Raw genomic sequence first — 55,725 nt, forward strand, 5'->3', positions numbered from 1 at the left:
TGCCTGGACGCGAGACAGCAGCATCTTCCACGTCCCATCCGCTGACCAGCGACGATGCCGCTTATAGACCGTCTCCCACGGCCCGAACCGCTCCGGCAGATCCCGCCACTGCACCCCCGTCCGGACGCGGTACAGCACCCCGTTGATCACCCGTCGGTGATCACTCCACCGGCCCCCACGCGCACCACCACGAGGCAAGAACGACTCCAGCCGATCCCACTCCGCATTCGTCAAATCCCCACGGCCCATACAGCCAGCCTGACCCCAACACCCCGCCCACGCCAGGAGATCCGAGAAACAGTGCCTAGTTGATGCGGACCACGCCGCCGTACTCGATCCACTCCATGGTGGCCTGCTTGGGGCCGATGTTCCCGTCCGGCTTCCAGGTGGAGACCTCGACGAGACCCGGCTCCAATATCTCGAATCCGTCGAGGTACGCGGCGAGTTCGTGCTCCCTGCGCACCCGGCCCCACTGGTCCTGCGTGCTGACCCGCATGAACTCGGTGACGAAGTCGCGGGTCGCCTTGTCCTCACTGACCAGCTGGCACACCACCAGGAAACTGCCGGACGGCAGCTTGTCGGCGACCCGGCGCAGCAGGGCACCGGGGTCGTCCTCGTCGGTGATGCAGTGCAGCACGGAGACGAACAGCGCGGCGACGGGCTGCTCCCGGTCGATGAGCCCGACGACCTCGGGGCTGGAGAAGATGCCGTCGGTGTCGCGCATGTCCGCCTGGATGACGGCGGTGTTCTCGTTCTCCTCCAGCAGCGCACGGCCGTGCGCCAGGACGATCGGGTCGTTGTCGACGTAGACGACGCGGGAATCCGGGTTCACGGCCTGGGCGACCTGGTGGACGTTGTCCTGGGTGGGCAGACCTGAGCCGTGGTCGATGAACTGCCGGACGCCGTGTTCCTGGGCGAGCCAGCGCACCGCACGCTGGAGGAAGCGGCGGTTGTTGATGGCGAGCACCTGGGTGCTGGGGACGACCTTGTCCAGTTCCCCGCACGCCTCGCGGTCGACCGCGTAGTTGTCCTTGCCGCCGAGGTAGTAGTCGTACATCCGCGCCACGCTCGGAATGCTGACATCGACGACGCCGGACAGCGGCTGTGATTCTTGGCTCATTGCATACGTTCCCGTCGCTTCGGCATCACCGGCACGGGCCTGCGGCCACAGCGGTGCGCCACCCGAGGCCGAGCCGGGCTCTGCCTCCCAACATACCTACGAAAAGGCGGTCGTTGCAGGTCGGCGGCGGAGTCAATTGTGCGGCACACCGCGGTACCGCACGGGTGAAGGACCGTCATGTCGCAATCGTCCCGACCCCGGGCGGCGCGCCCGCCGCGTGGCCGCATCCGTACGGAGAACCGGGCCGGCCACCCGGCGCCCGCCGTCAGACCTTGGGGATGTCGAAGTAGCGGTTCAGGCCGGAGGCGAGGCCGAGGTCGCCGGTCGCCCTGACCTTGCGGGTGAGGAACATCGTCACCGGATTGCCGTTGCCGGAGACCAGCTTGAGGAACGCGGCGTCGCCCATCGCCAGCGTCAGCCGCGGCCGGTCCGCCGACCTGCCTTCCCGCACCGTGCAGCCGCCGTCGGCGATGATCGTCTCGTAGACCGCTTCGGACTCGCCGGTGATCTCCCAGCGGATCAGCGCGCTGAGCGAGCCGGCGGCCTCCGGCCGGAACTGCCGGCCCATCCTCCCGAAGATCTCGCCGAGCACCCTGGCCCGCAGGTCGCCGGTGGCGATCTCGGTGATCTGCCGGGCGCTCAACCCCTTGACGATCCGGGCGAACTCGTCGGGAGTGACGCCGGCGAAGTCCAGTGCGGCCAGCCGGGCACGGACGTCATCGGTCACGAAAATCACCTTACTTTTCGGTAAAATTACTAATGAGTCAGATTATGCCCGCCGTGACGGCCCGGCAAGGAAGAGCGGCCCGGCACACGGAGCGGCGCGTCCCCCTGGCACGTCCCGCGGCACCGGCCGCCGACCGCCCGCCCGCAGTCACCGCCCCCGCCCGCACAGCTGGCCGGAACCGGCCACTCCGTTCCCTCCGCTGCCCCGGAACCCTGGTGGGGTCCGCGTCCGACCGGTAGAAGGGACGGATGACCACAGAGATGAGTGAGCCGGCCGCCGGGGGCATACCGACCGTCGAGGAGATGGTGCGCGCCAATCAGGCCAACTGGGACGCGCGCACCCCCGTCCATGTGGCCAGCGCGTTCTACGGACTGGACGGAACCAGGACCGCGGATGACTGGTTCGCGCCCTTCGAATGGGACGACCTCGGCAGCCTCGAAGGCCGGGACGTCCTGCACCTCCAGTGCCACCTGGGCACCGAGACGGCGGCGTTCGCCGACCGCGGCGCCGCGCACACGGTGGGGCTCGACATCTCCGCAGCCGCGGTCGCCGAGGCCCGGCGACTGGCCCGCGAGGGCGGCCGGGACATGGAGTTCGTCCACTCCGACGTGCACCGGGCCGTGGAGGCGCTCGGCGACCGGCGGTTCGACGTGGTCTACACCGGCAAGGGCGCGCTCTGCTACCTCCCCGACCTCACCGCGTGGGCCTCGGTCGTCAGCGCGCTGCTGCGCCCCGGCGGCACGTTCTACCTCGTGGAATTCCACCCGCTGCTCGACTCCTTCGGCCCGGCGCCCGACCCCGACCGGCAGCAACTCCTGCTGCACCACGACTACTTGGCGGGCCGCGGGCCGATCAGGAGCGATACACCCGCCACGTACACCGACGGGCCGCCGGTCGAGGGGGCGACGGTCAGCTACGAGTGGCGGCACGGCATCGGCGAGGTGGTGTCGGCGGTGGTCGCGGCGGGCCTTTCGGTCGAGGTGCTGCGCGAGACCGAGCTGCTGCCCTGGAAGCGCTTCGACACGATGGTGCCGTCCGACAACGGCTGGTGGCGCCTGCCGCCGTCGCAGCCGATCGTCCCGATGCTGTACGCGCTGCGCGCGGTGAAGAAGAGCTGAGCGCGGACAGGCCCGCCATGCGCCCGCCGCGCACCGCTCCCCCGGTCTCACAGCCGCCGGTACACCGACCGCAGCAGCTGCTCCTTGGCCGGGCCGCCGACCCGCCACTCCAGGTGCCATTCGTCCGGCCCGGCAACGGTGAAGGTGCCGTCGTAGCGGTCCGCCGCGCAGGGGTGGACGGTGTGCCACCGGCCGCGGCGCAGATCCAGGTCGTGGAAGGGCCGGCCGTCGGCGAAGGACACCTCGGCACCGCCGTCGGGACGCGGTCGCAGCCGCAGCGTGCGCGACGCGGGGTGCGCCGTCCCCGCCCAGGTCAGCTCGCCCTCCTCGACGTGCAGCAGCACCTCACCCGCGGCGTCGGGCCGGAAATCCGCCGTGCCGCGGAAGCTGCCGGCGGCGCCGGACCGCACGTCGCGGACGGTGCGCTCGATGCTCCAGCGGCCGGTGAGATAGGCCGCGGCGTCGGGCACGGGGTGGCGGACGGGCGGGTGGCCTGGCTCGGGGGACATGGCCCCGATTCTCCCCCGGCGTCCGCCGCGCGGGTACCGGGGCCCGTCCGGCGGCGGCGCGGGCCCCGGCGGCACGTGCCGTGCGGACTCGCACCGCCGCACCTACGCTCGGTACCGAGAGCGTCACCGGGGTGCGCTCCCCCGCCGCAGGCCGCGGTCGCGCCCCGCCCCGCCGGCAGCGCCGCGGGCACCGCGTACGAGACCGAGACCGGAGGCACTCCCATGCCGGACCTGTTCATCGACGGTCGCTGGACCGCAGCGGCAGCCGGGCAGGTGCGCGAGATCCGCTGCCCGGCGGACGGCACCTTGGTCGCGACCGTCGACGAAGGCGGGCCGAAGGACGCGGCGGCGGCGGTCGCCGCGGCGCGGGTCGCCTTCGACGACGGGCCCTGGCCCTGGACGCCGGCGGCCGAGCGCGGGCGGCTGCTGCTGCGGGTCGCCGATCTGCTGGAGCGCGACAAGGACGCGCTGGCCCGCGCCGAGTCGCTGGACACCGGCAAGCGGCTGGTCGAGAGCGGCTACGACATGGACGACATCGCCAACTGCTTCCGCTACTTCGGCAATCTCGGGGCGGCCGGCGGCACCGACCGCGTGGTGGACACCGGCGCCGCCGAGACCGACAGCACGGTGCGGCACGAGCCGGTCGGCGTCTGCTCGCTGATCACGCCGTGGAACTACCCGCTGCTCCAGACCGCCTGGAAGGTGGCGCCCGCCCTCGCGGCAGGCAACACCTTCGTGCTGAAGCCCAGCGAGCTGACCCCGCACACCGCGATCCACCTGATGCGGCTGCTGGCCGAGGCGGGGCTGCCGGACGGCGCCGCCAACCTGGTGCTCGGCACCGGCCCGTTGGTGGGCGCGCCGCTCACCGAGGACCCGCGGGTGGACATGGTGTCGTTCACCGGTGGGCTGCTCACCGGGCGGCGCATCATGGCCGCCGCCGCGCCCACCGTGAAGAAGATCGCCCTCGAACTGGGCGGCAAGAACCCCAACGTCGTCTTCGCGGACGCCGAGTTCGACACCGCGGTGGACTACGCGCTGATGGCGATCTTCCTGCACTCCGGACAGGTCTGCTCGGCCGGTGCCAGGCTGCTCGTCCAGGACGAACTGCACGACGCGTTCGTCGACGAGCTGGTGACCCGCGCCCGGCGCATCCGGCTCGGCGGCCCCTTCGACGACAACGCCCGCACCGGCCCGCTGATCTCCGCCGCGCACCGCGCCAAGGTCGAGGCGTATGTGGCGGCCGGCCTGGCCGAGGGCGCGGTACTCCTGTGCGGCGGGGCGGCGCCCGACGACCCGGCGCTGCGGGACGGCTTCTACTACCTGCCGACGGTGCTGGACGAGTGCACCCCTGACATGTCCGTGATCCGTGACGAGTCGTTCGGTCCTGTGCTGACCGTCGAGCGGTTCCGCGACGAGAACGAGGCGGTCCGGCTCGCCAACGACACGGTGTACGGCCTGACCGCTGCGGTGTGGACGCAGGACAGCGGGCGCGCCCACCGGGTCGCGGCCCGGATCCGCGCCGGAACGGTCTGGATCAACGACTTCCACCCGTACGTGCCGCAGGCCGAGTGGGGCGGCATGAAGCAGTCGGGTGTGGGACGCGAGCTGGGGCCCGCGGGGCTCGCCGAATACCAGGAGGCCAAGCACGTGTGGCGCAATACCGCGCCCCGGCCACAGAGGTGGTTCGAGTGAGCGAGGAGGGCCAGGCCCGCCCCGGCACCCGTGCGGACGGCAGTCACGACGACGATTCGCTCACCGAGTTCGGCTACAAGCCCGAACTCAAGCGCACCCTGGGCAACTTCCACACCTTCGCCGCCGGCATCAGCTACATCTCGATCCTCACCGGCACCTTCCAGCTGTTCTACTTCGGCGTGAGCCACGGCGGTCCCGCGTACTGGTGGTCCTGGCCGATGGTCTTCCTGGGCCAGCTGACGGTGGCGCTGTGCTTCTGCGAGCTGGCCGCCCGCTATCCGGTGGCCGGATCGATCTACAACTGGGCCAAGCGGCTCGGCGGTCCGCACGTCGGCTGGCTCGGCGGCTGGATGATGCTCACCGCCACCATGGTCTCGCTGTCCGCCGTGGCCCTCGCCTACCAGGTGACGCTGCCGCAGATCTCGTCGTGGTTCCAGTTCATCGGCGACGGCAGCGGCAGGACGGACACGGCGGCCAACGCCGTCCTGCTGGGCACCGTCCTCATCACCTTCACCACACTGATCAACGCCTTCGGCGTGAAGCTGATGGCGCGGATCAACTCCGCCGGTGTGGCCATCGAACTCATCGCGGCCATCCTGCTGATCATCCTCCTCGCGGCACACATCACCCGCAGCCCCGCGGCGCTCACCGAGACCTTCGGCCTGGGCAGCGGCCAGAACTTCGGCTACTTCAGCGCGTTCCTGACCGCGTCCCTGGCCTCCGCCTACGTCATGTACGGCTTCGACACCGCGTCCTCGCTCGGTGAGGAGTGCAAGGACCCGGGCCGCAACGCGCCCCGGGCGATCCTGCGCGCGCTGATCGCGTCGTTCCTCATCGGCGGCCTGATCCTGCTGTTCGCGCTGCTGGCCGTGCCGGACCTGCACTCCAAGCAACTGTCCGTGGACGGCCTGCAGTTCGTGGTGCTCTCGGCGCTGGGCTCGACGGTGGGACAGATCGTGCTGTGGTGCGTGGTCATCGCGATCACCGTCTGCGAACTGGCCGTGCACACCGCCGGCATCCGCCTCGCGTTCGCCATGGCTCGGGACAACAACCTGCCCGCCGCCTCCCTGCTCGCCAAGGTCAGCCCGCGCTTCCAGACCCCGGTACTGCCCGCCGTGGTGATCGGTCTGGTGGCGGTCTGCATCCTGCTGATCAACGTCAACCAGCCGCAGATCTTCTCGGTGATCACCAGCATCGCGATCATCATGATCTACCTGGCGTACCTGATGGTGACGGTACCGATGCTGGTCAAACGCCTGCGCGGCCGGTGGACACCGGCCGAGGGAAAATTCTCCCTCGGCAGATTCGGCCTCCCGGTCAACATCCTCGCCGTCCTGTGGGGCGCCGCGATGTCCCTCAACCTCGCCTGGCCCCGCGCCGCCGTCTACAACGCGACCGGCCCCCAGCACTGGTACCTGCGCTGGGGCGCCTTCCTCTTCATCGGCGTCGTGGCACTCGGCGGCTTCGCCTACTACTGGTTCGTCCAACGCAAACGCACCGGCGTCCTGGCGGGGCACGCGGCGGTGCCTACGTCGCCGGGGTCGTGAAACGAAAAATCCCCACGATCTTCTGGAGATCGTGGGGATTGCTCTGTGTCCGAGGGGGCTTAACTCTCCCTTCGGGAACCGGCCCATAAGTGGCTTGACCTGGGTAAACACCCGTCGATCGGTGGCATTTCGGCGGGTGTACCTCCATCTCTTTCCCGATGTTTCCTGCGGGTTGGGGGCGCCGTTGGTCATGCGTGGGCCACGTAACCATCCTGTCCCGCCCCGCATGATCAGGCTTTCTCGACGGCCTCGAAAATGTCGACGTCTGTCTCCTGTTGCCAGCTCAGGAAGCCGGGCCAGTCGGCGGCATATCCCGGCTTCGTTCGGGGCCTCGCAGTGCTTGAGCATCTGCGCAGTCCAGCACGTCGCCACGGACCGGCTCCACTGTTCCCGGGATGCCTTGACGGGTGATCGTCGCTGATCTCGACGAACTGGCGCACGCAGGAAGAGAAGGGCCTCCCAACAATTCCGACGACACACTGCCGCGGCCCTGCCGTCATCTGCGGACAGCTCACCGATGCGTCTTCGGCGGACTCGCCTTCCACGCTCGGTCGAGGGAGTCGTCCCAAGTGCCGTCCCGGTCGAAACTGGCGGCCCGGCAGCCACGGGACATGGGCGCCGCAGCGATATGGCGCCAGGGAGCGGCCCCGATCCGGGCTATAGCGTGACCGCAGTAACGACAGACTGTGTGCCCCATCAACTCATCAGCCAACCGCTCGAATTGCGCGGTGCGGTCCGCCACCTCCTCTTTGATGCCCCGCAGCACCTCCTCGGCGCTGGAAACCCCTGCCGAACCGGTGATGTCGCGCACGAGTGCCGCCGCCTCGATCGCGATGTCGGCCCGCCTTGCGGCCTCGACCAGGCTCCGCGCGCCACCGTTGTCAGGCGACTTGCGCACCGTCCGTTCCGCCAACTCAACCGACGGACGGCTCGACACCGCTGGCCGGTCATCACCGGCCTCGGGCTCCGCAGTACCGTCTCTCAGGCGTCTGCGAGCCACTTCGAAGGCCCATGCCTCGGTGGATGCCTTCTTGGCGACGTTGAAGTGAGTGCTGGTCGCCGCGTCCATCACCGTGTGGAACTCTTCCATCAGCGCTCCCCAGTGGTAGCCGCCGGCAAAGTCCTCCGGGCACCAGCCGTAGTGACGCACGAGTTCGTCACGGACTCGGTCGAAATGACGCAGGCTCTTCCGCACCGGTCCGGACGTCTCGATGTGGAGGCCGACGCATTCCGCCTTCGCCAGCATCTCCGGCTGCACACCCTCCCACTTCATATGGCCGTCGCGTTCACAGACGTAGTCGACCCAGGACCAGAACGCCTCGGCGTCCGCAACATCAGGCGCCTCACGGTGGTGGCGCGGGCAGAGGAGAGCGAAGTTGCGCACATCGTTGGAACCGCCGAGCGACTCCGGGACTACATGGGCTCTCTCCACCGGCGCCTGCCAGCAGATCAGGCAGATCGGCTCATCGAGACCGAGGTAGTCGGCGATGGCCCGGACCGGGGGTCTGGACCGGCGCCGGTCGGGGTGGCTGTCCCGATTGCGTACGCGCAGCTCACGGTGGTCGTAGGCGTGTTCACGGTCGGGGTCTCGTATGTTCAGGGCGTCAGGGATGTCCTCACGTTGCGGCTCGGGGTTCCTCGCCTGGTAGAGCGGTGTGCTGATCTCTGTGAGATACGGGCTGAGGACTCCCAGCAGGAAGTCGCGGATGATCTCCAAGGCATCGGCGTCGTAGCCGTCGGCGGCGTTGCGGTGCCCCTGGATGTCGAGGTAGAGGTAGCGCGGGGCGCCGGGGCTCGTTGCCGCGGCTTTCTTGAGGATCGCGAAGAGTCGGGTGGCGCACTTGGTGAAGTCCTCTTCAACCCGCATGTCGTGATACAGCGCGATGCCCTTCGGCTTCGCATCGGCTCCCGGCCCCTCAGGAGAGGCTGCGTTCTGCGTGGCCTCGGGGTGGGCTGAGCACTGAGCCGTAATCGGCTTCTGTGGGTTGTCGTTCATGGACGCACAGTAGGTGCCGCACCTGACAACGGGCGTCTGCGGCGTCTGATCCCGGCGGAGCGGCGTACATTACGGCCGAGCCCCGGAGGCGAGCGAGAGGGATGAGGTAGGGCCGCTGGCCAACAGGCGGTCGAGAGCTTCCGGCGTGAGATGGCCAGCCTCCCCAAGGGGGCGTCGAACAAGTGCGATAGCCGTAACGACTGGGACAGAACGAGGGGCAACTAGCCGGGTGGCAAAGCGCGGCAACGGGCTCGGCGGGACTCCGGTGGAGATCTCGCGCACGGGCCGACCGAACACCTGGGGCGTTCGTACGCCCCTGCACTTCAACCCGGCAACGGCAAGAAGGAGCACTACTGGAGCGAGCACGGACACAAGAACAAGCCGAGGCGGAACGGGTGTTGCGCAAGTGGCACATCGACCACGAGACAGGCACCTCACACCCCGCTCCGACATGACCATGGCGCAGTTCGTGGACGGGTGGCTTGCCAAACATCGGGGCGAGGGCACCACGAAGGAGGTGTACGAGTCCAAGATCCGGCTGCGCATCAAGCCGCGTATCGGCAGGGAGAAGGTAGTGGAAGTGACTGACGAACGGTTTGGATGAGCTGTATCAGCTCTTGGGAAGCACGCCGATCGAGGCGAACGGCAACAAGCCTCTCGGCCTCAAGAGCGTCCGCCGAATCCACAACAATTTGTCGGCCGCGCTCGACTCGGTGACGGGACCGAGGAAACTCCTCGCGGTCACCCCGGCCCCACACGGCGAACCCACCCACGGAACGGCAGATCAAAGGCAGCACAGCCGGACTTCCCGCCCCTCAACGAACACCAGACGGCGCATCCTCCGAGAGATACGGAAGCCGTGCGGCAACCGAGTGTGCGACGACGGACTGACCCAGCACTGTCTTCGGGACGCCCCGCTGTGAACCGCCTATGCGGCCACCTCATACCGCCGTAGCGAAGCGCTGGGATGGAAGTGGTCACTCGTGCACTGGGATGAGTGCGCCATCGGACTGGCCCGGGTCGTGGCCGAGGAAGGCAACACCTACCGGCTGCGGAAGCTGACCAGGGACGGGGACGACAACGCGATCATCTACGTAGACCAAGCCCTGATAAACGTCCTCACACGGCAGGAGGAACGCCAAGACGCGGAGTGGGAGCGGCTCGGCGATCTCTGGGTGGACCATGAGCTCGTGTTCGCTCGCGCCGGCTTCAAGCTCTACCGAGGCGAGGCAGGCGGACCACAGGCCCCCGAGAAGGTGTCGGCCCGTCGGCGGACGGCACGAAATCGTCTACACCTGCCGGAGATCTTCCGGCCGCACGACTGGCGGAAGTCGAAGATCACGAACGATCTGGACGCCCACGAGAACCCGCTAGGGGGCTCGGCCAACACCCGGCACCACTCGGCGGGCTACACCACGACGCAGTACGGCAAGCATCGCGCTGAGAGGGCGAAGAAGTCGACTGCTTCGAGCGCCAGCCGGATCGCCCTGTCATCCGTGGCTGACTAGGGGATTCGGCTCGACTGTTGGCCACGTGGTTGGTCACACCTCAGCCCGAGAAACAGAAAAACCCCAGATGAACTGGGGTCTTCGCTGGTGTCCGAGGGGGGACTTGAACCCCCACGCCCGATAAAGGGCACTAGCACCTCAAGCTAGCGCGTCTGCCATTCCGCCACCCGGACCGGGTGTGTCTTCGCGGGGTGTTCCCCGCGGCGACATGGACAACAATACCAAGGTTTCGGAGTGCCTTTCACCTGCGTATCCGTCCGGCGCATAGCCTCACGATATGGGTGATGAGGGATATATCCATCCAGGGTCGACGTCGCCGCGCAGGCCGCGGGCGCTGTCGCCGTTGCGGGAGCATCTGCGGGACACCTTCTGGTTCGCGCCCACGGCGGGGCTGGTGTGTGCGGTGCTGTTGTGGTGGGGGGCGTCGGCGCTCGATGCCGAGATCATTTCGGTGTTGCAGCGGGAGCGGGAGTACGGCACGGTCCGGGATCTGGTCGCGTTCGCGGATGACGCCAGGACGATCGTGACGACGGTCAGCTCGGCGATGATGACCTTCATCGGTGTGGTCTTCAGCATCTCGCTGGTCGCGGTGCAGATGGCGAGCGGGCAGCTCACGCCGCGGGTGGTGCGGATCTTCGTCAGGAGCCGGATCAGCAAGCTGACGCTCACCGTGTTCCTGGCGACGTTCCTGTTCTCGCTGCTGGTGCTGACCTCGTACGAGGGGGAGGCGAACGCACGGCAGGTCACCACGGTGCCGCTGGTGCAGAGCGTGCTGACCATGGCGATGGTCGGTCTGAGCCTGCTGCTGTTCATCGCGTATGTGTCGTCGACGCTGCGGCTGATGCAGGTCGGCCCTGTCGTGGAACGGATCACGGAGGAGACGTTGCGGATGCTGGCGCGGCAGCCGGCGGGAGGCGGGGACGAGGGGCCGCCGGTCGCCGAGTCTGCGCGGGTCGCGCACCAGGGGCCGGCGGGGGTGCTGCTCGATGTGAACGTCGCGCGGCTGGTGCGGGCCGCGCGGCGGCAGGGGGTGGTGTTGCGGCTGATTCCCCGGGTCGGGGATTTCGTGATGCCGGGGACGCCGGTGCTGGCGGTGCACGGCGGGACGATGCCGCCGCGGCGGGCGCTGGGGTACACGGTGTCCGTCGGCGTGGAGCGCACCTTCCATCAGGATCTGGGTCTTGGGCTGCGGCAGTTGTCGGACATCGCGCTGCGGGCCCTGTCGCCTGCGGTGAACGATCCGACGACCGCCGTGCAGTGCCTGGACCGGATCGTGCAGATCCTGGCGGCGCTGGCGCACCGGCCGCTCGGGCAGGTGCGGCACCGGGACCGGAAGGGCGCGGTGCGGCTGGTGCAGAACGTTCCGGGCTGGACGGATCTGGTGGATCTGGGGCTCACCGAGATCCGGGCGTGCTCGGCGCACTCGCCGCAGGTCACCCGGCGGTTGCTGGCGGGGATCGACGACCTGTTGCTGCTCGCGCCCGACGACCGCCGGGAGCCGCTGCGGCGGCAGCGTGCCCTCGTGGTCCAGGCGGTGGAGCGGACGGCGCCGACGGCGGCCGAGCGGCGGTTCGCGGAGCTTCCCGATCGTCAGGGCATCGGCTGACCCGGCGCCTGGAGGGGACGGCCGCCCCGGATGAGGAGGAGCGGGAAAAGGTTCCCGGCGGCTGCCTCTCGGTTGGGCGGGGGCGGGCCGTCCGACGACTTTCGGCCGGGTCTCGGCCGCTTTTCGCTGTCCGTTCCGCCCTCGGCCGGGCCGATGGCGAGGTATCTGCCCCGGGCTCGCGGCGGCCCCACCGGGCGCCGGGCCGCGCCGTGACGGCGGCCGGTCCGACGGGCCGGTGACGAGGCGGGCGCACTCCGACACCGAGGTCAACAGGCCCTGGAAGCGGCCGGGTTCCCGCGCCTGACACCCCGTCGGCTTTCACAGATTTCTTGGCTCGATCGCTTCCCACGGCCCTGGACATCGGGATGGGGATACGGGATAACGGGATCCATACAGTATTCGTCGACTGTATGCAATCTGCTCGGGACCGCCCGGCCGGTCCCCCATGAAGGGAAGCGATGCCCCATGCCCGAGGACGCCCAGGACCTCATCTCCGGCGGGCACTTGGTCGCCAAAGCGCTCAAAGCCGAAGGTGTGGACGTCATCTACACCCTCTGCGGCGGCCACATCATCGACATCTACGACGGCTGCGTCGACGAGGGCATCGAGGTGGTGGACGTACGCCATGAACAGGTCGCCGCCCATGCCGCCGACGGCTACGCCCGGATCACCGGCAAGCCCGGCTGCGCGGTGGTCACCGCGGGCCCCGGCACCACCGACGCGGTCACCGGCGTCGCCAACGCCTTCCGCGCCGAGTCCCCCATGCTGCTGATCGGCGGTCAGGGAGCGCACTCCCAGCACAAGATGGGCTCGCTCCAGGACCTGCCGCACGTCGACATGATGGCGCCGATCACCAAGTTCTCCGCCACCGTGCCCGACACCGCCCGCGCGGCCGACATGGTCTCGATGGCCTTCCGCGAGTGCTACCACGGTGCGCCGGGGCCCTCGTTCCTGGAGATCCCCCGGGACGTGCTGGACGCGAAGGTGCCGCGGGAGGACGCCCGGATACCGCAGGCCGGACGCTACCGCGCCTCGACCCGCTCGGCAGGTGACCCGGAAGCCGTCCAGCAGCTCGCCGACCTGCTGGTGCGCGCGGAGCGGCCGGCGATCCTGCTGGGCAGCCAGGTGTGGACGACCCGGGCGACGGACGCGGCCACGGAACTCGTACGGACGCTGAACGTCCCCGCGTACATGAACGGCGCAGGACGTGGCACGCTGCCGCCCGGCGACCCGCACCACTTCCAGCTCTCCCGCCGGTACGCCTTCTCGAACGCCGACCTCATCGTGATCGTCGGCACGCCCTTCGACTTCCGGATGGGGTACGGCAAGCGGCTGTCCCCCTCGGCCACCGTCGTCCAGATCGATCTGGACTACCGCACGGTCGGCAAGAACCGCGACGTCGACCTGGGGATCGTGGGCGACGCGAGCCTGGTGCTCACCGCGGTGACGCAGGCCGCTTCCGGGCAGCTGCCCGGCGTTTCCACCCCGCGCAAGGAGTGGATCGAGGAACTGCGGGCCGCCGAGCAGATGGCGATCGAGAAGCGGCTGCCGCAGCTGCGCTCGGACGCCGACCCGATCCACCCCTACCGCCTGGTCAGCGAGATCAACGACTTCCTGACCGAGGACTCGATCTACATCGGTGACGGCGGCGACATCGTCACCTTCTCCGGGCAGGTCGTGCAGCCCAAGTCGCCGGGACACTGGATGGACCCGGGGCCGCTCGGCACCCTCGGCGTCGGCGTGCCGTTCGTCATGGCAGCCAAGCAGGCCAGGCCCGACAAGGAGGTCGTGGCGCTCTTCGGGGACGGCGCGTTCTCGCTCACCGGCTGGGACTTCGAGACGCTGGTCCGCTTCGACCTGCCGTTCGTCGGGATCGTCGGCAACAACTCCTCGATGAACCAGATCCGTTACGGCCAGAAGGCCAAGTACGGCGACGCGCGGGAGCGGATCGGCAACACCCTCGGGGACGTCCCCTACGACCAGTTCGCGCGGATGCTCGGCGGGTACGGCGAGGAGGTCCGTGACCCCGCGCAGATCCGTCCGGCGCTGGAGCGGGCCCGGCAGTCCGGCAAGCCCTCTCTGATCAACGTCTGGGTGGATCCGGATGCGTACGCCCCCGGAACCATGAACCAGACCATGTACAAGTGACCCGGAAGGAGCGGGAGATGAGCAAGGCCCCGGAGGGGGACAAGGCCCTGAGCGGGGTCCGTGTCCTCGACATGACGCACGTGCAGTCAGGACCGTCGGCCACCCAGCTGCTGGCCTGGCTCGGTGCGGACGTCATCAAGCTGGAGGCGACCACCGGTGACATCACGCGCAAGCAACTGCGCGACATCCCGGACGTCGACTCCCTCTACTTCACGATGCTCAACTGCAACAAGCGCAGCATCACCCTCAACACCAAGAGCGAGCGCGGCAAGGAGATCCTCACCGAGCTGATCCGGCGCAGCGACGTCCTGGTGGAGAACTTCGGCCCCGGTGCGGTGGACCGGATGGGGTTCTCCTGGGAGCGCATCCAGGAGATCAACCCGCGGATCGTCTACGCCTCCATCAAGGGCTTCGGCGAAGGCCCGTACACCAAGTTCAAGGCGTACGAGGTGGTGGCCCAGGCGATGGGCGGGTCGATGGCGACGACCGGCTTCGAGGAGGGGCCGCCGCTGGCCACCGGCGCGCAGATCGGCGACTCGGGGACCGGTGTGCACTGCGTGGCCGGCATCCTCGCGGCGCTCTACCAGCGGGAGCACACCGGGCGCGGCCAGCGGGTGAACGTCGCGATGCAGCACGCCGTGCTGAACCTGTGCCGGGTCAAGCTGCGCGACCAACAGAGGCTCGCGCACGGCCCGTTGGCGGAGTACCCGAACGACGACTTCGGGGACGAGGTGCCGCGCAGTGGCAACGCGAGCGGCGGCGGGCAGCCCGGCTGGGCGGTCCGCTGCGCACCGGGCGGCCCCAACGACTACGTCTATGTGATCGTGCAGCCGGTGGGCTGGCAGCCGCTGACCGCGCTGATCGGGCGTCCCGAGCTGGCCGCCGACCCGGAGTGGGCGACGCCCGAGGCCCGGCTGCCCAAGCTCTCCAAGATGTTCCAGCTGATCGAGGAGTGGAGCAGCACACTGCCCAAGTGGGAGGTGCTGGAGCAGCTGAACGCGCACAACATACCGTGCGGCCCGATCCTCTCGACGAAGGAGATCGTCGAGGACGCCTCGCTGGCCGCCAACGAGATGGTGGTGCAGGTCGAGCATCCCGAGCGCGGCAGATTCACCACCGTCGGCTCGCCGCTGAAGCTGTCCGACTCGCCCGTCGACGTCGACCGTTCTCCGCTGCTCGGTGAGCACAACGAAGAGGTGTACGCCGGTGAGCTGGGGCTCGACGGCGAGGAACTGCGGCTGCTCAAGGCGAACGGAGTGATCTGATGGCTGATCGGAAAGAGGCCGTGCAGGCGGTGCTGGAAGCCGCGCGGGCCGAGGGCCGGGCGGCGCTGACCGCACCGGAGGGCAAGCTGGTCGCGGACGCGTACGGCATCCCGACGCCGGCGGAGGGCCTGGCGGAGACCGCGGACGAGGCGGTGGCGCTGGCCGACCGGATCGGCTTCCCGGTGGCGCTGAAGATCGTGTCGCCGGACATCCTGCACAAGACGGACGCGGGCGGGGTGCGCGTCGCGCTGGCCTCGGCCGCGGAGGTCCGGGGCGCGTTCTGCGCCATCGTGCAGAACGCCAAGGTGTACGACCCGCAGGCGCGGATCAGCGGGGTGCAGGTGCAGCAGATGGTGCCCGAGGGGCAGGAGGTGATCGTCGGGGCGGTGACCGACCCGACGTTCGGCAAGATCGTGGCCTTCGGTCTCGGCGGGGTGCTGGTGGAGGTGCTCAAGGACGTCACCTTCCGGCTGGCGCCCGCGTCGGCGGACGACGCCGCGTCGATGCTGGACGGCATCCGGGCGGCCGAGGTGCTGCGCGGGGTACGGGGCGCACCTCCGGTGGACCGTGCGGCGCTGACCGACCTCATCGTGCGCACCTCCCAACTGGCCGCGGACTTCCCGGAGATCGCGGAGGTCGACCTCAATCCGGTGTTCGCCGCCGACGACGGCGCGATGGCGGCCGACGTACGGATCCTGCTGGCGCAGGAGGCACCGGTGGCGCGACGGCGCTACGGGAAGGAGGAGATCCTCACCGCGATGCGGCGGCTGATGCGTCCGCGGTCGGTGGCGGTCATCGGCGCGTCCAACGAGCCGGGGAAGATCGGCAATTCGGTGATGCGCAATCTCATCGACGGCGGGTTCGGCGGAGAGATCCATCCGGTGAACCCCAAGGCCGACGACATCCTCGGCCGCAAGGCGTACAAGTCGGTGGCGGATGTGCCGGGCGAGGTCGATGTGGCGGTGTTCGCGATTCCCGCGGCGTTCGTCCCCGCAGCCCTGGAGGAGGCCGGCCGCAAGGGCGTCCCGAACGCGGTGCTGATCCCGTCCGGCTTCGCCGAGACCGGCGAACACGCGCTCCAGGAACGGATCGTGGCGGTCGGCGAGGAGTACGGCATACGCCTGCTGGGGCCGAACATCTACGGCTACTACTCGACCTGGCACGACCTGTGCGCGACGTTCTGCACGCCGTACGACGTCAAGGGTGGGGTGGCGCTGACCTCGCAGTCCGGCGGGATCGGGATGGCCATCCTGGGCTTCGCCAGGACCACCAGGACCGGCGTATCGGCGATCGTGGGGCTCGGCAACAAGTCCGACGTGGACGAGGACGACCTCCTCACCTACTTCGGCGAGGACGACCACACCACGTGCATCGCCATGCACCTGGAAGACCTCAAGGACGGCCGGGCGTTCGTCGAGGCGGCCCGCGAGACGGTGCGCAAGAAGCCGGTGGTGGTGCTGAAGGCGGGGCGCACGAGCGCGGGCGCGAAGGCGGCGGGCTCGCACACCGGCGCGCTGGCCGGGGACGACGCGGTGTACGACGACGTCCTGCGGCAGGCGGGTGTCATCCGGGCACCGGGGCTGAACGACATGCTGGAGTACGCGCGGGCGCTGCCGGTGCTGCCCACGCCGCAGGGCGACAACGTCGTGGTGATCACCGGCGCCGGGGGCTCCGGCGTGCTGCTGTCGGACGCGATCGTCGACAACGGTCTGCGGCTGATGGAGATACCCGACGATCTGGACGCCGCGTTCCGGCAGTTCATCCCGCCGTTCGGCGCGGCGGGCAACCCGGTGGACATCACCGGCGGCGAGCCGCCCTCGACGTACGAGGCGACGATCCGGCTGGGCATGGAGGATCCGCGGATCCATGCGCTGGTGCTCGGCTACTGGCACACCATCGTCACGCCGCCGATGGCCTTCGCGAAGCTGACGGCGCGGGTGGTCGAGGAGTTCCGGGCGCGCGGCATCGAGAAGCCGGTGGTGGCGTCGCTGGCCGGCGACACCGAGGTGGAGGAGGCCGCCGCGTATCTCTTCGAACGCGGAGTGGTCGCGTATCCGTACACGACCGAAAAGCCGGTGGCGGCGCTCGGGGCGAAGTACCGCTGGGCACGGGCTGCGGGGCTGCTGACCTGACCCCGCTCTCCTGGAGCGCGAAAAAGGTTCGGACAGGGGGCGCTGACCGAGTTCTTTCGATTCCAAGGGGACCACATGAGCACAACGAACGACCGGAATGCGGCCGGCGGTGCCGCATTCCGGGAAGTCACGGACAGCAAAGGGCGCGTCTACCGGATCGGGGAAACCGACCGGGATCTGCTCGGGCATTCCCGAAAAATCATGGTGTACCTGCCGTGGATCGCGATGATCGCGATCAGCGTCTTCGAGTACGCGTACGGCTCAGCCGAGGACACCCTGTCGCACGCGCACGGCTGGTCGCAGAGCAACACCTTCTGGATCCTGAGCGTCTGGATCTTCTTCCAGGCGGGCATCGCCTTCCCGGCCGGCTGGCTGCGTGAGCGGGGCCTGCTCACCGCCCGCCGGGCCACCTACCTCGGGGCGGCGCTCTGCCTCATCGGCTTCGTCGCCCTCGCACACCTGGACAACGTCTTCCTGGCGATCTGCGGGTTCGGTGTGGTCGGCGGTCTGGGTTCCGGTCTGGTCTACGCCACCTGCATCAACATGGTCGGCAAATGGTTCCCGGAACGGCGGGGCGCGAAGACCGGATTCGTCAACGGTGGATTCGCCTACGGCGCGCTGCCGTTCATCTTCATCTTCAACTACGCGTTCGACACCAGCAATTTCACCGAAGTGCTGGATCTGATCGGCGTATACGTACTGATCGTCGTGTCGATCTGCGCCTGGTTCTTCAAGGACCCGCCGAAGAACTGGTGGCCGGCCGACATCGACCCGCTGAATTTCGCCGGAAACAAGAAGAGCGCGGCGAGCCTGGCGAAGAATCCTCCCGCGGCGAAGCAGTACACGCCCAAGGAAGCCTTCCGCAGCGGCATGCTTCCGCTGATGTGGGTCACGGTCGTGATGACCGCGGGTGTCTCGATATTCGGGATCTCCTACCAGGTGGACTTCGCGAAGGAGGTCGGCTTCGGCCCGCTGGTCGCCGCCTCGTCGATGGGTGTGATGTCCGTCGTCAACGGCGTCGGACGCGGGGTGGTCGGCTGGCTCTCCGACCTGTGGGGCCGCAAGGCGACGCTGGTGTTCGTCATCGTCGTGCTGGGCCTCGCGCAGTTCGGCGTGATCTGGGCCGGCACCCTCCACAGCCAGTGGCTGTTCCTGGTCTTCGCCTTCCTCTCGGGGTTCGGCGGCGGCGCGTTCTACCCGCTGTTCGCGGCGCTGACCCCCGACTACTTCGGCGAGAACTACAACGCCAGCAACTACGGCCTGGTCTACAGCGGCAAGCTGATCAGCGGGCTGTTCGGCGGCGGCCTGGGGTCGATGGTGGTGCACGCCTGGGGCTACGACGGCGCCTACGCGCTGGCCGGCGGTATCTCCATGCTGGCGGCCGGCTGCGCGCTGCTGCTGCGGCAGCCGGGCAAGCCGCGGGTGCGCAAGGTGCTTCCCAATCCGCGGCCGATCAGCCGTGAGCTGATCTGAGCCGGCCGGGCCGCGGCGGGCAGCGGCCGGCAGGATGACGAAGGCGGACGGTGCCTCATCGGCGCCGCCCGCCTCGCCTGCTGTGCAGGGCCTGCCGTACGCGTCAGCCTTCCGGGGTGCCGTTCTCCTCCAGCGTGCGGTCGGCGATCGCCCGGTGGTGCCGTACGACCTCGCTGATGATGAAGTTCAGGAACTTCTCGGCGAAGGCCGGGTCGAGCCGGGCGTCGGCCGCCAGGGTGCGCAGCCGCTCGATCTGGGCCGCCTCACGGGCCGGGTCGGCGGGCGGCAGGCTGTGTCTGGCCTTCAACTCGCCTACCTGCTGGGTGCACTTGAAGCGCTCGGCGAGCAGATGCACCAGCGCGGCGTCGAGGTTGTCGATGCTGCTGCGCAGGTGGAGCAGCCGCTCCCGGGCCGCTTCGTCGGCGACGCGGGCCGCGTCGCCGGCCGCCGCTGCTGTCCCTTCGCTCATGTACCTCTCGCCATTCGTCATCGGTGGTGCGTGAACGGGTGCACATTACCCGCCGACCGGGACGCCGCCGATGTGCGTCTCGGGGAGCGGACCGGACCGCCTGGAGCCGGGCGGCGCGGTTCTCAGGTCTGCGCGCGTTCGTGGTAGGTGCGGCGGGTGTGTTCGGTGTGCGTCCGCATGACGGCCGCGGCGCGGGCCGCGTCACGGTCGGCGATCGCGTCGATCAGCTCCCGGTGCTCGATCCAGGACTGCTTGCCGCGCTGTCTGGCCACCGGTGTGTAGTACCACCGCACCCGTCTCCCGACCTGCGCGGACAGTTCGGCGAGCACGGTGTTGCCGGCGAGTTCCATCACCTTGTCGTGGAAGGCGGCGTTGGCCGCGACCGCGCCGTCCACGTCGTCGTCGTGCACCGCGCGCTCGCCGGTGGCGCACAGCGCCTCCAGTTCCGCGATGCCCGCGGACCCGCTGGCCGCCGCGGCAAGACCGGCCGCCTCGGCCTCCAGGAGCGTACGGACCGTCAGCAGCTGATCGGCCTCCTCCTCGGTCGGCTCGTGCACGAACGCGCCCTGCGCGGGCCGCAGATCGATCCAGCCGTCGGTGTTCAGCCGCTGCAACGCCTCGCGCACCGGCTGCCGGGACACGCCCAGGTGACCGGCGAGTTCACTCTCGACCAGATGCTGCCCCGGGCGCAGCGCGCGGGTGGTGATCAGCTCCAGCAGCGCTTCGTAGACCCGCTCACGCAGCGGCCCCGGCCGTTCGAGCTTCGGGACGGCACCCTGCGGTAGTCCGGTGGACAGCATCGAGATCCCCCTCTGTGGACGTCTGCAGGAGCGTACGCACCTACAGGACCGCGGACCGACGGCATCGGCCCGCGCGACGACGGAACGGCACAACACGGTGCGATGGGCTATCGCTCACGGCTCTCACGCGTGGGCTGTCGCAATGGGCAATTGGTTATCGTCTACAGTCTACCGACTCCCCCTCCCCCGCGCAGGACGACCGCCGATCTGCCGCCCCGGCCCTCTCGCGCCCTCGCCAACTGCGGGGAGAATGAACCTCATTGGGGCCGGCGGCACCGTCGGCAGGAAGCGCCGGATCCCCGGCGCCCGGCAGAGGGCGACAACCATGCGCAACAGCGGGTTCACGACGGCGGGGGCCGATATCGCGATCGTCGGCGGCAGCGTCGCAGGCTGCGCGACCGCGCTCGCCGCACACCGCGCGGGCGCCGGCCGGATCACCGTCTTCGAGCGGGCCGCCGGACAACTGGCCGACCGCGGCGCCGGCGTCGCGGTGCACAACGACCGCTACGCCGAACTGGCCGCCGCAGGCTACCTCGACGCCTCAATGCCGTGGGTCCGGCTGACCACCCGTCGCTGGTACGTCAGGGACGGCCGCACCCCGTTCGGCCGCGAGATCGCCGCCCTGCCGTTCCCGTTCCGCTCCTCCTGCTGGGGGCCGCTCTGGCGGGAGTTACGACGACGGCTGCCGGCGGACGTCACGTTCCGCGCCGGGGCGACGGTGCGCGAGGTCGCGGCGACGGCCGATGGCGCCACGCTGCGCTGCGAAGGCGAAGGCGCGGACGACACCCACCGCTACGACCTGGTCATCGGCGCCGACGGCTACCGCTCGGCGGTGCGGCAGGCGGCGTTCCCCGGCGTCCGGCCCGCCTACGCCGGCTATCTGGCCTGGCGCGGCGCGGTCCCCTGCGAACTGCTCGCCACCCTCGACCAGCCCGGCATGCCGCCCTCCGGCTGGGCCGAGGAAGACTGTGTCTATGCCGTCTTCCCCGGCGGCCACGTCATCATCTACCGCATTCCCGACGGCCGGGGCGGCCACCGCGCCAACTGGGTCCTCTACACCACCCCGCCCCCTGGCCTCGACCTCCGCCTGGACACCCCCACCAGCCTGCCGCCCGGCACTCTCTCCGACGCGCTGCACACCCATCTGCGCCATGTCGCCGACGAGTTGCTGCCCCCGTACTGGGGCGGACTGATCCGCCTGACACCCGCCGCCGAACGCTTCGTCCAACCGCTCTACGACTTCACCGCGCCCGACTACGTCTCCGGAAGGCTGCTGCTGGCCGGGGACGCGGCCACCGTCGCACGACCGCACACGGGGGCCGGCGCGGTCAAGGCGCTCCAGGACGCCGCCGCGCTGGAGCGGGTGCTGCACACCGTCCGCGAGCGGCCCGGTTCCCTGGCGGCGTACGGCAGCGGGCGCGGCGCGACCGGCCGGTCGATGGTGGAGCTCGGCCGGCGGCTCGGCCGGTGGCTGGTCCTGGAGACGCCGGACTGGCCGGCGCTGGACCGGGAAGCGCTGGCCCGGCAGTGGGCCGCTTCCGACGCCTCGGGGACCTTCGGCGGGAACGAACTCCGTTGATGAACTCCGTTCCTGAGCACGGGAGTTGACCGAAACCCGCCCTTCACCGCACCCCTCGTCGCCACCCCCTTGCCGGTCGCGGGCGAATACTGTAGACAATGCCTGCTCACCTTGTCGGCCGCCCGGAGCGCCGGCGCACGCCGCTCATGGCGCCGCCCGCCGCCCCGTCCGGCGCGTACAGGACAATGAGAGCGTCAAGGGCCGAGACCACAGGGCCGCAGCACGGTCCGGTGGCCCCCGGCGGCCCCCCGCACGGGAACCGCTTCGGCCGGCCGCACAGAGCGCACCGGACGAGCTGCACCGGTGAGGACGGGACTGATCAGACATGGGACGGGTCACCGAGCGACGCCGCGTCATCCGCATCCGCGACGGGGTGCAGACCGCCACCCGCCCGGACACGCTCGTCGCCGAGGAGCCGATGGAGATACGGCTGGGCGGCAAGCCCCTGGCCATCACCATGCGCACACCGGGTGACGACTTCGCGCTGGCCGCCGGCTTCCTCGTCAGCGAGGGAGTCCTGGCGTCCGCCGACGAGCTGGCGCACATCGTCTACTGCGCGGGCGCCGTCGGCAGCGAGGGAACGCCGCTGGCCGTGGCCGATGGCGGCGCGAACACCTACAACGTCGTCGACGTGCGCCTGGCGCCGGGCGTGCCGGTTCCCGACATCACCCTGGAGCGCAACGTCTACACCACGTCGTCCTGCGGCCTGTGCGGCAAGGCGAGCCTGGACGCGGTGCGCACCACGGCGCGCTGGGCGCTCGACACCTCCGACGACACCCCGGTCCGGATCGACCCGGCGACCCTGAGCGTCCTCCCCGACCGGCTCCGGGCCGCCCAGCGCGTCTTCGACCGGACCGGGGGCCTGCACGCGGCGGCGCTGTTCAGCGCGGACGGTGAACTGCTCGACATACGGGAGGACGTCGGGCGGCACAACGCCGTCGACAAGATCGTCGGCCGGGCGCTGCAACAGGGCCTGCTGCCGCTGTCGTCGAGCGTGCTGATGGTGTCGGGGCGGGCCTCCTTCGAGCTGGCGCAGAAGGCGGTGATGGCCGGCATCCCCGTCCTCGCGGCCGTCTCCGCCCCGTCCTCGCTCGCCGTCGATCTCGCCGCCGAAACCGGCCTGACGCTGGTCGGCTTCCTGCGCGGCGCCTCCATGAACGTGTACGCGGGCGAGCACCGGATCGCCCTGCCGGCCCCGGCAGGGCGGGCCTGAGGCCCCCCGCGACACGGACCGGCGGGCCGGCCGGCGAAACGCGCGCCCCCTGCGCCGCCGGCCCGCATACGGCCCGCTCCCCGGGGTCACCCCCCGGGTGATCTTCAGCCCTCCCCGGGCCGCACGATCCGGGTGAGCAGGGCGACCAACTGGGCGCGCTCGTCCGGCGTCAGGGCCGCGGTCAGTTCCGCGTTGGCCTCATCGCCGAGCTTCTGCGTACGGCGCAGCCTGCGCCGCCCCTCGGTGGAGATCTCGACGGCGTTCTTCCGCCGGTCCCTGGCGTCGGGGCTGCGGGTGACAAGACCGTCCTTCTGAAGGTCGTTGACGACGGCGACCATGTCCTTGGGGTCGATGCCCAGCGTGCGGCCCAGGTCGGCCTGCGAGACCGGGCCGCTCTCGGCGACGGCCGACAGCACCGCGTGATGCATCATCCGCATCCCTTCGGCGGCCAGCGCATCGGCGACGAGCCGGTGCCCGCGGGCGGCGGCACGGCCCAGCAGCCAACTGGGGAGCACACGGATACGGCTGGGGGCGTACGGGGTGTCGGCCATGGCGCCAGGCTATCGAGAATCCATGGGGGCTCCCAACGGAAAACCGTTGGCGGTCCCCATGGACAGCGATTACCGTTGGGGCCCCCAACGAACCTTCCGGAGGTATCCGCCCATGCGGCGCATTCGGCATTACACCTACGGCGGCCCCGAAGTCCTGCGCATCGAAGAGGCCGAGCCGCCCGTCCCCGGCCCCGGCGAACTCCTCGTGCGGACGGCGGCGATCGGCGTCACGCTGCCGTGCGTGCGCCGGGTGCGCGGTGATGGCAACGGCGGCGGCGACCCGCTGCCCGGCACCATCGGGGGCGAGATCGCCGGCGAGGTCGTCGCACTCGGCCCGGAGACCACCGGCTTCGCCGTCGGCGACCGCGTCACCTCGCTCACCCTCACCGGCTCGTACGCCGAACTCGCCCTCGCCCCGGCGTTCCTGGCCAGCCACATCCCCGACGGCGCGAGCGCGGTGCAGGCCGTCGCCCTGGTCCGCGGCGGGCACGTCGCGCTCGCCGCACTCGACACCGCGGCGCCGACCGGCACCGAGTCCGTCCTGATCACCGGCGCGGCCAGCGGCACCGGACACCTCGCGGTCCAGCTGGCCAAGCTCCGGGGCGTGCCGCGCGTGGTGGCGGCCGTCGGCTCCGACGCCAAGGCGGACTTCGTCCGCGCACTGGGCGCCGACGAGGTCGTCACGTACGACCAGGCATCCTGGGGCGAGCCGGCTGACATCGTCCTGGACGGCGTGGGCGGCGAGCTGCTGCCGCGCGCACTCGGCGCGCTGGCCACCGGCGGCCGTCTGATCTTCTTCAACTCCGGCGGCGGCACGGTCCCGGCATACGAGCTGCTCGCCGGGTCCAAGACCCTCACCGGACTGACGATGCGGCACTTCTCCACCGCGCACCGTGAGCTGTACGACCGGCACCACACCCAGCTGTGGGAGCTGGCCGGCTCCGGTCGGCTGCGGGCGGCCGTGCACACCGAACTGCCGCTGGCCGACGCGGCGAAGGCGCACGCGATCATCGAGGCCCGCAGCAATCTGGGCAAGGTCGTGCTCCGGCCGTGACACCCGTCGGGCGCCGGGCGCACGGCAGCGGTACGCGCCCGGCGTACGCGGCGCCGACGGCGCGCCCGCCACGGTCCGGGCGGGTGAATTCCGGTCCGGGACGGGCCAACCGGCGCACACTCCTTGTCGCGCTGTAGCGGCGGCAGTACGTTCCGTCACAGGACATGGGACGTGGGATGTCCTGTCCTGATGACCGACGCCCGACGCCTCGAAGGGCAGGCCGGACCATGACGTCAGTTCTCCGCGCACACTCCACTCCCCGCAGCAGAACCCGGCGGCGCGCCATCGCCGCCTTCGCCGCGCTGGCCACCGCGGCGCTCACCCTGCTCCCCACCGCTCAGGCCGGCGCCGCACCCGGCCGCGCCGCCACGCTCCCGGCCGGGGCGCGGAGCACCGGCCCGGCGGGCGGGTTCGACCAGCAGGTCCTCTTCAGGGCGGACAGCGAAGAGGGCTACGCCTGCTTCCGTATACCGGCCGTCGTCGAGTCGGCACACGGCACCCTGCTCGCCTTCGCCGAGGGGCGGGTGCACGACTGCGGCGACGCCGGCGACATCGACCTCGTCCTCAAGCGCTCGGCCGACGGGGGCCGCACCTGGGGCCCGCTCCAGGTCGTCAACGAGGGCGGCGGCGACACCCACGGCAATCCGGTGCCCGTCGTCGACCGCCGCACCGGCCGCATCGTCCTCGCCGAGACCTACAACACCGGCCGCACCGACGGCCTCAACTGCGCCATCCCCTGCGACCGCACCCCCCACCTCCAGTACAGCGACGACGACGGCGCCACCTGGTCGGCGCCCCGCGACCTCACCCCCGCCGTCCGGCCCCCGCAGTGGAACTCCTGGTACACGACGGGCCCGGTGCACGGCATCCAGCTCACGCGCGGGCGGCACGCGGGGCGGCTGATCGTCGGCGTCAATGCCGAGAGCTACGCGGACGGCCGGGTCACCGCCAACCACGCGGCCCTCGTCCACAGCGACGACGGCGGTGACACCTGGCGGGTCGGCGCCGTCGACAGCTGGCCGATCGCCGCGGGCGCCGCTCCCCGGGTACCGGAAATGAACGACGGAAGCCCGCAATGGGCGGGCGCCTTCCGCCAAAAACCCTCCGAAATGGCCCTCCTGGAACGCTCCGACGGCTCGGTCTACGTCAACGGGCGCGAGCAGGACGGCACGGACCTCGGCCACCGCACCGTCGCGGTCAGCCGGGACGGCGGCGACTCCTTCAGCACCCCGTTCCGCGCGCTCCCCGACCTCTACACCCCGATGGTGCAGGCATCGGCGCTCCGCCTTCCGCCGTCCCGCGCCACCGGCGGCCACGGCCGGACCCTGCTCGCGGCGCCCGCCGACCCCGAACGGCGGCGCACCATGACCATCCGCTCCTCCTGGGACGAGGGCCGCACCTGGGAGGGGGTCGAGCGGGGCGCCCGCGTCACCACGGACTGGTCCGGCTACTCGGACCTGGTCGCCATCTCCCCCGACGTCACCGGCCTGTTCTACGAAGGCGGCGCCGCCGACGCCCGCGACGAACTGCGCTTCGCCCGCTTCACCCAGCAGTGGCTCGGCCCGCGCCGTGCCCCCGACCCGACGACCCGGGACACCGCCCCGGGCGCTCCCGGCGCCCTGGTCCTGGGCGGGGCCAGGACCACCGACGGCGTCTTCGGCCGCGCCCTGGCCTTCGACGGCAGCGACGACGCGGTCCGCCTCCCGTTCCGCGCTTCCCTCCCGCTGGGCACCGACGCCTTCACATGCAGCCTCTGGTTCCGTTACGACGCGACCGGCGGCGAGCAGCCACTGCTGTGGATGGGCGGGTCCGGCGCCGCGGCACCGCAGGTCACGCTGGTCGGCGACCCGGCGCACGGCAGGATCACCGGCCGGCTGACCGCCGTGGAAGGCGCGGCGCGTCCGGCCACCGCCACGGTCTCCACCGCGGGTTCCTACAACGACGGGCGCTGGCACCATCTCGCCCTGCGCCGCGGCGGCGGACGGCTGTGGCTGACCGTGGACGGCACGGCGACCACGACGGCGCACGACGTGCCGGGATCGGTCAGCCGCGGCTCCGTCTTCGGCGTGCACCTCGGCCAACGGCTCGACGGCCGGGCGCAGTTCACCGGCGCACTCGACGAGGTCGGCGTCTACCGCGGGGCGCTGACCGACCAGGAGCTGACCGGCCTGCGCACCACGGGCGCCGCACCGTCAGGGCCGACGGTGCTGCGGCTCCCGCTCGACCGGGTACGGGGCCGCTGACCGCGACCGGGCCCGGCGGTCCGCCGGGCCCGGTACCTGCGATCCGCCGCTATCCCCGGGAACTCCCGGCGCCCACCGCGGCCTCGTCGGCGGCCGGCCGCCCGCTCACCGCCGGTACGTCCGGTGCGTCCGGGGCGACCGCTTCCTCCGCCGCCTGCGCCGCGTACCGCTTCGCCAGCACCGCGCAGACCATCAGCTGCATCTGGTGGAAGACCATCAGCGGCAGCACCGCGAGGCCGGCCTGCGCGCCGAACAGCACGCTGGCCATCGGCAGCCCCGCCGCCAGGCTCTTCTTCGACCCGGCGAAAGTGATCGCGATCCGGTCCTCGCGGCTGAAGCCCAGCTTCTTCGAGCCGTACGACGTCGCGGTCAGCATCGCCGCGAGCAGCACGGCCAGCACCCCCACCAGGCACAGCAGCCGCAGCGGCGACACCTGGCTCCAGATGCCCCCGACCATGCCGGCGCTGAAGGCGCTGTAGACGACGAGCAGGATCGAGCCGCGGTCCACGAAGCCGAGCAGCTTCTTGTGCCGGGTGATGAAGCCGCCGATCCAGCGGCGCAGCAACTGGCCCGCCAGGAACGGCAGCAGCAGCTGGCAGACGATCGAGACCAGCGAGTCGGCCGAGAAGCCGGCGCCCTCGCCGTCCAGTACCAGCGCGGCGAGCAGCGGGGTGACGACGATGCCGATGAGGCTGGAGAACGATCCGGCGCAGATCGCCGCCGCGACGTTGCCCCGCGCGATGGAGGTGAAGGCGATGGAGGACTGGATGGTGGACGGCACCAGGCACAGGAACAGCAGCCCGGTGTAGAGGTTGGCGGGCAGGACGTGCGGCACCAGCACGCGGGCCGCCAGGCCGAGCACGGGGAAGAGCACGAACGTGCAGGCCAGGGCGGTCAGATGGAGCCGCCAGTGGCGCAGTCCCGTCATCGCCTCGCGGGTGGAGAGGCGGGATCCGTAGAGGAAGAAGAGCAGCGAGACGGCGCCGGTGGAGGCGCCGTCCGCGACGGTGGCGGCCGGACCGGACGCGGGCAGCAGGGCGGCGAGCCCGACCGTCCCGAGGAGCGCCAGGATGTAGCCGTCCACGGGCAGCCAGGAGGGCAGGGAAAACGAAGGGCGGCGCATGGATCTCACTTCAGGTCGTTCGGCGGTCACGGGTGGCATGGACGGTGCCCTCGCCAGATTGCCGGTTGCTCCGGCAATCGGGAACCCCGTTTACCGTGGTCACTGTCATCGCGAATAATGATGCCCATCCGGCCTGCGGCTTCAAGAGGCGCGCCGCACTTCTACGCCATGGAGGTGGCCGATGTTCGACCCCGTACAACTACGTACTTTTCTGACCGTCGCGCAGACACTGAGCTTCACCCAGGCCGCACAGCGCATGGGGCTGCGGCAGTCGACCGTGAGCCAGCACGTACGCAAGCTGGAGGAGGCGGCCGGGCGGCGGCTGTTCGCCCGGGATACGCACGGCGTCGAACTGACCGAGGACGGCGAGGCCATGCTCGGCTTCGCCCGCACCATCCTGGAGGCGAACGAGCGGGCCGCCGGCTTCTTCGCGGGGACGCGGCTGCGCGGCCGGCTGCGGTTCGGCGCGTCCGAGGACTTCGTGCTGACGCGGATGCCGGAGGTCCTGGAGGGGTTCCGCCGCGAGCACCCCGAGGTCGACCTGGAGCTGACCGTCGAACTGTCGGGCACACTCCACAAGCTGCTGGCGGCCGGCCGGCTCGACCTGGTGCTGGCGAAGCGGAACTCCGACGAGGCCCGCGGGCAACTGGTGTGGCGGGACCGCCTGGTGTGGGTGGGCACCGACCGGCTGCGGCTGGATCCGCACCGTCCGGTACCGCTGGTCGCCTTCCCGCCGCCCGCCGTCACCCGCGCCCGCGCGCTGGACGCCCTGGAGCGCCAGGGCCGCGCCTGGCGCATCGCGTGCACCAGCGGCAGCCTGAACGGGCTGATCGCCGCGACCCGCGCGGGCCTCGGCGTGATGGCCCACACCCTCGGCATGATCCCGCCCGGCCTGGTACGCCTCCCGTCCCGGACCGGGCTGCCCGAACTGGGCGACGTGGACTTCGTCCTGCTGTACGGCCGGCGCTCCGGCGCGGAGCGCGGACCCGCCGAGGCGCTGGCCGACGCGATCCTGGCCGGCGGCGACCGACTGCACCTCCCTTAGGCGGACGGGCGCACGGACACATCGCCGCAAAACCCCCGAACTCCCCTGCTCCTACCGTCGATTTCCAGCCGTCCCGAACTGTTGTGCCCCGCGCGCCCCGGGCCGTCGCGACTCCCGCTCCCCCGGGGCCGCTCACCGCCCGTACCGGCCCGCCACAGCGGTCGGAACCCGCGCCGCAGAGCCGAAAACAGTGCAGAGATTTGGTGCAGATAAAGCCCCGGCGTGGTGATCGTTCCGCACCGAATCGACCGGATCATGTCCTGTCTTCTCCGGAGTGACCCGGTTTCGCCGGATGACCAAGGACTGTGCAACCGGGCGCGGGGCATGGTACGGACCTCCCGCGTGACGTTCCTGTGGGGTACGGTCGCGGCCCTGTGAGGAGTACCACGAGGAGCTGGGTCATTGCGCGAGTTCACCGTCCCGCCTTTGGCGACCGCGCCCCGGGTCGGCGGGCTGGCGGACGCCGTCTTCGACCACGCCGACACCGATCCCGGACGGATCGCCCTCGCGCGTAAGGACGACGAAGGGCACTGGAAGGACGTCACCGCGGGGCAGTTCAGGGATGAGGTGCTCGCCCTCGCCAAGGGCCTGCTCGCCCAGGGCGTCCGCTTCGGCGACCGGGTCGGCATCATGTCCCGCACCCGCTACGAGTGGACCGTTTTCGACTTCGCCCTGTGGTCCATCGGCGCCCAGACCGTCCCGCTCTACCCCACCTCGTCCGCCGAGCAGGTCTTCTGGATGCTGCACAACGCGGACGTCTCGGCGTGCCTGGTCGAGCACGAGGACCACGCGATGACCGTCGGCTCGGTCATCGACCGGCTGCCCCAACTGCGCAAACTGTGGCAGCTCGACGCGGACCCGGTGGCGGAACTGACCGCTGCCGGGGCGCACATCGACGACGACGTCGTGCACCGCCACCGGATGGCGGTCACCCCCGACGCCACGGCCACGCTCATATACACCTCGGGCACCACCGGCCGCCCCAAGGGCTGCATCGTCTCGCACGCCAACTTCATGGCCGAGGCCGACAACATCGTCGAGCGCTACGAGTCGGTGTTCCACTCCAAGCCGGGCGACGAGGCGTCCACACTGCTCTTCCTGCCGCTGGCGCACGTCTTCGGGCGGATGGTCCAGGTCGCGGCCGTCCGCGGCCGGGTCAAGCTGGGGCACCAGCCCGAGCTGAGCGCCCGCGCGCTGCTGCCCGACCTCCAGTCCTTCCGGCCCAGCTTCATCCTCGCGGTGCCGTACATCTTCGAGAAGGTCTTCGCCGCGGCCCGGCGCAAGGCGGAGTCCGAGGGGAAGCTCGGGCCGTTCGACAAGGCCGTCGACGTCTCGGTCCGCTACGCCGAGGCCATGGAACACAAGGCGTTCGGCACCGGCGGCGGCCCCGGCGCCTCGCTGCGGATGCAGCACCAGTTCTTCGACAAGGTCGTCTACAGCAAGGTCAGGGAGGCGATGGGCGGCCGGGTCCGGCACGCGATGTCCGGCGGCTCGGCGATGGAACGCCGCCTCGGCCTGTTCTTCGCCGGCGCCGGAGTGCGGATCTTCGAGGGCTACGGCCTGACGGAGAGCACCGCCGCCGCCACCGCCAACCCGCCCGAGCGCACCCGCTTCGGCACCGTCGGCACCCCGATCCCCGGCACGACCGTGCACATCGCCGACGACGGCGAGATCTGGCTGCACGGCGGCCAGATCTTCCACGGCTACCTCAACGACAAGAAGGCGACCGACGCCGTACTGCACGACGGCTGGTTCGCCACCGGCGATCTGGGCGCGCTGGACGAGGACGGCTATCTGACGATCACCGGCCGCAAGAAGGAGGTGCTGATCACCTCCGGCGGCAAGACGGTGTCACCGGTGGTCCTGGAGGAGCGGGTGCGGGCGCACCCGCTGGTGGCGCAGTGCATCGTCGTCGGCAACAACAGGCCGTTCATCGCGGCGCTGGTGACCCTCGACCCGGAGGCCGTCACGCACTGGCTGACGATGCGGGGCAAGCCGGAGATGCCGCCGACCGACCTGGTGCGCGACCCCGACCTGGAGACCGAGATCCGGCGCGCGGTGGTCGCCGCCAACACCCTTGTCTCGCAGGCCGAGTCGATCCGTACCTTCCGGATACTCGCCAACCAGTTCAGCGAGGAGCACGGGCTGCTGACGCCGTCCCTGAAGCTGAAGCGCAGGGCGATCGAGGCGGCCTACCTGGTCGAGGTGGACGCGCTGTACCGGGGCTGACCGGCCGGGCGGAGCCGACGGATCGGGTGATTCTCCGCATGTCGTGGGCCGGTGCGGGAATGCGGGAGCGCGGATGATCGTTGTCATTCGCGAACACGCAAGCCGACGTAAGGATCGCATTCCCCGTGAGCCAGGTCCCCACCATCACGCTCAACAACGGCGTCTCGATGCCGCAGCTCGGATTCGGCGTCTGGCAGGTGCCGGACGACGAGGCGGCCACCGCCGTCGGCCACGCCCTTGAGGCGGGCTACCGCAGCATCGACACCGCTGCCATCTACGGCAACGAAGAGGGCACGGGCAGGGCCATCGCCGCTTCCGGCATCGCCCGTGACGACCTGTTCGTCACGACGAAGCTCTGGAACTCCGAGCAGGGCTACGACTCCACTCTGCGCGCCTTCGACACCTCGCTCGCCAAGCTGGGCCTCGACCACGTCGACCTGTACCTCATCCACTGGCCGCTGCCGGCCAAGGACACGTACATCGACACCTACCGCGCCTTCGAGAAGATCTACGCGGACGGCCGCGCCAAGGCCATCGGCGTCTCCAACTTCCAGCCCGCCCACCTGGAGCGGCTGCTGGGCGAGACGTCCGTCGTGCCCGCGGTCAACCAGATCGAGCTGCACCCGCAGTTCGCCCAGGCACAGGCCCGCGCCGTGCACGCCCGCCACCACATCGCGACCGAAGCCTGGTCGCCGCTGGGCCAGGGCAAGGGACTCCTGGAGGACCCGTCGCTCGCCCGCATCGCGGACAAGCACGGCAAGACCCCCGCCCAGGTCGTGCTGCGCTGGCACCTCCAGCTCGGCAACGTCGTCATCCCGAAGTCGGTGACCCCCTCGCGCATCGCGGCGAACATCGACGTCTTCGGCTTTGAGCTGGACGACGCCGACCTCGCGGCCATCGCCGAGCTGGACAACGGCACCCGGCTTGGCCCGGACCCGGACACCTTCGACGTGGCCTGACCCGGCCGTCCCGTCGCAACGGCGCCGCCGCCCCGTCACCGCGGAGCGGCGGCGCCGTCGTGTCCGTCAGCGGCGGCGGCACCGCCTGCCGCGCCGGGATCCTGACGGGCAGCACCAGCGCGCCCCGGAGCTGAGCAGGCCGAGGCCGATCCCCAGCATCCAGGTGTCCTTGGCCAGCGGGATGCCGTCCGGGGTGGGACGCAGGCTGCCGGATTCACGCATTCCGGGAAGGCGCAGGTAGAGACCGACGAGGCCGGCGGAGAACCCGGTGAGGCCGACACCGGCGATCCGGCTGGGCACGAAGGGGGCGAGCAGGGCGCCGCCGACGGCGAGTTCCGCGCAGGCCAGGAGCTTGGTGAACTTCTGGGCCTCGATCTTCTCCAGGAAGGGGTACGCCGTGCAGGCCATGCCGTGCACGCCCTCGGCCGTCGCCTGGTCGGCGTGGAGTTTGCCGAGGCCGGAGTTGAGGATGAACGCGCCTGTGGCGAGGCGCGGGGCCACGTCGCGCGGATCGGGCACCAGCTTCATCGGAGCCTCCATCGATCGGGTCGTCGGCCCCCTCACCGAGCTTAGCCAGCGGGCTCCGGGGCTGCCACGCCGCCGGGAGACGGCCGGCCGGACCGGGCACCGCGCGGCCCGCCCTCCGGGCTGAGGGCGGGACGCACCGGCGGCTCGTCAGTGTGCGCGGGCGGTGTGCACGGTCTGGGCGGTGAGCAGGAAGACGTCGGGGCGGCGGGCGACGCCGGCCGGGTCGTCCGGGTCGGTGAGGCGGCCGATGGTGGCCAGGTCGTCGGGGGCGAACAGGTCGCCGTGCATCTCGGCGCTGCGGGACAGACCCTCCAGGACGTAGGCGCGGCCTTCGGCGGACAGCGGGGCCGGCAGGTCCAGCAGGAAGCTGCGGGTGCGCGGGGTGTGCAGGCCGGCTTCGGTCAGCATCGCGGGCCAGTCCTCGACGACGGCGGCGGCGCCCGGCAGCTCGGCCCTCATCTGCGCGAACCACTCCTCGGTCGTCGCTTCGAGTCTGGCCTGGAGACCGGGGCGGCCGATGCCGATGTCGCGCGGCAGCGACCGCGGGGCCAGCCCGCCTTCCGATACGGCGAGCAGCCCGCCGGGCCGCAGGTGGCGGGCGAGGGCGGCGACGGCGCGCTGCTGGTCGCCCACGTGGTGCAGGGCCTTGCTCGTCCAGATCAGATCGGCGTCGCCGACCGGTCCGGACACGGGGCGGTCGGCGGATCCGGAGCCGTCACCGGAGACCGTCGGCGCGTCCAGGCCGTCCGGGAGTTCGGCGATGTGGGTGCGGACGCGGTCGGCGAGCCCGAGGCGGTCGGCGCGGGCGCGGGCGCGGGCCAGCAGGGGTTCGCTGGAGTCCACCGCGACGACCTCGGCCTCGGGGAAGGCGCGGGCGAGGAGACAGGTGGTGACACCAGGCCCGCTGCCGACGTCGAGGATGCGGCGTACCGGGCCGCGGTCGTCCGCCGCGGGCGGGGCGAGCAGTTCGCGGAGCCAGGCGGCGGCCTGTTCGAAGACCGGGGTGTGCAGTTCGGCGCCGCTCTCCAGCAGCGGGCCGAGCACCGCCCAGTCCATGTCGTGGGTGTGGTGGTGGGCGGCGGTGTGCGCGGGGGCGGGCCGGGAGCCGTGACGGTGGTCGTCGTGAGTCATGGCGCCGAGCCTGCGGTATCGGAGCGCCGGGGAGCAAAGTTCCTTGCCGGTCCGGCAACCACCCGGGCGCCGCCCGTACCGCCGGGCGCCGTAGTGTCACTCCCGTGGGTACTCCGGGATGGATGCCGCCGACGGATATCGAGCGGCGGCTGTGTGAAGCGACGGCGCGTGGTGACCGGGACGGGCAGATAGCGGCCGTCGCGGGCGAGGACATGTATTTGGCGGTGCCGCAGCAGGGCCAGGATCCGCTGCCGGTCTACGACGACCCCGTGGCGGGCGGGAAGTGCATTCCCGTCCTGACCCGCGGGATGCTGCCGCCCTGGCAGCCGCAGCAGTTCTTCGACCGGGTCTCGGTGGAGGAACTGGCGCAGGACTGGCCGAACGGCAAGTGGCACCTCGCGGTCAACCCGGGCACGCCGTGTGCCGCGTATCTGGCCGCGACGGCCGCGCACCGCGCCGTCTGGCTACAGGCCCGCGGGCAGTTCGGCGTGCGGCCCGGCGGCCTGCTCAGCACGCATGCGGCGGGGCCGCTGCACGGCCCGCTCGCCCAGGGACTGGCCTGCGGGGCGCCGATCGCCGTGCACCACAGCGTCCCGTGGAACGAGCTGGGCACCGTCTTCCTCGACCACGCGTCGGACGCGCAGACGCTGCGGGACCAGTGGTCGGTGACCGATCCGGCGACCTGGCAGCAGCGGCTTGACCAGCTGCTCGGCGGGCAGTTCGTCCCGGCCGGCACGGAGGAGGCGCTGCGTGCCCGCGCCGCCGGTACACAGGACGCCCCGAAGGACGCCGTCCGCGAGGGGGACGACGCGGAGCCCGCGGCGGCCCGCAAGGAGGACGACGGGGAGGCCGGGGACACCGATGTGCCCGAGCTGGTGACCCGTTACGAAGAGCGGTTCCGCGCGGACGGGTTGCTGCCCGCGGGCGGCGAGGTCGTCTCGCTCGTCGCGTTGGACCTCGCCCACGCCGTGAACCTCGTCCGCTGGGGCCTGGGCGCCAGGCTGTGCGCGCCGCCGCAGGCCGAGCAGGCGGTGCTGCGGGTCGGCGCGCAGGCCAGGGAGGTGTACGGCTCCTGGGACGAGTTCGCCGCCGGGTATGCGCTGGGCCGGATGCTCGCGTTCGACAACGGCTGGTTCGGCGCCCCGTACGCCGAGGCGCTGCACGTCCACCGGGTCCTCACGCAGGATCCCGCGTCGCCGTGGCGGGGGCTCGCCTTCGCCTGACCGGCCGGGCCGCCGCCGTACCGGCCCCGTGCGTGCGAGGCCGGGGCCGGGGTGCGGTAAGGCTGTGTCATGGATGTGACGGTTTGTCTGTTCAGTTCTGATCTGCGGTTGCACGATCAGCCCGTCCTGGATGCCGCGCTGCGCTCCGGTACCCGGGTGGTGCCGCTGTTCGTCGTCGACTCCGGTGTCGCGGACGCGGGGTTCGTGGTGCCCAACCGCGCGGCGTTCCTGGCAGACGCGCTGGCCGATCTCGCGGCCGGGCTCCGTGACCGCGGCGGGCGGCTGATCATCCGTACGGGTGAGGTGGTCGCCGAGACCTGCCGGGTGGCCGAGGAGACCGGGGCCGGTGAGGTGCACGTCGCGGCCGGGGTCTCGGCGTACGCGGTGCGCAGGGAGCGCCGGCTGGGCGCGGAGCTGGCCGCGGCGCGGCGGGCGCTGGTGGTGCACGACGGAGTGATCACGGCGGTGCCGCCGGGCGCCGTACTGCCGACGGGAGCGCGGCGCACGGGCGGCGGCAGCGGCCATTTCGCCGTCTTCACGCCGTACTTCAGGCGCTGGCGGGCCAAGGGGCTGCGCACGGTGCGGCCCGCGCCGCGCACCGTCGCGGTACCGGACGGGGTGCGCTCCGATCCGCTCCCGGCCGCCGGTGACCTGTGCCCCGGCGGGAGCCCGTCCCCGGCGCTGCCCGAAGGCGGCGAGACGGCGGGCCGCCGCCGCTTCGCGGCCTGGCAGCGGTCCGGTCTGGCCGCCTACGAGGACCGGCACGACGACCTGCCGGGCGACGCCACCTCGCGCCTGTCGCCGTATCTGCACTTCGGCTGCCTCTCGCCGGTGGAGCTGGTCCGCAAGGCGGCCAGCCGGGACGATCCGGGCGCGCGGGCCTTCGTACGGCAGCTCGCCTGGCGGGACTTCCACCATCAGGTGCTGGCCGCGCGCCCGGACGCGGCGTCCTGCGACTACCGCGCCAGGGGCGACCGCTGGCGGCGGGACACCGCCGAGGTGACGGCGTGGCAGGAGGGCCGCACCGGCTACCCGGTCGTGGACGCGGCGATGCGGCAGCTGCTGCACGAGGGCTGGATGCACAACCGCGCGCGGATGCTGGTCGCCGGGTTCCTGACGAAGACGCTGTACGTGGACTGGCGGGTGGGCGCGCGGCACTTCCTGGACCTGCTGGTGGACGGCGACCTCGCCAACAACCAGCTGAACTGGCAGTGGATGGCGGGCACCGGCACCGACACCCGCCCCAACCGGGTGCTCAACCCGGTCGTCCAGGGCAGGCGGTTCGATCCGCGCGGCGCGTATGTGCGGCGCTGGGTACCGGAGTTGGCGCGGCTGGAGGGCGCTGCGGTGCACCGTCCGTGGACGCTGGAAGCGCGGGAGCGGGCGGCGTACGACTACCCGGAGCCGCTGGTGGATCCGGCGGACGGGCCGGCCCGCTTCCGCCGGGCGCGCGGGCTGGACTGACGGCCGGTGGGCGGGAATCGGCGGGCGGCCCGTAATCTTCCTCCCGTCGTCCCGCCCCGCCTCACTGCCCCGACCGAAAGCCGAATGCCGCCGTGTCCCGTCAACTCCGCCGCGGCGTGCCCGCGCTCCTGCTCGTACTGGCCTGCCTCGCGGGGTGCACCCCCACCACCGGTTCCGGAGAGCCGCACTCCGGTTCGGCCGCCCCGACCGGGGCCGAGGCGAAGGACGTACGGCAGCCGCGTGCCCACGCCGCGTTCGACTACCAACTGGGCGGCCCGTACCGGCCCGCGTCCGATGTGCGGGTGGTCTCCCGCGACCGCACCGCGAAACCCGCGGACGGCCGCTACAACATCTGCTACGTCAACGCGTTCCAGACCCAGCCGGGCGAGCAGGCCCTGCGCTGGTGGCAGCGGAAACACCCCGATCTGCTCCTGCGCGAGGGCGGGCCCGACGGCGACCTGGTCATCGACGAGGACTGGGACGAGCCGCTGCTGGACATCTCGACCGGCGCGCGGCGTGCCGCGCTGGCCGATGTGGTGGGCCGCTGGATCGACGGGTGCGCCGACGCGGGATTCGACGCGGTGGAGCCCGACAACCTCGACTCCTACCAGCGCTCCCAGGGCCTGCTCGACGCCGACGACGCGACGGCCTTCGCCCGCCTGCTCGCCGAACGCGCCCACCGCAAGGGCCTGGCCATCGCCCAGAAGAACACCACGGACCTGCTCGGCGCGCACACCCGTATCGGCTTCGACTTCGCCGTGACCGAGGAGTGCGGTCGCTACGGGGAGTGCGAGGAGTTCGCCAGGGCCTACGACGACCGGGTCTTCGACATCGAGTACCGGGCAGCGGACTTCGCCGCGGCCTGCCGGACCTGGGGTTCCTCCCTCGCCCTCGTCCTGCGCGACCGCGACGTCCGCCCGAAGGGCGAGAGCGGTCACGTCCACCGGCACTGCTGACCCGCGGCGGGCGGAGCAGCTCCTCAGGTGATGTCGGTGACCGTCACGGTGACGCTCACCTCGGGGCCCTGGCCGCCGTCCGCGAGCGCTTCCCGTACGGCGGTTTCGGTACGGGCCCGGACCGCGCGGGTGACGTCGACGGCCCGGTGGCCGGTGCGGACCGCGAGGTGGATGCGCAGGTGCCAGCGTTCGGGGTGGTCCCGGCGCTCGGCCCGTACTCCGGCCATGCGGGTGTCGGCCACCGGGCCGCCGCCCGGCCCGCGCGGCACCGCGCCGCGCAGCAGATCGCCGAGGCCGGGCCGGAGGAAGGCCACGCCGGGCGTCTCCCGGGCCGCGTCGGCGGCGGCGTGCAGCACCAGCGCGTGCCGTTGCGGCCGGCTCATGCGGGGCCCTCCTCCTCGTCGGGTTCGGCACGGCGGTCGGGGGCTGCGGTCGCGGCCCGGGGCGCGCCGTCCGGTCCGGCGGTGCCGTCCCCGTCGTCCCCGGTGTCGTCCAGCAGGTCCACGACGCGGACGTCGATCTCTTCGACGTCCATGCCGACGCCGTCCCCGGCCACGGACCTGATCTGGCGGCGGACCCGCTCGGCCAGTTCGGGCACGGGCCAGGTGAAGCCGGCCGCCAGTTCCACGACCACCTTGACCGGTCCGCCGGGGGTGGTCGGGGTGACCCGGCAGCTGCCCGCGTGCACGCCAGGCACCCGTTCCGCCGCGGCCCTGAACGCCTTGGCCGCCGCCGCCTCGGTGATCCAGGCGTCGTCGCCCGGCTCGCCGAGCGGCAGTGTGCGGCCGGGCCGGATTTCGGTCCTGACCAGGTCCATCACCCGCGCGGTGAAGCGGTCGGCGATCCGCTGTGCGTGCGCCCCCGCGCTCTCGGCCGCGTCCGCCTGCCGCGTCTCGCTGACGTACCGGTGCAGCACGCCGAGGCGGCTCAGCGCCTCCCGGCAGTACGGGCACCCGGCGAGGTGCGGATCGTCCGCCCCTTCGGTCTCCTCCGCCTGGCTCCACACCGACGACAGCGTTCGGCCGCACGGCAGGATCGGGTCGTCGTCATCGGTCAGCGCCATGCGCCCATCACCTCCGTCAGATAACGGCGTGCTCGGAACACCCTCCCACGCACCGCCTGGTGGCTGGTGCCCACGACCTCGGCGATCTCCTCGTACGACAGGCCGTGCAACTCCCGCAGCACCCAGCAGGCGCGCTGCTCGGGGGTGAGGCCGGTGAGGGCATCGGACAGGGCCTCGACGGCCGCGGTGGACTCCGCGGCGCGCACCGGTGACGACGCGTGCTCGGGAGCGGTCGGTTCGGGGACCGAGCCGAGGTCCTGGGTGGGGCGCCGGCTCCGCAGCACGTTCAGGCACCGGTTGGTCACGATCCGGTACATCCAGGTGGAGAACGCGGCATCGCCCCGGAATTCCGGCATCCGCCGCCAGGCGCTGACGAACGCCTCCTGCACGGCGTCCTCCGCGTCGGCGCGGCTGCCGAGCAGCCGGGTGGCGAGGCTCAGGAGCAACCCGCTGTGGCGGCGTACCAGCACTTCGAAGGCCCCTTCGTCCCCCTCACCGGCACGTACGGCCAGTAGGGCATCGCTGGGTCCTGGCACTCATCGGCTCCTCTCCTCCGTGCGCGGTCGTGGCCCCTGCCGCCCTTGGGACAGCGCGGGGCAAAAATCCTCACGCAGGAGATTCGTAACCGATCGGACCGTGGATGGGCGGGCATTCCGGCCGAATATTTCCCGCCTGTCGTGCGTGACACCCACCGGTCGCCGGGGTCGGAGCCGGTGCACGGCGGTCCCCGCGGCGCGAACGCGGCAGCGGCGTCCGTCCCACGGACACGACGAGGAGCCGGTCGCGATGCCCGCTACGGTGACCACGAACTCCACCGCTCCGGGCGCCGCCCAGGCGGGCGCGTCCCGGGCTGCCGGACCCCCGGGGACGGACCGCTCATCTCCAGCCCCTGGGAGGACGCGCCGGGCGGCACGGTGCACGTACCGTGCCCTTACGGGGACACGCCGAGCCAGTGGGGGCACATACCGATGAACGCATCAGGGACCGGCCCGCCGGCGGGCATGGCGCCGGGCCGGGTCTGACGGGCCGGAGCCATGAGGTTGACTGCATCAGGGCGGCGGGCAGGCGGGGCGGAGTGCCCGGAGCGGCCGCGGAATCCGGAGAGGCCGGTGGGCGGCGTGAGGAGGACGGCGATGGATCGTCGTGAGGTGACGGCGGGGGCTGCCGCGCAGCGGCCGTACGCGGCGGGGAGCGCCGGTGCGGCCGGGCGGGGCGGCGGGCGGACGCGTGCCAGGCGGCGGGCCGGGGCGGCGCGGCGCGGGGCCGTGGCGCTGCCCGCCCTGATGGGCCTGATCGGCTGCGGCGCCCTGCTTGCGCCGCGCTTCGTGGCTTCCTTCGGGGGCCAACTCCCTTCCTGGTCCCACTTGTTGAGCCACCTACCGGCCGCCGTGCACACCACCGACCGGTGGGTGATCGGCGGCGCTTCGGCCCTCGCGCTGGCCGGGGTGGCGATGGTGGCGCTGGCGCTCACGCCGGGCGCGCGCCGGGAGTTGGCGACGGAACCGCTGCTGCCCGGCGTGCGGGCCTCGCTCGACCGCCGGGGTGTCGGCGCCCTGCTGCGCGATACGGCCCTGCGCGTGCCGGGCATAACGGGCGCCCGGGTGCGGGTGCGTGGCCGGCGGGCCGTGGTGCGGGCGGTACTGGCCTTCGGCGACCCCACCGAGGTCCTCGATGCGCTCACCGCCGAACTCGCCGCCCGCCGCGACCGGCTGGGCCTCCTCCGCCCGCCCCGCCTGGTGATCCGGATCGCCCCGGTCGGCTACCGGCCCCGCACCCCGTGAGCCCCCGGCACGTCCCTGACACCACGCCGGCGGACACCGTACGGGACGGTGCGCCGACGCAGCCCCGTACGACGCCGCTGCCGAGCTGGGCGCAGTGCCGCACCGCGCTGCGCCGTACGCCGGTGTCGGTCTGGAACGACGACGTGACGGACTGGGCGGCGAGCCTGACGTACTACTCCGTCCTGGCGCTGCTGCCCTCGCTGATCGTGACGGTGTCGCTGATCGGGCTCGCCGACCCCGCGGCGACCGAGCAGCTGATCAACCACCTCACGTCGATCGCCCCCGCCCAGTCGGGCCCGCCGCTGCGGCGCGCGCTGGTCGGCATGGCGCACCAGCGGACCGCCGCCTGGCTGCTGGTGAGCGGCGCGCTGGTCAGCGCGCTGTGGTCGTCGTGCAGCTATCTGGCGGTGTTCCGGCGGGCGTTGCACGCGATGAACCGGGTACGGGACGACCGGCCGCCGTGGCGCAAGGCGCCGCGCATCCTCGCCACCGCGCTGCTGCTGATGGCGTTGCTGATCAGCAGCGCGGTGGCCCTGCTGATCAGCGGGCCGATCGCCTCGGCGGTCAGCCGGTCGCTGGGGCTCGGCGCGTTCGGCGAGGACACCTGGAGCATCCTCCAGTGGCCGTTGCTGCTGGTGTTGGCGGTGGTCCTGGTGATGGTGCTGTTCCGGTCGGGGCCGCCGAGTTCCCGCGGGGTGCGCCGGGTGGTCCCCGGCGGGGTGGTCTCGGTCCTGCTGTGGCTGGTGTCGTCCGCGGCCTTCACGTTCTACGCGTCCTACGTCGGCACCTTCAACCGCCTCTACGGTTCGCTCGCCGGGCCGCTGGTCTTCCTCATCTGGCTGTGGTTCTCGCACCTCTCGCTGCTGTCCGGCGCCCAGTTCAACGTCGAACTGGCCCGCGCGGGCTGGGTGGCACCGGGCCGGAAGCGCCGGACCCGGCAGGCGCCGCGGCCGGACGCCGAGGCCGGTCCGCCGCCGGCTTCCGGCCCCGGCGCGACAGGGCACCAGGAGTAGGGGACGCGGCTCTCAGCTCGCGCCGTGGCCGGGTGCGATGGCCTCGATGCGCCGGGCCAGGCCGAAGTCGAGGGCGGTGATCCGGCCGCCGATGCTGTGCGTGTTCACCGCCACGGCCAGGTCGTGGTAGCCGAGGGTGAGATCCGCGTGGTGGTCCAACTCCTCCTGGATCTGGGCGATATGGACGACCATCACGGCGGCCGGGAGGTGCCCGGCGAAGCGATAGCCGCGCCGCAGCATGCCGTCGGACACCGACCATCCGGGCAGCTCCGCGAGGCGGTCGCCGATCTCCTCGTCACCGAGCGGTTCCACCTTGGCCATGGCACTCATCTCCCTCACTCCGCCGCCGCCCCGCACCTGCGGGCTCGCGCCTTCCAGCCTGGCACGCCCGCACGTCACCGCATCCGCCCAACGCCTCACAATTTTTTGCGCAAAGTCCAGCAAGCGGCGGGTGCGCGACCCTCGATGCGATCCCTCCACACCCTCTCCATTCCACGCCTGAACGGACGGAATCCCTTGCGCAACATGCGCAACATCTGGTCGTATGGGATCGCCCCCGGCTCTGCGCAGCCGCCCTCCCACCGGCAGGAGATCCCGTGTACGACGACGCCGTGACGCTCGCACAGCAGCTCGTCAGGATGGACACACGGGGCGGTGACGAAGAGCCGGCCGCGGCGTTCCTGGCCACGCTCCTGGAGGACGCGGGGTTCGCCGTCCGGGTCGAGGAGCCGGAAGCGGGGCGCGCCAACCTCGTCGCCGTCCGGGGTGCCGGCACCCCGGTCACCCTGACCGGACACCTGGACACGGTGCCTGCCGACGCCTCCGGCTGGTCGATCGATCCGCTGAGCGGTGAGATCCACGGTGACCGGCTGCGCGGTCGCGGCAGCAGTGACATGAAGGCGGGTGTCGCCGGCATCGTGTCCGCCGCCACCCGGCACGCGGCGCACTCCCCCGGCACCGCCGTGCAGCTGGTCTTCACCTTCGGCGAGGAGACCGGCTGTGAGGGCGCCGCGACGCTGGACGGGCTCGCGCCGAGCCCCGTGCTGCTGGTGGCCGAGCCGACCGCCAACCGCGTCGTCCTGGGGCACAAGGGCGCACTGTGGCTGCGGCTGACCGCGCACGGCCGCAGCGCGCACGGTTCCCGGCCGGAGCTTGGCGACAACGCCCTGGTCAAGCTGGCCGCCGCCGCGCAGCGCATCCACCGGCACGGCGACTGGCCGCACAGCGCCACGCATGGCGCGGCCACCGTCAACGTCGGCACGTTCCACGCCGGAATCCAGCCCAACCTCGTCCCCGACCGTGCCGAACTCACCCTCGACGTGCGCACCGTGCCGGGCTTCACCTCGGCCGACGCGGTGGCCGCGGTCCGCCGGCTGGCGGCGGACGCCGGGGCCGACGTCACCGTCGAGCGGATCCTCGACCTGCCGAGCGTGGCCACCGACCCCGGTGACGCGCTGGCCCGCGAGCTGACCGGCGTGCTGGTGCCGGGGACGGCGCCCGCCGCCGACGCGGATGGCCAGGAGCCGTGCTGCGCCACGTACTTCACCGACGCCTCGGTGCTCGCCGGGAAGCTGGGCACTCCTGCCGTGCTGCTGTACGGGCCGGGCGAGCCGGAGCAGGCGCACGTCACGGACGAGACCTGTTCGGTGGCCGCCCTCCAGGCGTCGACCGCGGCGCTGGAGCGGCTCCTCGCGCGCTGGCACGAGCGGGCCGACGGGCACCGGGAGGGCTGAGGCCCGCCCGGTCCGCGGCTGCCTGGCGGTGTTACGGACTGTCGACGGCGGCGGGCTCCGGCGCCGCCCCGGCGCGGCCCTTGCGGCGGGCCGACATGAAGGCGTAGACGAGGATCCCGGCGAAGAGGAACAGCACGCCCTGGTAGATCGCGGCGTAGCCGGCGCCGGCGACGAGCCAGAAGGTGAAGCCGAAGGCGGCGAGCGCGAGGGTCAGGTCGCGGGCGAAGCGGGCCGGGCGGACCTTGTCGCGCTGCCCGGAGAGCAGGAAGTAGATCTGGGCGCCGGCCGCGAGGAGGTAGGGGACGGTCGCCGAGAAGGTGGTGATCAGCACCAGGATCTCGAAGACGCCGCTGGTCCCCGTCAGGTAGTTGATCACCGTCAGGGCGCTCGCCAGCACCACGGCGGCGAGGACGCCGAAGGTCGGTACGCCGCGCCGCTTGGTGAGGAAGGCGGCGGGGAAGAGACCGTCCTTGGCCGCCGCGTACGGGGACTGGGCGCTCATCAGCGTCCAGCCGTTGAGCGCGCCGATGATCGAGATGACGGCGGCTGCCGCGATGACCGTGCCGCCCCACTGGCCGCCGAACATCGCGTTGACCGCGTCCGAGAAGGGCGCCTTGGAGGCGACGAGCTTGTCGTGGGCGACGGTGCCGAAGACCGCGAGGGTGCCCAGGAGGTAGACGACGGCGGCGCCGATGGTGCCGAGTACGGTGGCCCGCCCGACGTTGCGCTCCGGGTCGCGGACCTCGCCCGCGCTCATCGCGGCGGACTCCACGCCGACGTAGCTGTAGAGCAGGATCGCCGCGGCTGCCGACATGCCGCCGAGTGTGCTGTGGCCGCTCGCGTTGAAGGAGCCGAGGTTGTCCGGGTCGAAGAAGAACATGCCGACGACGGCGATGAACAGCAGCGGGACGAACTTCAGGACGGTGGAGACCAGTTGGACGGCGCCGACGTAGCGGGTGCCGGCGAAGTTGGCGAGGGCCGGCAGCCACAGCGCGCCCAGGGCCACCGCGAGGTCGGTGCCGCGCGAGGCGTGCCCGGGGAAGAGGACGTGGACGTAGCCGACGGCGGCGACCGCGAGGGCCGCGTTGCTGACCCAGGTCATGGTCCAGTACGACCAGGCGGACAGGAATCCCGCGAAGTCGCCGAACGCCTCGCGGGCGTAGACGTAGGGGCCGCCGGTGTCGGGGTGGCGCCTGGCCAGCCGGCCGAAGACCAGGGCGAGGGCGAGGGCGCCGAGGGTCAGGACGCCGAAGGCAACGAGGCTGACGGTGCCGAAGGGGGCCACGGACGCCGGCAGCAGGAAGATGCCACCGCCGATGATGTTGCCCATCACCAGGCAGGTGGCGGTTCCGAGACCGAAGCGGCGGGTGTGCCGGTCGTGCATGGCGTGGTGGGCCTCTCGTCGTGCGCTGTGCACCCGGGATTGCCGAGCGACTCCCTATCGTCGACGAACGGACACCCGCCCCAAAATCAGCGGGTTTTGTCCTGCGCCGGATAGTCGTACGACGGAAAACCTTCGGGCTTGACCGTTTCGGACCGTAGTTCGTTCGCATCGTCCGCGGAGCGCGACGCGGCGGCCGGAGCGGGTGACACCTGCGTGCACAACCGTCCGGCCCCGGTGGTGAGGGGCAGCTGCGGCCCGTCCTCCTCGCGCAGCCAGCGGCGCAGGACGCGGTGCACCTGCTCGGCGCCGACCAGTTCACCGCCGTCCGCCACCGGCGGCGACAGCTCATCCGGCCACAGCAGGAAGGGATGGCTCTGCGCGCCGCCGAGACCGCCGTGCGAGCCGATCTGCTCCTCAAAGGCGTGCACCTCGCCCGTCGCCGGGTCGTAGGCGGAGTTGACCATGATGTCGGCGACGTGCGGGAAGCGGTCGGTGCGGCGTACCGCGTCGGCGGCGCCCTCGCCGAACGCGGCCAGCGGATCGGTGCCGATGACGCGGCCGGTGTCCAGGTGGTGCTCGGCGCCGGACGGGCCGAGCACCACGGCGCCGTGTTCCGCCGAGCGGACCAGCAGGAAGCCGATGCCGGGGTGGTTGGCGAGGGTGCCGAGCAGCGCGGGGTTCCTGCGGTCCAGTTCCTCGCGGGTGACCCGGCCCGGTATGTCGGGGAACGACACCAGGCCGAGGTTGCCTGATGCCAGCACGACCGGCTGGGACCTGCTGTGTCCTTCCCGCTCCTCCGGGCGGCCCAGCGCGGCCCGCGCCGCCTGCCTGGCCTCGGCACCACTGCGGGTACGCCCGGCCCGCCGCGGCACCGGCAGCCCGCAGCCGGCCCGCACCAGGTCGCCCAGGCGCAGCCCGTAGCGCTCCAGGAACGTCACGCCGGGGCTCTGGCCGTGGTCCGAGAGCAGCACGATGCGGTAGGGGCGCGGGGCGTGCCGGGACGCCTTGGCGAGCAGCGCGACGGCCCGGTCCAGGCTGCGCAGCACCTGGTGGGTGTCGCGGTGGCTCGGCCCCGAGTGGTGCGCGACCTCGTCGTAGGCGACCAGGTCGGCGTAGACGGCGGCGCGTCCTGCCAGCATGTCGCCGACGACGGCGGCGACCACCACGTCGCGTTCGACGACGGTCGCGAAGGCGCGGATGACGGGATAGAGGCCGCCGCGCTTGACCCGCGGCTGCTCCCGGCGGAAGCGGGTGCGCAGCGACTGGGCGATCTCGCGGCAGATCTCGGCGAGGAAGGAGACGGCGGTGCGGGTGGCGTTGCCCGGGTCGGAGAAGTACGCGAAGTAGCCGGCCCGGGAGCGGTTGTACCGGCCGCGGCGGGCGGCGACCGACATGACCAGCGCGACCTGGTCGGCGCCGCCGCTGAAGAGGTTGCCGCGGCTGGCGCCGTCGTGGGCGAGCAGACCGCCGTCGCCGGTGCGCTCGACGGCCCGGCGCTGGAGTTCGGCGGCGCTGGTCGGCCGGTTGCTGACGACGAGTTCGCCGGTCTCCTTCTCGTACCAGCGGAAGGCGGGCAGGTCCTCGTTGCTGCCGTGCAGGATGCCGAGCTGGCTGGCGCCGGTCTGGCTGGACCAGTCCGTGCGCCAGGGGGTGAGGCGGTGGCTGGTGGCCCGCCAGCGGGCGACGGTCTCCATCAGCGGTCGCTCGCCCTCGGTGGCCTCCCGCAGCAGGTCGTGCCCCACCCCGTCGAGCTGGAGGAAGAGGGTGCCGGGTGCGCGGGGGCCGGTGGCGGCACCGGCCCGGCGGGCACGCCGGCCCGCGAGCCGCACCAGCCGGCGGCGGTACGCCTCGTCGTTGCGTACGGCGAGGAAGGCGGAGGTGGCCGACGAGGTCGCGGACATCACGGCGGCGACGATCACGGCGGTCTCGGGGGCGGCCTGGCCCCGGCCCTCGGGGATCAGGCCGAGGGCGAGCAGCAGCAGCGAGCCGTTGAGGAAGAAGACCAGCAGGCCGAGCACGAGGGCGGGCACCAGCAGCAGGGCCCGCACGAGCAGCGGCCAGACCAGGGCGCTGAGCAGGCCGAAGGCGCCGGCGCCGAGGGCGGCGGTGAGTGCGGTGCGGGTGAAGCTGTCGCCGTTCTGCGACTGGAGGCGGAAGTCGGGCAGCACCGCGGCGAGCAGCAGCAGGGTGAGACTGGACACCGCCCACACGGCGAGTACCCGCCACAGGGCGCCACCGAGAGTCCCCCATCGCGGCGTCCGCACGCCCTACCACCTCACGCTCCGGCCCGCGCCGACCGCACGGACATCCCGCCAAGCGTGTCATAAACAGACCGCTCGATGACCTGTGCCCCGGTATGCATGAAATGCCGCAGATGCATAGGAATCCCCTATCCGCGGCGTGGCCGTCCGGCCCGCCCCCGCCCGGCATTCCGATCCCCCGTGCCGCGCTCCCTGCGGGATGAGGCAGGATCGGAAGGCAGTGCCACGAGTCGGGAGGTCAGCGGTGCCGGAGGTCACCTGGTGGGGGCATGCCACCGCGACGATCGAGGACTCCGGGGTGCGGGTGCTGACCGATCCGCTGTTCACCCGCCGGCTGGCCCATCTGCGGCGCCGCCGCGGCGCGCTGCCGCCGCCCGCCGCCGCCCGCGCCGACCTGGTCCTGGTGTCCCATCTGCACGCCGATCATCTGCACCCCGCCTCGCTCGCCGGCCTCGCGCCCGGCACGCGGCTCGTGGTGCCGTACGGCGCCCGCGCCGCGGTGCCGGGACTGCGGCGGGTGGCCGCGGCGCGCGGGCTGCGGATCACCGAGGTCGTGCCGGGGGACGTCCTGGAGGCCGGGGCGGCCGACGGCGCGGGCACGGTGACCGTACGGGCGGTGCACGCGGCGCACGACGGGCGGCGGCTGCCGTACGGGCCGCATCTCTCGCCCGCGCTCGGCTACGTCGTGCACGGCACGGTACGGACGTACTTCGCGGGCGACACCGGCCTGTTCGACGGGATGGCCGAGGCCGTCGGGCCGTGCGAGGTGGCGCTGTTGCCGGTGGGCGGCTGGGGGCCGTTCCTGGGCAGCGGGCATCTCAACCCGCGGCGGGCGGCCGAGGCGGTGGCGCTGCTGGCGCCGGCCAGTGCCGTCCCGGTGCACTACGGCACGTACTGGCCGATCGGCCTCGACGCGGTGCGACCGCACGAATTCCACGCCCCCGGCGAGGAGTTCGCACGTCAGGTCGCTCTGCTGGCACCGGATGTGACGGTGCACAGGATCGGGCACGGCGAGTCGGTACGGCCGGTGGTCGCACGATGACGCCGTTGGCCGTGACGCTGCTCGCGGACGCCCCACCGGAGTCGACGCAGCAGGCGGTGGCGTATCCGTCGCTCTTTCTGCTGGTGGTGCTGGGGTCCTTGGTGCCGGTGGTGCCGACGGGGGCGGTGGTCAGCTCGGCGGCCGTGGTGGCCTTCCACCAGTCGTCGCCGTTCGCGCTGCTGATCGTCTTCGCCGTGGCGTCGTTCGCGGCGTTCCTGGGTGACCTGGGGCTGTACTGGCTGGGCAGCCGCGGCACGCACTCCCGGGGCGGATCGCGCTGGCTGGAGCGGCTGCGCGCCCGTGCGGCGCCGGAGCGTCTTGCGCAGGCGCAGCGGAAACTGCGGGCGCACGGCGTGCTGGTGCTGGTCCTGTCGCGGCTGGTGCCGGCCGGCCGGATCCCGATCATGCTGGCGTGCCTGCTGTCGGCGATGCCGCTGCGCACGTTCGCCCGCGGCGACGTTCCCGCGTGCCTGGCGTGGGCGGCGACGTACCAGCTCATCGGGCTGGCCGGCGGTTCGCTGTTCGGCAGGCCGTGGGAGGGCGTGGTGGCCGCGGTGGCCCTGACCGTCCTGATCGGCGCGGCGCCCGCACTGTGGCGGCGGCTGCGGCCACGGCGCGGCGAGGTCTGAGGGTTCAGGGGACGGGCAGGACCCGGGAGGCGCCGACCGGCAGGTCCCAGAGGTCGTCGCGGGGGCGGCCGGTGGCGGCCCAGGCGGCGCGGACGCGGTGCAGGGGTTCCATCGGCGGCTCGCCGGAGAGCAGGAACGTCGACCAGTGCATCGGTGCCAGCACCCGTGCGCCGACGTCCTGGCAGGCCCGTACCGCCTCTTCGGGGTCGGTGTGCACCGGGCGCAGCATCCAGCGCGGGTCGTAGGCGCCGATGGGCAGCAGCGCCAGGTCGATGCCGGGGTAGCGGCGGCCGATCTCCTCGAACCAGTGGCCGTATCCGGTGTCGCCCGCGAAGTGCACCCGCCGGCCGTCGGGCGCGGTCAGCAGCCAGCCGCCCCACAGGGTGCGGCAGGTGTCGACGAGAGTCCGCTTGCTCCAGTGGTGCGCGGGCACGAAGTCGAAGCGCACGGGCCCTTCGGGCGCGGGGAGTTCGACCGCCTCCCACCAGTCCAGCTCGGTGACCTGGGTGAAGCCGCGGCGGCGTGCCCAGGGCGCCAGGCCGGCGGGGAGCAGGAGCGGGGTGGTGCGGGGCAGGCGCTTGAGGGTGGGGGCGTCGAGGTGGTCGTAGTGGTTGTGGCTGATGACCACCGCGTCGACCGGCGGCAGGTCCTCCCAGCGGACTCCCACCGGGGTGACCCGGGGCGGTGTGCCGAGGATCTTGCGGGACCACACGGGGTCGGTCAGCACGGTGAGTCCGCCGATCCGTACGACCCAACTGGCGTGCCCCGCCCAGGTGAGGGCGACGGTGCCGGGTCCTGCCGGTGGCAGCGGTCCCGGGGCGAACGGGAGGTCCTGGATCTGCCCCATGGCTTCCTCGGCCGGACGCAGCTTGCCTTCCCTGGCGATCCTGGCCAGCGCGCGGACACCGGGCAGCGGCGCGGTCAGCCGGTCGGTGAAGTCCCTGGGCCAGGTGCGCGGTTCTCCCAGGGGACGGGGTTCGGTGAGCGGCGGCGGGGCGGTGGACGGCGCGGCGGCGAACCCGGGGGCCTGACCTGCCTCGCCGGCTGCCGGGGCCCTCTCGCCCGGTGCCCGCTCGACGGGGACGGTCCCGTCGGGCACCGCGGTGAGCGCGTGCTCGGCGACGGAGCGCTCGGTCTGTTCGGTCATCGAGGGGCTCCATTCGGTGGACTGAACCAGGGGACTGAGCCGGGGAGTCGGGCCAGGGGATGGCGGCGGGCGGCCGGGGCGGTCAGCCGCCGCGCGCGGTGAGGGCGGCCAGGGCGTCCGAGAGGCCGGTCAACGCCTCGGCGATCTGCGGCAGTTCGAGCGGGTCGGGCACGTCCAGGACGCGCCGGCGCAGCTCCGGGTCGGCGCCGAGCAGCGCCTCGGCGCCCAGCCGCACCCGCAGCGCGCCCGGGTCGTCCCCGAAACGCCGCCCGGCCCGCGCCGACCAGGCCCGCAACTCCCGCTCCAGATCCGCCGGTTCGCCGATTCCCGCGGCGGCGAGCGGGCGGCGCAGCGGATCGAGGTCGGCGTAGAGGTGGCTGCCCGAGCGCGGCGGGCGGCAGAGCGCACCGGCCGCCGCGAGGACGCGGTGGAGCGCGGCGGCGAGGGCGCCGTACACCCGGGCGACCGTCATGGTGCGGGCGCGTACGGCGTCGGGTTCGGCCAGGGCGTGGCCGACTGCTCCGGCCAGCGGCGCCGGGAGCGGGGTGCCCACGGCGGCCAGCGCGTCGTGAGCGGCGGCGCGCAGCGCGGTGCCGCGGGCGGTGGCGGGGAAGCGGGCCACCGCCGCGGGCCAGGAGGCGGGGACGAGGGCGGGCCGCAGGTCGGTCAGGACCACGACCTCGTCCGGCAGCATCTCGGCGGGGCTGAGCAGCACGGTGTCGTGCGGGTCGTGCAGCAGGTCGCGGCGCGACTCGTCGCTGATCACCCACATCCCCTCGCCCGCCGCCGCCTCACAGACCTCGTGCAGCTGCTCGGGCGGCGGGCAGCTGCCGGTCGGGTCGTCGGCGACGGAGAGCACCAGGACCCGGGGCGTCTCGCCCTGCATGCGGGCCCTGCGCACGGTCTCCAGGAACGCGAACGGATCGGGCGCGCCGCCCGATTCGGCGGGCACCGGCGCGAGGTGCACCGGCCGCCCCAGCAGCCGGGCGGGCGGCGCGTACCACTCGGCGCAGGGCCGCGGCAGCACCACGGCGCCGTCGGCCGCCGCGTACAGCGCCAGCAGCAGGGCGGGCGCGCCGGGGGCGGCGAGGAGGTGGCCGGGGTCGGTGGCCAGGCCGCGGCGTTCCCAGTAGCCGGCCGCCGCCGCGCGCAGTGTGCAGGAGCCGCCCGCGGGTTCGGGTCCTGCGCGGTCGGCCGCCGCGGCGAGGTGGGCGGCGAGTTCGGGCAGCACCGGGAAGCCGGCCGGCACGTCCGGCTCCGGGGCGGTCCGCTGCATCCGTACCTCCACATTGCACGACGGCCGGCCGGGGCCTGCGGCGGCCGGCCGCGGCCCGGTGCGGCGGGCGGGGCCCCGGCCGGTGTTCGTGGGCCCATCACATGAATCACGCCTCGCCCACCTTGGCAGATCGCGGGGGTGGCGGCGGTTCGACACGTCAGCGGAGCGCGCCCGGCGGCGTACCGGCCCGGTGCGGCGGGGCCGTATGGGGCATGGGGGTCGCTCGTGCGTACGACGGCCGGGGCGGGGCGGAGGCGGCGTCCCGCGCTACGGGGCGGGCGCCTCGTACCGGTGCACCGTGACCTGCTCGCCCGGTCCCCACTCCTGCCGCTCGGTGCCGGTGCGGAGCCAGCCGTGCCGCTCGTAGAGGGCGACGGCCGCGCGGTCGGTGCTCTTCACCTCCAGGACCAGCCGCAGTCCGCGGGCCCCGGCCGCTTCCTGGGCGGCGCGCAGCAGGCGACCGCCGATGCCCTGGCCGCGGGCGGCGGGGCCGACGTAGAGGCGGCTGACCTCGTGGCCGCACAGGGCGGTGTGGCCGACGACGGTGCCGCCGTCATCGGCGACCCAGGCGTCGGTGAGCCCCTCAGGGGTGAGCCAGCGCACCGGGTCGGCGGGCCAGTGGTGCGGATAGCCGCTGTGCGTGTGCACGTCGGCCAGGACCGCGGCGCAGGCGTCGAGGTCGGTGTCGTTCCGTTTCCTGATCACCCGGGCATGCAAGCACAGCAGGACACGGCGGCAACCGGTTTTCCGGTGGCCCGAGGTACGGCCGCTTCCGGTTGCGCGGGACGTCGGCACGCACCGTGTCCGGTTCCTGCCTGTTGCCGCCGGGTTGGGGTACAAGAGGGCGCATGCACACGCTCCTGAACCGACTCGACCTGCGGCTCTTCCGCACCATCGCCTCCCGCGAGTGGCCCGGTGCCCAGCAGGTGCTGCCCCGTCTGACCCGCGGCGCCGACCACGGGCTGCTGTGGTTCGGCATCGCGGCGGGTGCCGCCGCGCTCGGTGGCCGCCCCGCCCGCCGGGCCGCGCTGCGCGGCGCCGCCTCCCTCGCGGTGGCGTCGGCGACGGTGAACACGCTCGGCAAGCGCTCGGTGCGGCGGGCGCGCCCCCTGCTGGACGCGGTGCCCGTCATACGGCAGGTGCGCCGTCAGCCCGTCACCTCGTCCTTCCCGTCGGGGCACGCGGCGTCGGCGGTCGCCTTCGCCACCGGCGTCGCCTTCGAGAACAAGTGGTGGGGTCTTGCGCTGGCGCCGCTCGCCGCTTCGGTGGCGTTCTCCCGCGTCTACACGGGCGTGCACTATCCGGGCGATGTGCTGGCGGGCGCCGCGCTGGGCGCCGGGGCGGCGTTCGCGGTGCGCGGTCTGGCGCCGACCAGGGCCCAGTTGGCGCCGCCCGCCAGGCCGCGCGCCGACGCCCCGGCGCTGCCCGGCGGGCGCGGCCTGACCGTGGTCGCCAACCAGGGGTCGGGGCAGCGCGGCGAGACCCGTCCCGACCGGTCCCAGGAGGTGCACGGTGCGCTGCCGCACGCCGACGTGGTGACCTGCGGCGGGCCGGACGCCACGACGCTGGACAAGGCGCTGGAGGAGGCGGCGGAGAGCGCCGCGCGGCAGGGCGGCGCCCTGGGGGTGCTGGGCGGCGACGGCACGGTCAACGCGGCGGCGGCCGTCGCGGTCAGGCACGGCCTGCCGCTGGTGGTGCTGCCCGGCGGCACGCACAACCACTTCGCCTACGACCTGGGCATCGAGAGCGTCGCCGACGCGGCGCGGGCGGTGGAGCGTGGCGAGGCGGTGGCGGTGGACCTGGCGCGTTTCCGGGCCGGGCCGCACCGGGAGGGCCAGTACTTCCTCAACACCTTCTCCATCGGGGCCTATCCGGAGCTGGTGCGGATCAGGGAGCAGTGGGCGGGCCGGATCGGCGCCTGGCCCGCCGGGGTGCTCGCCGCCTGGCAGGTGCTGCGGACGGCGCAGCCGGTGGAGGCCGAAGTGAACGGCCGCAAGCGGGAGTTGTGGATGCTGTTCGTCGGCAACTGCGCCTACCGCGGCCTCGGTCTGACCCCGGTACGGCGGCACGACCTGGCCGACGGCGTGCTCGATGTGCGGGTGGTGCGGGGCGGCCGGCTGGCCCGCACCAGGCTGCTGGCGGCGGCGCTGACGGGCACCCCGCGCTCCTCTCCCGTGCTCGGCGAGGCGCGGCTGCGCAGGCTGCGGATCGACGGCCTGCCGGACGGTACGGATCTCGCGTTCGACGGTGAAGTGACCACATCGCCCGGCGGGTTGACCCTGGAGAAGGAGAACGAGGCGCTGACGGTCTACCGCCTGCTGCCCGAATCCTGAGATGCAACTCTCATGATCCGAGATTGCGGCGTACCGTGAACCGATCACGCCGAGGGCTCCCGCACGCGGACGGTGCGGGCCCCGGCGTACCGGCGCCGTCCGCAGCGGCGCCGGTACGCCGCCAGACACGAAGGAGCCGGCCATGCCGCAGGAAACCGCCGTCTACACGCACGGCCACCACGAGTCCGTACTGCGCTCGCACACCTGGCGCACCGCCGCCAACTCGGCGGGATACCTGCTGAGTTCGCTCCGTCCGCACATGAAGGTGCTGGACATCGGCTGCGGCCCCGGCACCATCACCGCAGACCTGGCGGAGCTGGTGCCCGACGGCCACGTCACGGGTCTGGAGTACGCGCCCGACATCCTGGAGCAGGCCCGCGCCACGGCCCACGGCCGGGGGCTGACCAACGTCCGTTTCGAGGCCGGCGACGTCCACTCCCTGGACTACCCCGACGACACCTTCTGCGTGACCCACGCCCACCAGGTGCTCCAGCACGTGGGCGACCCGGTCCAGGCCCTGCGCGAGATGCGCCGGGTCACCAAGCCGGGCGGCATCGTGGCCGTACGCGACGCGGACTACTCGGCCATGACCTGGTACCCCGAGGTCGACGGGATGGACGACTGGCTGCGGCTGTACCTGCGGGTGACCCGCGCCAACGGCGGCGAGCCGGACGCCGGGCGCCGGCTGCACGCCTGGGCCAGGCAGGCCGGCTTCGCCGCGGAATCCGTCACCGTGACGACGGGCACCTGGTGCTACCACACGCCGCAGGAGCGCAGTTGGTGGAGCGGACTGTGGGCGGACCGCACGGTCTCGTCGGACTACGCGCGGCTCGCGGTGGACGGCGGCCACGCCACACCGGAGGAACTGACGGCCGCCGCACGGGCCTGGCGCGCGTGGGGCGCCGATGAGGACGGCTGGTTCTCCGTGCTGCACGGCGAGATCCTCTGCCGGGTGTGAGGGCGGCGGCCGGCGCCTTCCGTTCCCCCGCAGGGATGATCACCACCAACTGATCGCACACCTGCCACCCCCTCAACTACCCTTCCCCATATGGATATTCTGGGGACCTCATTGCGCGTGTGCGTCGGCGATCTCGACTCGGCCATCGGCGTCTACGAACGCCTGACCGGCGCGGAAGCCCTGCGCTTCCAGCGCGGCGGCGTCGCGGTGGCGGCCGTCGGCTGCTTCTTCCTGATGAGCGGCCCCGAGGCGGAACTCTCGGTGCTGCGGAAGGTCACCGCGACGATAGCGGTCAAGGACGTGGACGAGGCCGTGGCGGATCTCCGGGCGGTGGGCGCGGACATCATCGCGGGCCCGCTGGCGACCCCCATCGGCCGCAATCTGGTCGCCCGGCACCCGGACGGTTCGATCTTCGAGTACATCGACCGCCAACAGGACGTCTGACCGGGGCCGCCCCGGCGGTCCTGCGCCGCCGTCGGGCGGCTGCGCTCAGGCGGTGCGGGCGCCCAGCGCCCGCAACAGGAACGGCAGCAGTTCCCGGGTCATCGCCTCGCCCGAGGTCGGCGCCCGCGGCGGGCCCGCCGCGGGCCCGTCCGCCGCACCGGACGCCGGGTCAGGCGCCGGGGTGAGGAAGAGCCGGCTGACCATCGAGCCGACGACCAGGTCGGCGAGTACGTGCGCGTCGTCGAGCGGCGGGATGTCGCCGCGGCCGACGGCCCGGCGCACGACGGTCGCCGCGCGGTCGCGCACCGGCTGGACGATGGCGGTGTCCAGGACCCGCGCCAGGACGGCATTGTGCGCGGATTCGCCGATCAGGACGTGCAGCAGCCGCCCGCCGGGGCCTTCCAGCGTCCCGGCCTTGTCGCGCAGCAGCGAGGCGAGGTCGCCCTCCAGGGTGCCGGTGTCGGGCTGCGGGCCGAGGTCGGCGGCCCAGCGCACGGCGGTGCCGACGACGAGATCCTCCTTGGAGCGCCAGCGGCGGTAGAGGGTGGCCGTGGAGACCCCGGCGCGCTTGGCGACCGCCGCGGTGGTCAGCCGTCCGTAGCCGCACTCCTGGAGCACCTCGACGGTGGCCTCCAGGAGCGCGCGGTCGCGGCCCGCGTCCCGGGGACGGCCGCGGGCGACGGATGCGCTCCGAGGGGTCGAGGCGCTGTCGGTGTGTTCTGCCACATCCGGATTCTAGCCGCGAAACATACGAAACGAAAGCGTTTCGTTTCAAGTAGGGTCGAAGCCATGACCACCGACACCCTCACCCCCGTCTCCGGCGCCGCCGCCCTCGTCGACCGCCTCCGTACGACCTTCGCCGCCCGCCGCACCGCCTCCACCGCCTGGCGCCGCGGCCAGCTCACCGCCCTGCGCGAACTGCTCACCGAGAACAGCGACGTGCTGCTCGCGGCCCTCGCCGACGACCTCGGCAAGGGCCCCCAGGAGGCGTACCGCACCGAGATCGCCTCCACCGTCAACGAGATCGACCACACCCTCGCCCACCTCGACGCCTGGCTGGCGCCCCGCCCCGCCGCGCTCCCCGACCGGCTGCTGCCCGCGGTCGGCCAGGTGGTCCGCGAGCCGCTCGGCGTGGTCCTGGTGATCGCCCCCTGGAACTATCCGCTGCACCTCGCCCTGGCCCCGCTGGTCGGCGCGCTGGCCGCGGGCAACTGCGCCGTCGTCAAGCCCAGCGAGCTGGCGCCCGCCACCTC

Annotated in this window: 50 protein-coding genes, 1 tRNA gene and 1 pseudogene (1 of these 52 only partly in view); 29 read left to right on the top strand and 23 right to left on the bottom strand. The window is 72.3% G+C overall.

The annotated features are described in order from the left end of the window. From ACIBK8_RS18110 to ACIBK8_RS18120, 3 genes are all read right to left on the bottom strand, one after another. A partial coding sequence (locus ACIBK8_RS18110) for a transposase (RefSeq protein WP_399042843.1) occupies nucleotides 1-249 on the bottom strand: 249 nt, incomplete at its 3' end. Nucleotides 250-304: 55 nt separating this feature from the next. Further along, nucleotides 305-1,120 (bottom strand): SAM-dependent methyltransferase, encoded by an 816-nt coding sequence (locus ACIBK8_RS18115; protein WP_399042844.1) that lies wholly within the window; start codon nucleotides 1,118-1,120, stop codon nucleotides 305-307. A gap of 265 nt (nucleotides 1,121-1,385) precedes the next feature. Continuing rightward, on the bottom strand, nucleotides 1,386-1,847 hold the full coding sequence (locus tag ACIBK8_RS18120) for an SCP2 sterol-binding domain-containing protein (RefSeq protein WP_399042845.1): 462 nt from the start codon (nucleotides 1,845-1,847) through the stop codon (nucleotides 1,386-1,388). 248 nt (nucleotides 1,848-2,095) lie between these two features. On the opposite strand from ACIBK8_RS18120, the gene ACIBK8_RS18125 reads away from it, so the two are divergent. Then, nucleotides 2,096-2,965, top strand: a complete 870-nt coding sequence (locus ACIBK8_RS18125; RefSeq protein WP_399042846.1) for a class I SAM-dependent methyltransferase — start codon at nucleotides 2,096-2,098, stop codon at nucleotides 2,963-2,965. Nucleotides 2,966-3,012: 47 nt separating this feature from the next. Here ACIBK8_RS18125 and ACIBK8_RS18130 read toward each other — a convergent pair whose 3' ends face one another. Beyond that, nucleotides 3,013-3,474 carry a DUF6314 family protein gene (locus ACIBK8_RS18130; protein ID WP_399042847.1) on the bottom strand — a complete coding sequence of 154 codons (462 nt, stop codon included), beginning with the start codon at nucleotides 3,472-3,474 and terminating at the stop codon, nucleotides 3,013-3,015. Between the two features lie 222 nt (nucleotides 3,475-3,696). Between ACIBK8_RS18130 and ACIBK8_RS18135 the strand changes: the two genes are divergently transcribed. Beyond that, nucleotides 3,697-5,166, top strand: a complete 1,470-nt coding sequence (locus tag ACIBK8_RS18135) for an aldehyde dehydrogenase family protein (RefSeq protein WP_393681813.1) — start codon at nucleotides 3,697-3,699, stop codon at nucleotides 5,164-5,166. Beyond that, entirely contained in the window at nucleotides 5,163-6,713 is a 1,551-nt protein-coding gene (locus ACIBK8_RS18140; protein ID WP_399042848.1) for an APC family permease, read from the top strand. Before ACIBK8_RS18135 ends, ACIBK8_RS18140 begins: the two co-directional genes overlap by 4 nt. A 230-nt stretch (nucleotides 6,714-6,943) precedes the next feature. Here ACIBK8_RS18140 and ACIBK8_RS18145 read toward each other — a convergent pair. Continuing rightward, a pseudogene (locus ACIBK8_RS18145) lies at nucleotides 6,944-7,153 on the bottom strand (hypothetical protein); the annotation flags it as partial. 71 nt (nucleotides 7,154-7,224) lie between these two features. Then, nucleotides 7,225-8,709 carry an HNH endonuclease gene (locus ACIBK8_RS18150; protein WP_399042849.1) on the bottom strand — a complete coding sequence of 495 codons (1,485 nt, stop codon included), beginning with the start codon at nucleotides 8,707-8,709 and terminating at the stop codon, nucleotides 7,225-7,227. A gap of 451 nt (nucleotides 8,710-9,160) precedes the next feature. On the opposite strand from ACIBK8_RS18150, the gene ACIBK8_RS18155 reads away from it, so the two are divergent. Both ACIBK8_RS18155 and ACIBK8_RS18160 read left to right on the top strand, forming a co-directional pair. Continuing rightward, a complete protein-coding gene (locus tag ACIBK8_RS18155; RefSeq protein ID WP_399042850.1) occupies nucleotides 9,161-9,313 on the top strand; it encodes a hypothetical protein in 153 nt (50 codons plus the stop codon). A gap of 379 nt (nucleotides 9,314-9,692) precedes the next feature. Further along, nucleotides 9,693-10,217, top strand: coding sequence for a hypothetical protein (locus ACIBK8_RS18160; RefSeq protein WP_399042851.1), 525 nt, complete (start codon nucleotides 9,693-9,695; stop codon nucleotides 10,215-10,217). Nucleotides 10,218-10,302: 85 nt separating this feature from the next. Here ACIBK8_RS18160 and ACIBK8_RS18165 read toward each other — a convergent pair. Further along, nucleotides 10,303-10,390, bottom strand: a tRNA-Leu gene (locus ACIBK8_RS18165). Between the two features lie 104 nt (nucleotides 10,391-10,494). Between ACIBK8_RS18165 and ACIBK8_RS18170 the strand changes: the two genes are divergently transcribed. The 5 genes from ACIBK8_RS18170 (at nucleotide 10,495) to ACIBK8_RS18190 (ending at nucleotide 18,841) form a co-directional block, all read left to right on the top strand. Continuing rightward, nucleotides 10,495-11,823 (top strand): DUF2254 domain-containing protein, encoded by a 1,329-nt coding sequence (locus tag ACIBK8_RS18170; protein ID WP_399042852.1) that lies wholly within the window; start codon nucleotides 10,495-10,497, stop codon nucleotides 11,821-11,823. A gap of 465 nt (nucleotides 11,824-12,288) precedes the next feature. After that, complete coding sequence (locus ACIBK8_RS18175) at nucleotides 12,289-13,971, top strand: thiamine pyrophosphate-binding protein (RefSeq protein WP_399042853.1); 1,683 nt, start codon at nucleotides 12,289-12,291, stop codon at nucleotides 13,969-13,971. Between the two features lie 17 nt (nucleotides 13,972-13,988). Then, nucleotides 13,989-15,236, top strand: a complete 1,248-nt coding sequence (gene frc / locus ACIBK8_RS18180) for a formyl-CoA transferase (RefSeq protein ID WP_393681819.1) — start codon at nucleotides 13,989-13,991, stop codon at nucleotides 15,234-15,236. After that, on the top strand, nucleotides 15,236-17,368 hold the full coding sequence (locus ACIBK8_RS18185) for an acetate--CoA ligase family protein (RefSeq protein ID WP_399042854.1): 2,133 nt from the start codon (nucleotides 15,236-15,238) through the stop codon (nucleotides 17,366-17,368). The genes frc and ACIBK8_RS18185 overlap by 1 nt, the downstream gene beginning before the upstream one ends. A 75-nt stretch (nucleotides 17,369-17,443) precedes the next feature. Next, entirely contained in the window at nucleotides 17,444-18,841 is a 1,398-nt protein-coding gene (locus ACIBK8_RS18190; RefSeq protein ID WP_399042856.1) for an OFA family MFS transporter, read from the top strand. Between the two features lie 103 nt (nucleotides 18,842-18,944). On the opposite strand, the gene ACIBK8_RS18195 is transcribed toward ACIBK8_RS18190, so the two are convergent. Beyond that, nucleotides 18,945-19,310 (bottom strand): chorismate mutase, encoded by a 366-nt coding sequence (locus ACIBK8_RS18195; protein WP_393681823.1) that lies wholly within the window; start codon nucleotides 19,308-19,310, stop codon nucleotides 18,945-18,947. A gap of 122 nt (nucleotides 19,311-19,432) precedes the next feature. Beyond that, nucleotides 19,433-20,110, bottom strand: coding sequence for a GntR family transcriptional regulator (locus ACIBK8_RS18200; RefSeq protein WP_399042857.1), 678 nt, complete (start codon nucleotides 20,108-20,110; stop codon nucleotides 19,433-19,435). A gap of 325 nt (nucleotides 20,111-20,435) precedes the next feature. Here ACIBK8_RS18200 and ACIBK8_RS18205 point away from each other — a divergent pair, with 325 nt between their 5' ends. Together ACIBK8_RS18205 and fdhD are read left to right on the top strand one after the other, a co-directional pair. Beyond that, the gene (locus tag ACIBK8_RS18205) at nucleotides 20,436-21,689 is read left to right on the top strand and encodes an FAD-dependent monooxygenase (protein ID WP_399042859.1); all 1,254 of its coding nucleotides are present in this window, start codon (nucleotides 20,436-20,438) and stop codon (nucleotides 21,687-21,689) included. A 325-nt stretch (nucleotides 21,690-22,014) separates the two neighbouring features. Continuing rightward, nucleotides 22,015-22,902 carry a formate dehydrogenase accessory sulfurtransferase FdhD gene (gene fdhD / locus ACIBK8_RS18210; protein ID WP_399042860.1) on the top strand — a complete coding sequence of 296 codons (888 nt, stop codon included), beginning with the start codon at nucleotides 22,015-22,017 and terminating at the stop codon, nucleotides 22,900-22,902. Between the two features lie 104 nt (nucleotides 22,903-23,006). On the opposite strand, the gene ACIBK8_RS18215 is transcribed toward fdhD, so the two are convergent. Further along, nucleotides 23,007-23,453, bottom strand: coding sequence for a MarR family winged helix-turn-helix transcriptional regulator (locus tag ACIBK8_RS18215; RefSeq protein WP_399042861.1), 447 nt, complete (start codon nucleotides 23,451-23,453; stop codon nucleotides 23,007-23,009). Nucleotides 23,454-23,565: 112 nt separating this feature from the next. Between ACIBK8_RS18215 and ACIBK8_RS18220 the strand changes: the two genes are divergently transcribed. Then, nucleotides 23,566-24,507 (top strand): zinc-binding alcohol dehydrogenase family protein, encoded by a 942-nt coding sequence (locus ACIBK8_RS18220; RefSeq protein WP_399042862.1) that lies wholly within the window; start codon nucleotides 23,566-23,568, stop codon nucleotides 24,505-24,507. 227 nt (nucleotides 24,508-24,734) lie between these two features. Beyond that, a complete protein-coding gene (locus tag ACIBK8_RS18225; protein WP_399042864.1) occupies nucleotides 24,735-26,750 on the top strand; it encodes an exo-alpha-sialidase in 2,016 nt (671 codons plus the stop codon). Between the two features lie 49 nt (nucleotides 26,751-26,799). On the opposite strand, the gene ACIBK8_RS18230 is transcribed toward ACIBK8_RS18225, so the two are convergent. After that, complete coding sequence (locus ACIBK8_RS18230) at nucleotides 26,800-27,873, bottom strand: bile acid:sodium symporter family protein (RefSeq protein ID WP_399042865.1); 1,074 nt, start codon at nucleotides 27,871-27,873, stop codon at nucleotides 26,800-26,802. A gap of 181 nt (nucleotides 27,874-28,054) precedes the next feature. Between ACIBK8_RS18230 and ACIBK8_RS18235 the strand changes: the two genes are divergently transcribed. The 3 genes from ACIBK8_RS18235 (at nucleotide 28,055) to ACIBK8_RS18245 (ending at nucleotide 32,106) form a co-directional block, all read left to right on the top strand. Beyond that, nucleotides 28,055-28,918, top strand: a complete 864-nt coding sequence (locus ACIBK8_RS18235) for a LysR substrate-binding domain-containing protein (protein ID WP_393681836.1) — start codon at nucleotides 28,055-28,057, stop codon at nucleotides 28,916-28,918. Nucleotides 28,919-29,320: 402 nt separating this feature from the next. Next, on the top strand, nucleotides 29,321-31,147 hold the full coding sequence (locus ACIBK8_RS18240) for an AMP-dependent synthetase/ligase (RefSeq protein WP_399042866.1): 1,827 nt from the start codon (nucleotides 29,321-29,323) through the stop codon (nucleotides 31,145-31,147). Between the two features lie 125 nt (nucleotides 31,148-31,272). Beyond that, entirely contained in the window at nucleotides 31,273-32,106 is an 834-nt protein-coding gene (locus tag ACIBK8_RS18245; RefSeq protein WP_399042868.1) for an aldo/keto reductase, read from the top strand. A 66-nt stretch (nucleotides 32,107-32,172) separates the two neighbouring features. Here the strand turns inward: ACIBK8_RS18245 and ACIBK8_RS18250 are convergent, their stop codons facing one another. Continuing rightward, complete coding sequence (locus ACIBK8_RS18250) at nucleotides 32,173-32,634, bottom strand: hypothetical protein (protein ID WP_399042869.1); 462 nt, start codon at nucleotides 32,632-32,634, stop codon at nucleotides 32,173-32,175. Nucleotides 32,635-32,781: 147 nt separating this feature from the next. Further along, on the bottom strand, nucleotides 32,782-33,765 hold the full coding sequence (locus ACIBK8_RS18255; RefSeq protein ID WP_399042870.1) for a class I SAM-dependent methyltransferase: 984 nt from the start codon (nucleotides 33,763-33,765) through the stop codon (nucleotides 32,782-32,784). 122 nt (nucleotides 33,766-33,887) lie between these two features. Between ACIBK8_RS18255 and ACIBK8_RS18260 the strand changes: the two genes are divergently transcribed. The 3 genes from ACIBK8_RS18260 to ACIBK8_RS18270 all read left to right on the top strand — a co-directional run bounded on the left by ACIBK8_RS18260 (nucleotide 33,888) and on the right by ACIBK8_RS18270 (nucleotide 37,408). Next, nucleotides 33,888-34,988, top strand: a complete 1,101-nt coding sequence (locus ACIBK8_RS18260; RefSeq protein ID WP_399042871.1) for a DUF1266 domain-containing protein — start codon at nucleotides 33,888-33,890, stop codon at nucleotides 34,986-34,988. A gap of 69 nt (nucleotides 34,989-35,057) precedes the next feature. Then, nucleotides 35,058-36,452 (top strand): cryptochrome/photolyase family protein, encoded by a 1,395-nt coding sequence (locus ACIBK8_RS18265; protein ID WP_399042872.1) that lies wholly within the window; start codon nucleotides 35,058-35,060, stop codon nucleotides 36,450-36,452. Between the two features lie 92 nt (nucleotides 36,453-36,544). Next, nucleotides 36,545-37,408: an endo alpha-1,4 polygalactosaminidase gene (locus ACIBK8_RS18270; protein ID WP_399042873.1), complete on the top strand. Its 864-nt coding sequence runs from the start codon at nucleotides 36,545-36,547 to the stop codon at nucleotides 37,406-37,408. Between the two features lie 23 nt (nucleotides 37,409-37,431). Here the strand turns inward: ACIBK8_RS18270 and ACIBK8_RS18275 are convergent, their stop codons facing one another. The 3 genes from ACIBK8_RS18275 to ACIBK8_RS18285 are packed head-to-tail and all read right to left on the bottom strand — an operon-like array spanning nucleotide 37,432 to nucleotide 39,007. Then, nucleotides 37,432-37,791 (bottom strand): hypothetical protein, encoded by a 360-nt coding sequence (locus ACIBK8_RS18275; protein WP_399042874.1) that lies wholly within the window; start codon nucleotides 37,789-37,791, stop codon nucleotides 37,432-37,434. Beyond that, entirely contained in the window at nucleotides 37,788-38,471 is a 684-nt protein-coding gene (locus ACIBK8_RS18280) for a hypothetical protein (protein ID WP_399042875.1), read from the bottom strand. The genes ACIBK8_RS18275 and ACIBK8_RS18280 overlap by 4 nt, the downstream gene beginning before the upstream one ends. After that, nucleotides 38,462-39,007, bottom strand: coding sequence for an RNA polymerase sigma factor (locus ACIBK8_RS18285; RefSeq protein WP_399042876.1), 546 nt, complete (start codon nucleotides 39,005-39,007; stop codon nucleotides 38,462-38,464). Before ACIBK8_RS18285 ends, ACIBK8_RS18280 begins: the two co-directional genes overlap by 10 nt. 597 nt (nucleotides 39,008-39,604) lie before the next feature. Between ACIBK8_RS18285 and ACIBK8_RS18290 the strand changes: the two genes are divergently transcribed. Next, nucleotides 39,605-40,252, top strand: a complete 648-nt coding sequence (locus ACIBK8_RS18290; protein ID WP_399042877.1) for a DUF6286 domain-containing protein — start codon at nucleotides 39,605-39,607, stop codon at nucleotides 40,250-40,252. Between the two features lie 77 nt (nucleotides 40,253-40,329). Beyond that, nucleotides 40,330-41,265, top strand: coding sequence for a YihY/virulence factor BrkB family protein (locus tag ACIBK8_RS18295; protein WP_399043012.1), 936 nt, complete (start codon nucleotides 40,330-40,332; stop codon nucleotides 41,263-41,265). Nucleotides 41,266-41,277: 12 nt separating this feature from the next. On the opposite strand, the gene ACIBK8_RS18300 is transcribed toward ACIBK8_RS18295, so the two are convergent. Continuing rightward, on the bottom strand, nucleotides 41,278-41,586 hold the full coding sequence (locus tag ACIBK8_RS18300) for a 4a-hydroxytetrahydrobiopterin dehydratase (protein WP_399042878.1): 309 nt from the start codon (nucleotides 41,584-41,586) through the stop codon (nucleotides 41,278-41,280). Nucleotides 41,587-41,861: 275 nt separating this feature from the next. Here ACIBK8_RS18300 and ACIBK8_RS18305 point away from each other — a divergent pair, with 275 nt between their 5' ends. Continuing rightward, the gene (locus ACIBK8_RS18305) at nucleotides 41,862-42,998 is read left to right on the top strand and encodes a M20 family metallopeptidase (RefSeq protein WP_399042879.1); all 1,137 of its coding nucleotides are present in this window, start codon (nucleotides 41,862-41,864) and stop codon (nucleotides 42,996-42,998) included. Nucleotides 42,999-43,029: 31 nt separating this feature from the next. Here ACIBK8_RS18305 and ACIBK8_RS18310 read toward each other — a convergent pair whose 3' ends face one another. Both ACIBK8_RS18310 and ACIBK8_RS18315 read right to left on the bottom strand, forming a co-directional pair. After that, the gene (locus ACIBK8_RS18310; protein ID WP_399042880.1) at nucleotides 43,030-44,382 is read right to left on the bottom strand and encodes an amino acid permease; all 1,353 of its coding nucleotides are present in this window, start codon (nucleotides 44,380-44,382) and stop codon (nucleotides 43,030-43,032) included. An 86-nt stretch (nucleotides 44,383-44,468) separates the two neighbouring features. Next, entirely contained in the window at nucleotides 44,469-46,646 is a 2,178-nt protein-coding gene (locus ACIBK8_RS18315) for a phage holin family protein (RefSeq protein WP_399042882.1), read from the bottom strand. A gap of 196 nt (nucleotides 46,647-46,842) precedes the next feature. Here ACIBK8_RS18315 and ACIBK8_RS18320 point away from each other — a divergent pair, with 196 nt between their 5' ends. Both ACIBK8_RS18320 and ACIBK8_RS18325 read left to right on the top strand, forming a co-directional pair. Beyond that, nucleotides 46,843-47,685, top strand: coding sequence for an MBL fold metallo-hydrolase (locus ACIBK8_RS18320; RefSeq protein WP_399042883.1), 843 nt, complete (start codon nucleotides 46,843-46,845; stop codon nucleotides 47,683-47,685). Then, nucleotides 47,682-48,314, top strand: coding sequence for a DedA family protein (locus ACIBK8_RS18325; protein WP_399042884.1), 633 nt, complete (start codon nucleotides 47,682-47,684; stop codon nucleotides 48,312-48,314). Before ACIBK8_RS18320 ends, ACIBK8_RS18325 begins: the two co-directional genes overlap by 4 nt. Before the next feature lie 4 nt (nucleotides 48,315-48,318). On the opposite strand, the gene ACIBK8_RS18330 is transcribed toward ACIBK8_RS18325, so the two are convergent. The 3 genes from ACIBK8_RS18330 to ACIBK8_RS18340 all read right to left on the bottom strand — a co-directional run bounded on the left by ACIBK8_RS18330 (nucleotide 48,319) and on the right by ACIBK8_RS18340 (nucleotide 51,442). Further along, nucleotides 48,319-49,461: an MBL fold metallo-hydrolase gene (locus tag ACIBK8_RS18330; protein ID WP_399042885.1), complete on the bottom strand. Its 1,143-nt coding sequence runs from the start codon at nucleotides 49,459-49,461 to the stop codon at nucleotides 48,319-48,321. An 82-nt stretch (nucleotides 49,462-49,543) separates the two neighbouring features. Further along, complete coding sequence (locus ACIBK8_RS18335; RefSeq protein WP_399042886.1) at nucleotides 49,544-50,737, bottom strand: aminotransferase class I/II-fold pyridoxal phosphate-dependent enzyme; 1,194 nt, start codon at nucleotides 50,735-50,737, stop codon at nucleotides 49,544-49,546. Nucleotides 50,738-51,004: 267 nt separating this feature from the next. Then, nucleotides 51,005-51,442 carry a GNAT family N-acetyltransferase gene (locus ACIBK8_RS18340; protein WP_399042887.1) on the bottom strand — a complete coding sequence of 146 codons (438 nt, stop codon included), beginning with the start codon at nucleotides 51,440-51,442 and terminating at the stop codon, nucleotides 51,005-51,007. 143 nt (nucleotides 51,443-51,585) lie between these two features. Here ACIBK8_RS18340 and ACIBK8_RS18345 point away from each other — a divergent pair, with 143 nt between their 5' ends. From ACIBK8_RS18345 to ACIBK8_RS18355, 3 genes are all read left to right on the top strand, one after another. Next, the gene (locus tag ACIBK8_RS18345; RefSeq protein ID WP_399042888.1) at nucleotides 51,586-53,070 is read left to right on the top strand and encodes a bifunctional phosphatase PAP2/diacylglycerol kinase family protein; all 1,485 of its coding nucleotides are present in this window, start codon (nucleotides 51,586-51,588) and stop codon (nucleotides 53,068-53,070) included. A gap of 142 nt (nucleotides 53,071-53,212) precedes the next feature. Continuing rightward, complete coding sequence (locus tag ACIBK8_RS18350; RefSeq protein WP_399042890.1) at nucleotides 53,213-54,028, top strand: class I SAM-dependent methyltransferase; 816 nt, start codon at nucleotides 53,213-53,215, stop codon at nucleotides 54,026-54,028. A gap of 90 nt (nucleotides 54,029-54,118) precedes the next feature. Continuing rightward, a complete protein-coding gene (locus ACIBK8_RS18355; RefSeq protein WP_399042891.1) occupies nucleotides 54,119-54,472 on the top strand; it encodes a VOC family protein in 354 nt (117 codons plus the stop codon). 45 nt (nucleotides 54,473-54,517) lie between these two features. Here the strand turns inward: ACIBK8_RS18355 and ACIBK8_RS18360 are convergent, their stop codons facing one another. After that, nucleotides 54,518-55,198, bottom strand: coding sequence for a TetR/AcrR family transcriptional regulator (locus ACIBK8_RS18360; protein WP_399042892.1), 681 nt, complete (start codon nucleotides 55,196-55,198; stop codon nucleotides 54,518-54,520). A gap of 63 nt (nucleotides 55,199-55,261) precedes the next feature. Between ACIBK8_RS18360 and ACIBK8_RS18365 the strand changes: the two genes are divergently transcribed. Continuing rightward, nucleotides 55,262-55,725, top strand: partial view of an aldehyde dehydrogenase family protein gene (locus ACIBK8_RS18365; RefSeq protein WP_399042893.1) — the start only. The gene runs 865 nt beyond the window's last position; 464 of the gene's 1,329 nt are visible here — the first part of the coding sequence; the start codon lies at nucleotides 55,262-55,264; the stop codon falls past the right edge of the window.

The organism is Streptomyces sp. NPDC050161 (assembly GCF_044460025.1).
GTDB lineage: Bacteria > Actinomycetota > Actinomycetes > Streptomycetales > Streptomycetaceae > Streptomyces.

What these genes read in the sequence shown, in the direction of transcription:
- ACIBK8_RS18325 (WP_399042884.1), top strand. Translation starts at nt 47,682, where the DNA reads ATGACGCCGTTGGCCGTGACGCTGCTCGCGGACGCCCCACCGGAGTCG.
- ACIBK8_RS18190 (WP_399042856.1), top strand. Translation starts at nt 17,444, where the DNA reads ATGAGCACAACGAACGACCGGAATGCGGCCGGCGGTGCCGCATTCCGG.
- ACIBK8_RS18220 (WP_399042862.1), top strand. Translation starts at nt 23,566, where the DNA reads ATGCGGCGCATTCGGCATTACACCTACGGCGGCCCCGAAGTCCTGCGC.
- ACIBK8_RS18135 (WP_393681813.1), top strand. Translation starts at nt 3,697, where the DNA reads ATGCCGGACCTGTTCATCGACGGTCGCTGGACCGCAGCGGCAGCCGGG.
- ACIBK8_RS18290 (WP_399042877.1), top strand. Translation starts at nt 39,605, where the DNA reads ATGGATCGTCGTGAGGTGACGGCGGGGGCTGCCGCGCAGCGGCCGTAC.
- ACIBK8_RS18345 (WP_399042888.1), top strand. Translation starts at nt 51,586, where the DNA reads ATGCACACGCTCCTGAACCGACTCGACCTGCGGCTCTTCCGCACCATC.
- ACIBK8_RS18260 (WP_399042871.1), top strand. Translation starts at nt 33,888, where the DNA reads ATGCCGCCGACGGATATCGAGCGGCGGCTGTGTGAAGCGACGGCGCGT.
- ACIBK8_RS18350 (WP_399042890.1), top strand. Translation starts at nt 53,213, where the DNA reads ATGCCGCAGGAAACCGCCGTCTACACGCACGGCCACCACGAGTCCGTA.
- ACIBK8_RS18215 (WP_399042861.1), bottom strand. Translation starts at nt 23,453, where the DNA reads ATGGCCGACACCCCGTACGCCCCCAGCCGTATCCGTGTGCTCCCCAGT.
- ACIBK8_RS18155 (WP_399042850.1), top strand. Translation starts at nt 9,161, where the DNA reads ATGACCATGGCGCAGTTCGTGGACGGGTGGCTTGCCAAACATCGGGGC.
- ACIBK8_RS18205 (WP_399042859.1), top strand. Translation starts at nt 20,436, where the DNA reads ATGCGCAACAGCGGGTTCACGACGGCGGGGGCCGATATCGCGATCGTC.
- frc (WP_393681819.1), top strand. Translation starts at nt 13,989, where the DNA reads ATGAGCAAGGCCCCGGAGGGGGACAAGGCCCTGAGCGGGGTCCGTGTC.
- ACIBK8_RS18195 (WP_393681823.1), bottom strand. Translation starts at nt 19,310, where the DNA reads ATGAGCGAAGGGACAGCAGCGGCGGCCGGCGACGCGGCCCGCGTCGCC.
- ACIBK8_RS18300 (WP_399042878.1), bottom strand. Translation starts at nt 41,586, where the DNA reads ATGGCCAAGGTGGAACCGCTCGGTGACGAGGAGATCGGCGACCGCCTC.
- ACIBK8_RS18130 (WP_399042847.1), bottom strand. Translation starts at nt 3,474, where the DNA reads ATGTCCCCCGAGCCAGGCCACCCGCCCGTCCGCCACCCCGTGCCCGAC.
- ACIBK8_RS18175 (WP_399042853.1), top strand. Translation starts at nt 12,289, where the DNA reads ATGCCCGAGGACGCCCAGGACCTCATCTCCGGCGGGCACTTGGTCGCC.
- ACIBK8_RS18355 (WP_399042891.1), top strand. Translation starts at nt 54,119, where the DNA reads ATGGATATTCTGGGGACCTCATTGCGCGTGTGCGTCGGCGATCTCGAC.
- ACIBK8_RS18330 (WP_399042885.1), bottom strand. Translation starts at nt 49,461, where the DNA reads ATGACCGAACAGACCGAGCGCTCCGTCGCCGAGCACGCGCTCACCGCG.
- ACIBK8_RS18170 (WP_399042852.1), top strand. Translation starts at nt 10,495, where the DNA reads ATGGGTGATGAGGGATATATCCATCCAGGGTCGACGTCGCCGCGCAGG.
- ACIBK8_RS18265 (WP_399042872.1), top strand. Translation starts at nt 35,058, where the DNA reads ATGGATGTGACGGTTTGTCTGTTCAGTTCTGATCTGCGGTTGCACGAT.
- fdhD (WP_399042860.1), top strand. Translation starts at nt 22,015, where the DNA reads ATGGGACGGGTCACCGAGCGACGCCGCGTCATCCGCATCCGCGACGGG.
- ACIBK8_RS18200 (WP_399042857.1), bottom strand. Translation starts at nt 20,110, where the DNA reads ATGCTGTCCACCGGACTACCGCAGGGTGCCGTCCCGAAGCTCGAACGG.
- ACIBK8_RS18310 (WP_399042880.1), bottom strand. Translation starts at nt 44,382, where the DNA reads ATGCACGACCGGCACACCCGCCGCTTCGGTCTCGGAACCGCCACCTGC.
- ACIBK8_RS18125 (WP_399042846.1), top strand. Translation starts at nt 2,096, where the DNA reads ATGACCACAGAGATGAGTGAGCCGGCCGCCGGGGGCATACCGACCGTC.
- ACIBK8_RS18275 (WP_399042874.1), bottom strand. Translation starts at nt 37,791, where the DNA reads ATGAGCCGGCCGCAACGGCACGCGCTGGTGCTGCACGCCGCCGCCGAC.
- ACIBK8_RS18150 (WP_399042849.1), bottom strand. Translation starts at nt 8,709, where the DNA reads ATGAACGACAACCCACAGAAGCCGATTACGGCTCAGTGCTCAGCCCAC.
- ACIBK8_RS18235 (WP_393681836.1), top strand. Translation starts at nt 28,055, where the DNA reads ATGTTCGACCCCGTACAACTACGTACTTTTCTGACCGTCGCGCAGACA.
- ACIBK8_RS18250 (WP_399042869.1), bottom strand. Translation starts at nt 32,634, where the DNA reads ATGAAGCTGGTGCCCGATCCGCGCGACGTGGCCCCGCGCCTCGCCACA.
- ACIBK8_RS18280 (WP_399042875.1), bottom strand. Translation starts at nt 38,471, where the DNA reads ATGGCGCTGACCGATGACGACGACCCGATCCTGCCGTGCGGCCGAACG.
- ACIBK8_RS18225 (WP_399042864.1), top strand. Translation starts at nt 24,735, where the DNA reads ATGACGTCAGTTCTCCGCGCACACTCCACTCCCCGCAGCAGAACCCGG.
- ACIBK8_RS18335 (WP_399042886.1), bottom strand. Translation starts at nt 50,737, where the DNA reads ATGCAGCGGACCGCCCCGGAGCCGGACGTGCCGGCCGGCTTCCCGGTG.
- ACIBK8_RS18320 (WP_399042883.1), top strand. Translation starts at nt 46,843, where the DNA reads ATGAGGCAGGATCGGAAGGCAGTGCCACGAGTCGGGAGGTCAGCGGTG.
- ACIBK8_RS18230 (WP_399042865.1), bottom strand. Translation starts at nt 27,873, where the DNA reads ATGCGCCGCCCTTCGTTTTCCCTGCCCTCCTGGCTGCCCGTGGACGGC.
- ACIBK8_RS18185 (WP_399042854.1), top strand. Translation starts at nt 15,236, where the DNA reads ATGGCTGATCGGAAAGAGGCCGTGCAGGCGGTGCTGGAAGCCGCGCGG.
- ACIBK8_RS18255 (WP_399042870.1), bottom strand. Translation starts at nt 33,765, where the DNA reads ATGACTCACGACGACCACCGTCACGGCTCCCGGCCCGCCCCCGCGCAC.
- ACIBK8_RS18115 (WP_399042844.1), bottom strand. Translation starts at nt 1,120, where the DNA reads ATGAGCCAAGAATCACAGCCGCTGTCCGGCGTCGTCGATGTCAGCATT.